Raw genomic sequence first — 53,258 nt, 5'->3', positions numbered from 1 at the left:
TTCTTTTCGGTCACTTGATTGACCGCTTGGATTTTGAATTCTTCGGGGTAACGCGGGTTGCTCATGGCACCTCCTAATTGGCCTCAGTTTAAGGCAAAGAGATGTCTACGAAACCCGGGGCGATTCATTTGCGTACGGGCTTAGAGCGCGGCTAGTAAACGTTCGAGCTGCTCACGTTCCCAAGCACCCAGTAGGTCGACAGGATCAGCTCCTTCCCGCTGCCAGAGCTCAAGTGTCCCGACTCTGCCATCAGGCGATCTGCAGTACTCGCAGTAGTCCAGGGTGTCACAGTCGTTGAAGAGTGTGAGCTGCCAGCCATCAATCTCCACGGGCATGAGGCCGTGATAGATCTCATTCCATGACTGGATAGAGCTTCTCATCATGATGCGTTTGCCGAGCGCTACGTCTGTCAGCACCTGGGAGACCTCGTTGGCGGGGAGAGGAGAGGTTGTGTTCAAATCATTCTGTGTGCGAGTCATAGCATGCCTAGAGCTAAGCTGAGGGGTGACCTAAATGGGAAGTCGCTCCTTCGACCCAATGGGCCCGGCTGAGCGACCGCTTGACGACAGTTCCGCCAAGGAACATACCGTATAAAGGTTTTCTGATCGTACCCGCAGCGCCTTGTAATCGCGTTGTCGTAGGTACACATACATACACCCAGTCATAGGGAGGTGTTGATGTATCAAGTCTTTGGTTTACAGAAAATGTTGTATGGATTTGCGATTTTTTGCTTTGGCATATTTTTGGTCAGAGTCATTTTTTTCAATACGGGTTGGGCTGATAGCGTTGGTGACGCTTGGAGGGTGGTGTCGTCATCCATCGCCATAGGCATCGGTGTTGTCGTTATTGCTGGGCAGACCCCGCTTTTCCCTAAGCTTTGTCGATGGCCTCTGATCCGCAGTTACTTCCCCCCGATTGATGGATGGTGGGAGGCGCAGTTGGATTCGAATTGGGGAAAAATTCAGCAACTGAAGGGGCGAGTTGATGAAGCTCCCAGTCAGCCGGTGAAGGCTAAGATCCAGATCATTTCCCGTCTTTTCTTCGTTCGCATGAACTTGGCAAGCGGCAGCCGTTACTCCACCTCCAAAACGGTGTTCGTCAGCGTATCGCGGGACGATCAGGACTCCAGCGTTCAGCTGAATTACATCTATGAAAATAAAACTCCTGTCCCCGAGTCCACGGACAGTGCCACTCATAATGGTGCTGCGCGCGTTCAGATCATCACGGACGGTACGGATGGAAAAGAGGTATGGATGGAAGGCACCTACTGGACGGATAGGAAATGGGTCGAGGGCATGAATACCGCAGGTACAATTAATTTTCGAAAAACCCCAGATTCTCCTGTTGTTTAGCTCCGTGATTTAGGTGGAGAGGAGAGCTTGTGGTGTCGTGGCCAAGGGGTTGAGCAACTCGCGAGCACAATATCTGAGGGACTGGATTATAGCAGAGCAATAGAAAAGCGTTAGGCGAAAGCTCGACAAATCACTACATGTAGTGGCTAGCTAGTTGATCTTGATCTACATGTTGTGATGTGGGATCATCAGGCCATCGCCAGGTTGTGGCTTGTGCCTTCGCTTTACCTGTTCACATCAGATCTCCTCTGCCAACTTTAGGAGATATAACAATGTGAGCGTTCAGCGCCAGTTGAGCTGTTACGACTCTTGCGTGTGACTGCATTGTTTCATATTACGCAATTGTCTCCCTGGGGGGAGCGGCAGGAGGCTACATGCTGGATTTGAGCGCGCTTTTCTATACCACTAAAGATCAAACCTGTTTCCTGAATGAGTTGGATCTCACGCGAGGAGAAAAGGACGGTATTTCCAAAGCCAAAAACGACGTTCGCGAGGCGCTGCGCACGGGTATTCCACGCGTAATGCGCGAGAATGGCTATGAAGGGAAGACGGTTATACCTAGGTTCTTTATTCAGGGATCCTGGGCGTACAAGACCCTCAATCGCCCTTGCCATACTCCGCCACAACAGTCCGACGTGGATGATGGGGTTTACCTTCCTATGAGTCTTGTACAGGAGGAAGAGCGTCCCAGCATTGCTAGCTCATTCTTTTTTGAGGCGGCTGAGGGCGCTTTGAAGTCTTTAGTCGAGGAAAACGGTTGGACGCTGGTAACCACCAAGCCCACCTGCATTCGTATCGAAATTTCAGAATTAGCGCACATCGATATCCCTTTGTATGCCATCCCCGATAAGCAGTTTTTACTGATCACTGAGAAGTTTGAGGCCAGGCGCCTTCTTGGTAATGTGGCCGTAATGGATTCAGCACCAGATCACTGGGACTCGCTCCCGTCCGACAAGGTTTTGCTGGCTCATCGAGAGGAAAACTGGATGAAGTCTGATCCACGGGCCATGAAAGATTGGTTTGTGGGGCAGGTCGAGAAAATGGGCGAACAGTTACGTCGAATCGTTCGCTACCTTAAGGCATTTCGGGACAGTCAATGGCCAAAAGGAGGGCCAAGTTCAATTCTGTTAATGGCGGCAGCGGTACCTCTTTTCGAGGCGAATCTTCGCCGGGATGACCTCGCGCTTTTACAGGTACTAAAGGGGTTGCCTGCTGCGTTGCGTTCAGGCGTGGTGAATCCTACGGATTCGAACAGCTACCTGACAGATGCGTTAACTCCTGAAGCCCTTGAAGACGCAGCCCAGAAATTTGAAAAGTTTGATGCTTACCTTGATGGTGCAATTCACGCTAACGATGCTACCCAGGCATGCACGTGGCTTGGTCAGATGCTGGGGCATCGCTTCCCTAACCGGCCTGACTTAGTCGGCACGATATCAATTGCAGCGGCAGTGGCTTCAGTGCCAGCTGAGGCTGGCCCAGTAGAACCCGTGAAGCGCACGAAGGCCGGTTAATGTCTGAGATGGACTCCGTTCCCCAGATTATTCGGTCATTGCTTCCGCTGGGGTTCAGCTATGTTGAGCCCCAAGATGAGCCTGGTTGGGTGAAGATGACAGGGTCACTTCAGACGTCTTTAGGGCGATTTGAGTGCGAGCTTTTGGTCGACAGGCTGTCTTTTCACTTCCCCCATGTGAAGCTTCTGGATATACCGCCAAGCTTGAGACCTGTTGCCCCTCACATCAGCGCAAACGGCAGTCTTTGCTATTACGCTGCAGGCACCTTGGTATTCGACATCTTTGACCCTGTTGGACAAACCATCATGGCTGTCCACCGTGCCGAGCACGTCCTCGACTGCATTCTGCGTGGTGAGATGCCCGAAGACCTGGAGGAGGAGTTTCACGCCTATTGGGGGGTTAAGCACTGCTACATTGATGTGGAAAGTAAACAATCTCAACAGCTGACCGCGCTGACTTTCAACGCTCGGGAGATGTTCGTCGTGACGGATGACGAGCAACGCACCTCAAGAAAAGCAGCTGCTTTAGGTATGTCTTCCTCCAATAGCAAATTCCTTATATACAAGATCACCACTAAGGCTAAGCCGCGACCTCGGCAGGGTGTATGGCCGCCAGCAACTGTTGGCGACGTGTTGGCGTGGCAATCGTTGCTCGACACGGCATGCCGCCGGAAAATCGAAAAGCGGATAGCGCTCGCTTTTCGATCTGGCGCTCGGGAAACGCTCATCATTGTCGAATCTCCATTGATGCCCTATGGGATTGTCGTGGACATCCCCCCTGAGTCCCGCGAATGGAAACTTAAGATGGGACGGCATGGGAAGGAGCATCTTTATCGGCTGCGAGTTACTCCTGTTTTTGTCACCAGGCTGGACGACAGATTCATCGCTCAGCGCAATATCCCAAACCATCCGACACTGGCTGGACTGAAAATTGGGCAAGTAGGGTGCGGAACAATCGGTGGGTATCTCGCTGAGATGCTAATGAAAGCTGGTGCCGGCACCGGCGGTGGGCACCTTTCGATTGTAGACCTAGAGGCCTTGCAACCTGAGAACTTGGGGCGACACCGACTTGGGTTCAATCAGCTATTTGTAAACAAAGCCGCAGCCCTTTCGTATGAGCTGAAACGCTCGATGCCGACAGCTGATATCAGGCCCCTTCCAGTCGACGTGCGCGAAGCCGATCTCGGAGATCTGGATTTGCTCATCGACGCTACAGGAGAGGAAAGCCTAGGTTACTGGCTCACTCGTCGGTACCACCGTGAGATACCAATCCTGAGCGTTTGGATAGAGGGCGCAGGGGTAGCGGTGCGATCGCTTTTGAAGGCGCGCTCTGAGGACGCCTGCTACCGCTGCTTGTGTGATTACAATAAATCTAAAGCCTACCTCGCAGTGAATGAGGAAGTTGAGCAAGTGTTAGCGGGTCAGGGATGTGAAGCGCTCTATGTCCCGTTCCCCGCGACAGTATCGATCCAGGCTGCAAGCTTGGGAGCTGAAGCAGTGCTTGATTGGGTGGCGAAAAGTGAAGCGCCAAGTTTGTTGACCCGAGTATTGAGGCGTGACTTCACTGCGGCGACTGCTGATTGTGTCGTTCCAGCTCGTATTGGATGCCCAGCATGCGCTTCGTAGGTAGCTGGGTCACTCAGGGTTCTCTGAGCTTTGTACATCTTGAGCCGGAGGTTTTGGAGACCTTCAATGAATACGTTCAAGGTGTTCGTGATCTTGAAGCCGGTGGGATTTTGCTGGGATGTGTCAGGGGCCCCCATCTTCAGATCATTGACGCTACAACGCCATCGCCTAGAGATCGCCGTTCTCGATTTTCTTTTGAGCGGGATGATTTTCATCATCACGCAATAGCTATGAGACGTTGGCAAGAAAGCGACGGAATCATTCGCTACGTAGGCGAATGGCACACGCATCCCGAAGATTATCCTTCACCGTCATCAATCGATCTCAGAGAGTGGCGAGGCTTGGCAGCGTCGCGGATCGATGGTCGTCCCCTGTTGGCTTTGATTGTTGGCCGTAAGGGATTGCACCTGGAGTTTATGAGCGGAAACGGAACACGAGTGCATTTGTGTGAAGGCTCAACATCCCTTGAATAGAAGCTTGGCTAGCTACAGTGAGCGACTGGCTATTACTGCGCGTTGTAAGGCTGGGCTAATCGACCCCAATGATCAATGCCAGGCGTTAGTTTGGCACCTGCTTCGCGTAGCTGTAGCTACCGGTGACACATTCTGCTGCTCCACAGGTAAAGGAGTGGTCATGGCAGGTATCTATCAGCGTTTCATACCGCGATTTTTGCAGAAGGGATTCAGAATCCCAAGCAACGGCAAGGAGGTTCTGTAGTGGTCTAATGAAACCGGACACCCATTTAGGCGAGAATGCTCGCCATATCGAGGTGTCAGATGACCAAACAACGCCGTGTCTTTACCTCTGAGTTCAAGCGAGTGGCCGCATGCCTAGTGCTAAGGCTACAGCCATAGTGAAGCAGCCTGTTCGCTTGGGCTGGTTGAGTCGGCCTTGCGTCCTTGTGAGCCATCGGGCTTTTCCTGCAAGCAAGTCTGAGGATTCAGGTGCTTCAGGATAATTAAATTGTAAGAATCTACTAAGGGTGAAATGAAATGGCTGGCAGCAGTTTTTTTGCGTTGTTGGATGATATTGCGGCCTTGTTAGATGACATCTCTTTAATGAGTAAGGTCGCTGCAAAAAAATCGGCCAGCGTCCTGAGTGACGATTTGGCTGTAAATGCTGAGCAAGTAACCGGCATGAAAGCAGATCGTGAACTCCCTGTGGTCTGGGCAGTGTTCAAAGGATCACTCGTTAATAAAGCGATTTTAGTGCCATGTGCGCTGTTACTTAGTGCTTTTTTGCCTTGGTCAGTAAAGTGGCTGCTAATGGCAGGAGGTATCTACCTGTGCTACGAGGGATTCGAAGCCATCAAGGAGAAGCTGTTTCGAGGCAGTCATGAGCTCGATACTAGCGACACCAAGTCCGCTCCTAAAACTAAGGAAGAATTGGCTGCTTACGAAAGGCGTAAAATTAAGGGGGCAATCCGGACGGATTTTATATTGAGCGCGGAAATTACGATTATAACTTTGAATGTTGTATCGTCTGCCCCTTTGCTTCAGCAGATAGTCACGCTAATTATTATTTCAGTGGCTATGACTGTTGGTGTTTATGGTCTGGTTGCAGGAATTGTCAGGCTGGATGATGCTGGTCTCGCTTTACTCAAGTCTAAGTCTAAAGGCAGCATCGGGGCGGTTTTGAGAAAAATTGGTAGCATGTTGGTAGCGTCAGCCCCAATTCTCATGAAGACACTGTCGTGGATTGGAACTATCGCGATGTTCCTAGTTGGCGGCACTTTTGTGGCAGAGGGTATTCATCCAGTCGAGCAGTTTATTGAAACTATCGTGAGCGCGCTTGGAGGATGGGGGGCTGTCGCTAAGATGGGAGCATATGGTGTGGTTGGGGCTCTATCTGGAATGATCGCCGCAGTTGCGATGGGCGCGATTTCGCGAGTTGCGGAAGCAGCCAAGAAAGATTAATGCCTCAGGCCGTTTTATAGCATGTCCGCCAATTTATTGAAAATCCACTGGAGCGCTGACGCTGGAGGGGGATCTCCTCCTGCTCGGCTCTTGGTTCGTTCAGGATGGAATGAGCCCGTGTTGTGCAGAACCCGGCGATGCACAAGCCTAATTAGTGCGGTTACCGAACAGCTCGTTGATCGAATGACCGAGCCAAGATCGTATGTCCTTCGCAATGCCGCCTCGTCGCCAGATGACACCCTCGCATGGGTGAAGATCGTCGACAAAAACCGCCTCCGCTCGCCATTGCCGAGTTCAGACCAAATTCTTGACTGCCCTTGTGCATAAGGAGCCGCCAGCCGGTCGAGGAGATACTCCTCCAGGCTATGCACGGATTGGATAATTGGATCACCAACTGTAGGCCCTAAGCAGGGAGCGATCTAACCGATGCCGTGAATAGAAAAATGGCCACTATGTACGTGGAGAAAATAGTGATCGCAAGGTACTGAACTCTGTCAGAACCGCATCTTTCCGGTCTGTTAGAGAAGGGCGCTGACGGGGCTAATCTTGATGCATGCACCCACCGCAATTTCTCTCTGTCCTGCCAAGCATTCTTGAAAATCTTCAACTAGCCTAGACTGAATGTGTAGTGGTCAACTAATCCCGGACACGACGTTAAGTTTTTTCTCGGCCTGAGCTGGCGCCAACCCACCGTTGAATTGGTGCGGCCGAATCCAGTTGTACCGATGCATCAAAAAATGACTGATGTCGCGCTGGGCCTCTTGGGTCGTTCGGTAGCCCGTGGTCGGTATCCATTCGGTTTTCAAACTCCGGAACACCCGCTCCATCGGCGCATTGTCCCAGCAATTTCCCCGACGACTCATACTTTGCCGCATGCGATAACGCCAAAGCCGCTGGCGGAATAAGCGGCTCGCATACTGGGCGACTCTTGATCCGAGTGAAACAGCAGCCCCTGAGGTCTTCCACGTTGCTCATAGGCTATGTCCAGTGCCTTGATAACCAGCTCGGCGTCCGGCTTTTTCGACAATTCCCAACCCACTATCCGGCGCGCGCAAAGATCCAGCACAACAGCCAGGTAATGCGATTTGCCCTGAGCCCAGATGTAAGTGATGTCGCCGCACCAGACCTGATGGGGCGCTGGGGCATCGAACTCCCGATTCAACGTATTCGGAATATCCAGCCGTTCGACCGTTGCTCGTTTATAGGCATGAGAAGCTGGCTGTTTGCTCATCAGTTCAAGCTCGCGCATTAAGCTACGTACCTTGAACCGGCCCAGTTGCTCACCGTCTTCACGCATCATCGACAAGATGCTGCGGCTGCCCGCAGCACTGCGACTTTGCGTGAACAGTTCATTGACCCGACTGCGCAGCCGAAGCCGCTCAACATCAGGAGTCCGGGGTCTGAGACGCTGGGCGTAGTAACACGAGCGGATGACTTCAAACACCTTGTACAGCCAATCAACCGGCTCATGGACGCTCAGTAGGTCAATCAGCGCGAACGCTCGTGATCTTCCGACATCAAGAGCGCAGTAGCCTTTTTTAAGATGGATTTCTCTCGCTCAAGTCGAGCGATACGAGCTTCCAGCTCCTGGATTTTCTGTTGTTCCGGGGGCAGCGCTTTGCTCTGCGGAGTAACGCCTTGGCGCTCTTGCTGAACCTGGTCGACCCAGCGGCGTAGTGCCGACTCACCGACGCCGAGTGAACGACTGGCTTCGATGAAACTGTAGTTTTGCTTGAGTACGAGGTCGGCAGCCTCGCGTTTGAATTCAGCGGAAAAGACACTGCGTTGTTTGGTCATCTGACACCGCGATCTGGCAAGCATTCTCGCCTAAATGGGTGTCCGGTTTCATTAGACCACTACATTCCGACCGCAACAGGAAAGTGTTGGCCTTCCTGGCATAACCAATGCACGTTCATGCGTTGAGACATGTTGATGCTGCTTAACGTTCTGCAAGCAGAGATGACCAGATGCAGCGGGTCAAGCTGATCTTCGCGCTGAGGGATAGCTCCATTCCCACCAAGGCATTGGCTGATGAGATCCTTATGTACGTCACTGATCGCAAAAGGATCATTCCATATCTCTGCCATCGCATTGGTGAGGGAAAAATGTTTAGGGTCAAGCGCCATCCCTAGCCCATTTCCAAATATAAGCGTCTTCCTTGGCATCCCTCAGCTCCTCAATATTTTGAGTATCCAGCTTAGCTCAGAGCGGCAATCTTTCGATTTCATTTGAGTCGTATGCACTCGAAGTTGTTTCGACAGCGAATAAAAAATATGGTCATTGGGCATGGTGATCTGTTGAGTTCACAAGGAGAAATCGTAGCTCGAGTTCTGAAAACGTCCATTTTTCCGATGTCCATATGGACAAAGTAAGTGATATACAACCATTTGAATTTAATGGGTTTTTCTATGTCCATTTTTGTACGAATTTGGATTGTGATGGCGGCGGCATCCTGACCCATGGCGTACCGGCGCTGCATCACTGGGTTGAAGGCGTGGCCCAAGGCAGCGCGCAATGGCTGGGCGTGGTCTCGGCAATCGTGCCGACCTTGCTCAACGCCGTGGCCGGCATTATTGCTGGCGCAGTGGTGCTGGCGGTGGTGTCTGGTGTGAGCAAGGTCTGGCGCGCGGTCAAAGGCTAGGCCGCTATGGCGCGGGGTACGGTGCTGTCCTGCAGCAGGCGGTAGCCGAGCACGGCGAACAGCACCATCACGCCACCGGCAGCCAGGGACACGGTAAAGCCCGCCTGGGCGCCGTAAGCGTCCACCACCCAGCCACCCAGGACGGCGCCAAGGGCAACCCCCATGCCCAGGCCGGTAATCATCCAGGTCAGGCCCTCGGTCAGTTTGGCCGGCGGTACGATGTTTTCCACCAGGCCCATGGCGGTGATCAGGGTTGGCGCAAAAAACAGCCCGGCGACCAGCATTCCTACGGCCAGCGTGGCGACGCTGTCGACCCACATCAGTGGCACCATCGTGACCGAAGTGGCCAGTGCCCCCAGCACAAACAATTTGGGCAGCGGCATGTTCAGTTTGAGCGTGCCGAAGATCAGCCCGGCGACACAGGAACCGAAGGCGTACATCGACAGTACGATGCTGGCAGCCGCAGGCTGGCCCTGATGCTGGGCAAAGGCCACGCTGACCACGTCCACCGTGCCCACAATCGTCCCCAGCCCAAGCAAGGCCAGCAGCAGGATCACCACGGCGCCCTGGCGCAGTACGCTGCCACCGTGCTCGTTGCTGCGCGGATGTACCGGCGGTTCGGTTTTGCGTTGCAGCACAAACACGCTGACGCCAATGGCCAGCAGGATGGCTGCCGCCAGTGGCCCGGCCTGGGGGAACAGGGCGACGCTCAGGCCCACGGAAATCGGCGGGCCGATAATGAAGCTGACCTCATCGAGTACCGACTCGAATGAAAACGCGGTGTGCAATTTGGGCGAGCCGCGGTACAGCTCGGTCCAGCGTGCCCGCACCATCGCCGACATGCTGGGCATGCAGCCCGACAGTGCGGCGAACACAAACAGCGTCCAGTCCGGCGCGCCAAAATGGCTGCACAGCAGCAGGGCCAGCAGGCCGCTGACGCCAATGGCGGTGACGCCCGGCAGGATGCGGCTCTGGCCGTAGCGGTCGACCCAGCGTGAAATCTGAGGTGCCAGCAGGGCAGTGGCCAGGGCAAAGGTGGCGGCCACGCCACCGGCCAGCCAATAGGAGCCCTGCAACTGTGCAAGCATGGTGATGATGCCGATGCCGACCATGGATATCGGCATCCGTGCGATCAGGCCCGCGCCGCTGAAAGCCTTGGTGCCGGGGGCGCTGAAAATCTCGCGATAAGGGTTAGCCATACAAGCTCCGGAACATTGGGTGGACACACTTTGATTCTGTAGTCGCTGCCGCAGGCTGCGAAGGGAGCCGCGGAGCATTTTGGAAAACGGGTTGCAGAGCAACCCTTCGCAGCCTGCGGCAGCGACTACATATTTTCGTGAATGCTACATACGCGGCGTATGTAGAAATATACGCATACATGACGTATGTCAATTAACATACGTCGTGTATCCCAAATTAAAGGTGGCAGGCATGGCGCCCAAAGCGCGGTCGCAAATGATCGAAGAAACCCGTGGCAAGCTGCTTGAAGCTGCACGGCTGGCCTTTGGTTCGGTGGGCTACGCCCAGACCTCGATGGATGAGTTGACGGCTTCGGTGGGCTTGACGCGCGGGGCGCTGTATCACCATTTCGGTGACAAGAAGGGTTTGTTTCAGGCGGTGGCCCAGCAAATCGATGCCGAGCTGGATGCGCAACTGGCCCAGGTGCTTGAGCAAGCCGACAGCCAGTGGCAAGGGTTTCAGGATCAGTGCCGGCTGTATCTGGAGATGGCCCTGCAAATCGAAGTGCAGCGCATTTTGTTGCGGGATGCGCCTTCGGTGCTGGGCTCGCAATACGTGCAGAACACTCAGTCAGTGTGCTGTCTGTCGATGGCGGCGATGCTGCAAGGCTTGATGGATACACACGTGATTCAACGCACCGACCCCGAGGCGTTGGCGCGCCTGATTCAGGGCGGCTTGATGGATGCGTCGTTCTGGATTGCCGAGGCCGACAACCCGCCGCAGCGTCTGGCGGCTGCGCTGGACAGCCTGGACCTGATGCTGCGGGGTTTGTTGCAGGTGCCCCAGGCGCGATAAGGCGCCCGGGGCTCGCGCATCAGAAGTGGTACTTGACCAGCAGGCTCGCAGTGTCCTGGTTGGTTTTGAATGAACCGCTGTCTTCGATGCCGTACTTGTTTTTCCAGTAGTCGTATTCAACGCCGACGTACAACTGCTTGGCGCCCCAGCTCAATGCCTTGCCCAGGTCATATTTGATCTGCGGGTTGAAGTGCAGGTTGGCGTGGTAGGTGCCGCGTGAGTTCTGGTCGTTGTCCACCACCCAGTCCATGTAGCCGTCGATCAGCACATCGGAATTGCCCAGGGGCAGGGTGTAGGACCACACCGGGGTGATCTGCCAGACGCCTTTGCCAGCACGGTTGCCTTCAGGGAAGCGCTGGTAGAAGTTCAACTGGAAGTAGTCAAAGCCCGGCACGTTCAGGTCGAAACCCGGGCCGATCAGGTAGGCCTCGGTGTCGCCTTCGCCAAACTCGTAAGTCATGGCCAGCAGCACGTCTTTGATCGGGCCAAATTCAAACTTCTGGTCGAAGATTTTGCCGAACGACAAACGAGGCGTGAACTCGCCGTAATAGGTGTTCGGGCCAACGTTACCGTCTTCTTTACCGTTGTAGAAAATGCGGTCGAGGAAGAAGAAGTTATCGCCGTACTTCCAGCTGTCAGCATGCTCGAAAGTGAGGGTTTGCTGAATCTTTGGATTGACCTGGAAGTCCTTGCCATACAAGTAAGTCAGGCTGTTGGTTTGCCATTGCAGCAGGTCGCCGGCGACTGCCGGAGCCCCGCCCAACATGCTCCCCGCAAGCATCAGGCTGGTAAGAGTGCGCTTCATTCGGTTAGCTCCAAAAAAGTAAAAAGTCGTGCAGTAGTGAGAACGTGGCGCTCTGTATTGGCGCCTTGGTCCGTGCTTTAAAACAGTCAGTAAGCCTTTGATTTAAAGGTTTAAAGTTGCCTCTTGAGTCAACTTTAAATGTTACTGGCGTTCGAGCGGGCGCGGAGAATACTGGCTCAGGCGTTTGCACTCAAGCGCTCTGTTATCACCCTGGGTGAGGGACAACAGAGCGTGCACTGTCTTTAACTTAAAAGTGGACTTTGATCAGGGCGCTGGCGGTGTTCTGGTTGGTGTCCAGGCGGCTGCTGCTTTCGATGCCGTACTTGTCCTTCCAGTAGCTGTATTCAATACCGACATACAGCTGTTTTTCACCCAGGTTCAGGGCCTTGCCCAGGTCATATTTGATCTGGGGGTTGAAGTGCAGGTTGGCGTGATAGGTGCCGCGTGAGTTCTGGTCGTTGTCCACCACCCAGTCCATGTAACCGTCGATCAGCAGGTTGGAACGGCCCATGGGGATGGTGTAGGAAAACGACGGGGTGATCTGCCAAACCCCGGTACCAGGGCGCGGCCCTTCGGTATGACGACGATAGAAATTAAGGGTGAAGTAGTTAAAGCCCGGCACCGCCAGATCAAAGCCGGGGCCGATCAGATATGCCTCGCTGTCGCCTTCGCCGTACTCATAGGTCATGGCCAGCAGCACGTCCTTGATCGGGCCGTACTCAAGCGTGCGGTCGAAGATCTTGCCGAACGACAGGCGTGGGCTGAACTCGCCGTAGTAGGTGTGCGGGCCTTTGTTGGGGTCATCCTTGCCGTTGTAGAAAATGCGGTCGACAAACAGGAAGTTGTCGCCGTATTTCCATTTGTCGGCATGTTCGAAAGTGACGGTTTGCTGGATCGAAGGGTTGATCGCGAAATTCTTGCCGTACAGGTAAGTCAGGCTGTTGGTTTGCCACAGAAACAGATCACCCGCCATTGCCTGGCTGGCAGCCAGAAACCCACCCGCGAGCGTGACGCCCCAGTGTTTGCAGTTCATGGATAACTCCCTTTTATTATTGTTTTGTGTCAGATGCTGGCAAAGCTGTGGGAGCGGGGTTGCTCGCGATTCAGGCACTGCGGTTGTTCAGGTAAACCGCGGTGATCCGATCGCGAGCAAGCCCGCTCCCACAGGTCAGTGCTGATGCACGTGCCCGCTCATGGCTGCGCGCTCGGCGCCGCCCAGTACGTTGAACATCAGGTTCAGGCATACCGCGCTGACGGCGGCCATGGCGATGCCGCTGTGGGTGATGGGGTCCATCCACAGTGGCAGGTGGGCGAAGAACTCGGGGCGTACCACCGGGATCAGGCCCATGCCGATGCTGACGGCCACCAGCAATTGATTGCGGCGGTCGGCAATGTCGGCTTCCTGGAGGATCTTGATGCCTGTGGCCGCGACCATGCCGAACATGGCGATGGCTGCGCCACCCAGAACCGCAGGCGGAATCGAGGCCACCAGATACGCCGCCTTGGGCAGCAGGCTCAGGGTGATCAGAAAGACACCGGCCATGATCGTCACCGAGCGGCAACGCACGCCGGTCATCTGCACCAGACCAATGTTCTGGGCGAATGAGGAGTGGGTAAAGGTGTTGAAGAAACCTGCAATGAACGACGCCCCGGCATCACACAGCAAGCCGCGACGCAGCATGCGTGGAGTGACTTCCTGGTCGGTGATTTTGCCCAGTGCCAGGAACATCCCGGTGGACTCGACAAAAATGATCACCACCACCAGGCACATCGAAAGGATCGGGGCCAGATGAAATTCCGGCATGCCGAAGTGCAGCGGCGTGACGACCTGAAGCCAGGGGGTGTTGTCCAGGCCGGAGAGGTCGACCATGCCAATGGCGCCTGACAGGACATAGCCCAGGGCCATGCCGATCAATACCGAAATGTTCACCCAGAAGCCACGCATGAAGCGGTTGATCAGCAGGATGGTTCCCAGCACCAGTGCCGCAATGGCCAGGTACGTCGGGGAACCGAACTGCGCAGCAGCACTGCCGCCACCGGCCCAGTTGACCGCAACGGGGAACAGGGACAGGCCGATCGATGTAATCACGGTGCCGGTGACCAGAGGTGGAAAGAAGCGAACCACCTTGGACATGAACGGCGCAATGATCATCCCGAAAAAGCCTGCGGCGATGGTCGCGCCGAAGATCCCGGTCAGGCCGATGCCCGGCATCCCGGCCATTGCCACCATGCTGCCGACGGCCGCAAAGCTGGCCCCCATCATGACGGGCATGCGAATACCCATGGGGCCGATCCCCATCGATTGCACGATGGTGGCGACACCCGCCACCAGCAGGTCGGCGTTGATCAAAAAGGCGATTTCTTCCCGACTCAGGCCTGCGGCCTGTCCGATGATCAGCGGCACGGCCACGGCGCCGCCATACATCAGCAGCACATGCTGCAAACCGACCAGGATCAGTTGCAGCATGGGTAGCCGCGCCAGCGGGGGCGGCGCGGTTATGGCGGGTATGCGCGGTTCGGTTAAATCGGACATGCAACACCTCGGTCATTTTTTATTGTTGTGAGCTAGTGGTGTGTACTTGCGGGCGCAGCCAGGCTGCGCCCGCAAAGTATGTGCATCAGTTGGTCTGGGCTCCCGCACTGATCCAGGCGCCAATCAGGTCACGTTCCTGCTGGGTCATCTGGGTGATGTTGCCCAGCGGCATGATCGGGGTGGCGACGGCCTGGGCCTGAATACGTGGGGCCATGAGCTTGATCTGCTGCGCGGTGTCGAACATCACGCCTGCCGGGGCTGCACTGAACAGCGGGCTGGTAGGGGTGGCGGAATGACAGACCGTGCAGCGTTCCTGGATCACCGAGTGGACCTTCTCGAAATCGACGGTGGCCACCGGTGCTGCCGGGGCAGCGGGCGCGGTGACCGGGGCCGGAGCATCCGCGGCTTTGACACCGCCCAGCGCGGTTTCTGGAAGCGGCTGGTACTTGATGACTTTGGCCGTTTCGGGCGCGGTCGACACCGGTTTTGGACCGGTGACGTAAGCCAGGCAGATCATGCCCAGCGCTGCCACAGGCAAGGTCCAGGCATATTTGTGGCTGTCATGACGGGTGTTGAAGTAATGACGCACCAACACCGCCAGCACCGCAATCCCGGCCAGGATCAGCCAGTTGTACTGGCTGCCATAGGTGCTCGGGAAGTGGTTGCTGATCATGATGAACAGCACCGGCAAGGTGAAGTAGTTGTTGTGTCGCGAACGCAGCAGGCCTTTGGCCGGAAGGGCTGGATCGGGGCTGCGGCCTTCCTTGATCGCGGCTACCAGAGCGCGTTGTGCGGGCATGATGGTGCGGAACACGTTACCGACCATGATGGTGCCGATAATGGCGCCCACATGCAGGTAAGCACCGCGCCCGCTGAACACCTTGCTCAGGCCGAACGCTGCCGCAACCAGCAACACAAACAGGACGAAACCGAGCAACGCCGGGCGCTTGCCTAGGGCGGAGTCGCAGAGAAAGTCGTAAACGAACCAGCCGGCGATCAGCGAACCGATGCCGATGGCCACTGCTTCGGGACCGCTCAGGCTGCTGCCGGGAGCAATCAGGTACAGCGCGGGGTTGAAGTAGAAGACCAGGCAGAGCAGGGCGATGCCTGACATCCAGGTGAAATAGGCTTCCCATTTAAACCAGTGCAGGTTTTCCGGCATGGTGGGTGGGGCCAGCTTGTATTTTTCGAGGTGGTAAATGCCGCCGCCGTGAATCGCCCATAGATCGCCTGCCAGGCCATCCTTGGGGTTGGCACGGTTGAGATTGTTCTCCAGCCAGACGAAATAAAACGATGCGCCGATCCAGGCCACACCAGTGATCATATGAATCCAGCGCACGCTCAGATTCAGCCATTCCATTAGATGTGCTTCCACAGTCTTTACCTCTTGCCCGTCACTCTTTTATGAGTGTTGGACCTTCTCTTATTGGTGGGGGGCGAGGAACAGCAACTGATCCTCTTTAAAGAAATGCTCATCGCAGTTATTGCCTGTGCCACTGCGATCAACCACCAGGAAGTCATCCCGCTTTTCGATCGTCAGCACCGGATGGTGCCAAACGCCGCGATGGTAATTAATGCCCTGCCTGCCATTACTGACAAAGGCGCGGACCAAGCCTGATACAGGTTCATCGCCAAGTGGCGCGACCACGATCAGAAAGGGGTTGCCGAGCAGCGGTATAAACGCCTGACTGCCCAGCGGATGGCGCTCCAGCATGCGAACGGTAAATGGCATGTCCTGCGCCTCGGCGCGGAAAATGCTGATGATCGCCTTGTCTTCTGGCGTAGCCGTTTCGACTTCTGCCAGACGGTGAAAGCGCATGGTCGAACCGTTATTGATCATGAAGTGGTCGCTGCCATCGGTTTCAATCACATCGCCGAAAGGGGCGAAGGCTTCTTTGGTCAGCGGTTCAATCATCAATGTGCGCATGGTGGTCTTCTTATTCGGGTTTCTGTCAGGTCATCGTGTTGCTTTTGTAGTCGCTGCCGCCGGCTGCGAGCCCTGGGATGAAGCGCAGGGCCTTGAGATAACGGGTTGCTCCGCAACCCTTCGCAGCCTGCGGCAGCGACTACAGGCTCAGCATTACTTCGCTACTTTACCCAGTACGCGAATGCGGCTTACACCACCGTCCGGGAACAGGTTCAGGCGAATATGGGTAATCGGGCCGAGGTTTTTGAGTTGCTCGCTGTAGGTGTGCTCAGCGTGCATTTCCATTTTTTGACTCGGCAGCAGCTCACGCCAGAACAGCGACTGGGTTTCGATCTGGCTGTCGGTACCGCCCTTGACGAACGCGCCCTGGATCGAGCAGCTGTCGGGGTAGTTGCCTTTGAAGTGCAGGGTGTCGACGATGATTTTTTCAATCTCGCCTGCATGGCCCAGCGCCACGATGACCCAGTCATTGCCCGGAGTACGGCGGCGTGCGGTTTCCCAACCGTCGCCCATGTTGATGCCGCGGCCCGGGTTGAGGATGTTGCTCATGCGGCCGAAGTGCTCGTCGGAGCAGGCGAGGGCGCGGCCACCGTTGAGGGCGGCTGCCAGGTCGATCTGCTCGTTGTCACCCACTGCCGACCAGTCACGGAACGGCACGCCATACACGCGCAGACGCGCTACGCCGCCATCCGGGTAGATGTTGAAGCGAAGGTGGCTGAAAGCCTGGTCATTGCTGATTTCGTGGTAGTGATGGCTGTTGCCTTGCAGCTCGACAGCCGACAGCACTTCAACCCACTGGGTGTTTTCGTTGGGTTCGCCCGAGGCCAGGAAACAGGCTTCCAGCGAGGCAGACGGCGGAAAGTTGCCGGTGAAGAATGAAGTGTCGATGTCCACACCCTTGATCGAGCCCGGAACGCCCAGGCGGATCACTGCGCTGTCATAGCCTTCGAAGCGCTTGCGGCGGGACTCCCAGCCGTCCATCCACTTGCCGTTGTCATCGAAAACGCCCTCCTTCCATACGGCCGGGGTCGGCTGGAACAGGCGGTTGGCGTCGGCGAACCAGTCATCGGTGACCGAAACGATTTTGGTGCCCAGGCGGGCATCGGCCAGGTTGACGAACTTCTCGAAAGGTACGGCGTAAGCTTTCATTCTTCTTGTCTGCCTTTAATTAAGTGGCTGGAGATGCGTCACCGGCACGTGCCGGTTCGGCTTAGAGCTGGAGTAATCGGAACAGGGCAATTTTGTTGATTTCTGCCAACGCGCATTTGAACTCGACGTCTGCCGGGTTATGGATGCGGGTCTCGAACGCGGCGAGGATCTGGTGCCGGTCGCTGCCTTTTACCGCCATGATGAAGGGAAACTTGAACTTGGCTTTGTAGGCCTCGTTCAGCTCGGTGAAGCGTTGAAACTCTTCGGCCGTGCATTGGTGAATACCGGCGCCAGCTTGTTCATGGGTGCTGGCTTCGGTGAGTTGGCCCTGGACGGCTGCTTTGCCGGCCAGGTCCGGGTGAGCATTGATCAGTGCCAGCTGGCTGGCGTGATCGGCGCTCAACAAAATGTCACTCATGCGCTGGTGCAGGGTTTCGATGGTGTCGACGCTGCTGTCCAGGCCCAGGTCGTAGGCTTTTTCGGCTACCCAGGGCGAGTGTTCGTAGATATCGGCAAAGGCTGCCACGAACGCTTCACGGCTCAGTTGTGAAGGCTTGAGGGTCTTGAAGGCGCTCATTTGGCGGTCTCTGCAACAAAAGGGTGGGTGGCGTGCCAGTGGCGTGCGATGTCCACGCGGCGGGTGAACCAGACCTGTTCATGACCTTTGGCGTATTCAATGAAACGCTTGAGGGCGGCGAGACGCGCAGGGCGGCCAATGAGGCGGCAATGCAGGCCGATGGATAGCATTTTCGGCGACTCTGCGCCTTCGGCGTACAGCACATCGAAAGCATCCTTGAGGTACTGGAAAAATTGCTCGCCGGTGTTGAAACCCTGCACTTGGGTGAAGCGCATGTCATTGGTGTCCAGGGTGTAAGGGATCACCAGATGCGGCTTGCCGGTAGGGTTGTTGGGCTCCCAGTAGGGCAGGTCGTCGTCATAGGTGTCGCAGTCGTACAGGAAACCGCCTTCTTCCATCACCAGGCGCCGGGTATTGGGGCCGGTGCGGCCGGTGTACCAGCCCAGGGGGCGTTCACCGCTGATTTCGGTGAGGATGCGGATGGCTTCGAGCATGTGTTCACGCTCAAGGGCTTCATCCATGTACTGGTAGTCGATCCAGCGATACCCGTGGCTGCAAATCTCATGCCCGGCAGCAACCATGGCGCGGATCACGTCCGGGTGGCGCTGGGCGGCCATCGCCACGGCAAATATGGTCAGCGGGATGTCGAATTCGCGAAACAGTTTGAGTACACGCCACACGCCTGCGCGGCTGCCGTACTCGTACAAGGACTCCATGCTCATGTTGCGCTCGCCTTGCAACGGCTGCGCCGAGACCATTTCGGACAGGAACGCTTCAGATTCCTTGTCGCCGTGCAGGATGTTGCGCTCGCCGCCTTCTTCGTAGTTGAGTACGAAAGACAGGGCGATACGGGCGTTGTCCGGCCAATGCGGGTGCGGAGGGTTTGGACCGTAACCAATCAGGTCGCGTGGGTAGTCAGCGCTCACTACAGTCTTCCTTATTGTTTGTGTTAACAGTCGATTGGCCAGACCTGGCGTCACTGCGATGGCTTGATTGTATACAACTTTATAATCTATTTGTAACCCTGATTTTTTCTATTTCTACCATGCTTCGCGCCTTAAAGGTACTTGCAAGAAACCTGCCTGATTGGTCAGCTTATGGATAAGAAGTCTGCTAACCCTGCGGCTTTGACAGGAAATACCGTGCAGGCGGTGCGGCTCAAGGGCTGGCTGAAATTGTGCTTTTTAATTGTGTACAATTTTTTTGATAAATGTCTTAATCGTGTTCTCGCTGATGCTTTTGGTGCGCCAAAGGGGTGCAGTGGCCATTTTTTTCACCGACTCGGGAGGTCGCACAATCTATGGGACGTTTGACTACGCACGTTTTGGATGCCGCACATGGCTGTCCGGGCAGCTCGATCAAGGTCGAGTTGTATCGGGTTGAAGGTTCGGGGCTGGAGTTGGTCGCTACAGCGCTGACCAATAGCGATGGCCGCTGCGACGCGCCGTTGCTGGAAGGGGATACGTACCGTTCGGGGGTTTACCAGGTGCAGTTCAGTGCCGGTGATTACTACCGCGCGCGGGGTGTGAAATTGCCGGAGCCGGCGTTTCTGGACGTGGTGGTACTGCGTTTCGGGATCAGTTCCGAGCAGGATCACTACCATGTACCGCTACTGATTTCGCCGTACAGCTACTCGACCTATCGCGGTAGCTAGAAGATATCGATCTGCGCATGTGGTTATTTGCCCGCTCACACTGCGGGCTTTTTTTTGCCTGTCTACACATGACTTGTGGGGGCGGGCTTGCTCGCGATGGCATCTTGTATCGCGAGCAAGCCCCCTCCCACACAGGCGGTGCTGTATCAGCGGCTTAGCAGTGACGCCGTTCCCGCTACACCAAACAACCCGGCGCTGATGCGGTTAAACCAGCTCTGGCCCTTGCCGCTGCGCAGATAACCCGCCGCACCATGGGCGCCAAGGCCGTAGGCCAGCTTGCACAGCAGGTCGAGTACGGTCCAGGTGGCGATCATCACCAGCAACTGGTTAAGGAAGGGCAGGTCAGGGTTGAGGAACTGCGGAAGGAAGGCAGCAAAGAACAAAATGTCTTTCGGATTGCTGGCGCCCAGTACAAACGCGCGCCCGAACAGGGCGCTGAAGCGCGGTTTTGGTGCGGCTTCAGGCACGTTGGTGACTGTGGCCGGCTGGCGCGATTGTTTCCAGCTTTGCCAGGCCAGATAAAACAGATACAGCGCGCCGACGATTTTCAGGGCGCTGAAGAGTTTTTCCGAGGCCAGCAACAAAGCCCCCAAACCCAGTGCCGAAGCACTGAGCAGGCAAATCGAGGCAAATACACCCCCCAGAAATGCCGGGTAAGAACGGCGCAGGCCGTAGTTCAAACTGTTGCTGATCATCAATAACGACAAAGGCCCCGGAATCAGGATTACCACCAATGCCGCGCTGCTGAACAGCAGCCAGGTTTCCAGACTCATCACTTCCTCCCATAGCACAAAGGCCCCGCGTCATTGGCGGGGCCGGTTGATATCGCCCGGTTTACAGGTAAATAAACTTGGCGATGAAAATAGCGCAGAGCACCCACAGGCTGACAGAAATTTCGCGGTATTTACCGGTGCCTGCCTTGAGTGCGACATAGCTGATAAAGCCCAGGGCAATCCCGTCGGCGACCGAGAAGGTCATTGGCATCATGATCATGGTCACAATGGCCGGGATGCAGTCGGTGGGTTCGTCCCAGTTGATGTGCTGCATGCCGCCCATCATCAGCATCGCGACGTAAATCAGGGCGCCTGCTGTGGCATAAGCGGGGATCATGCCAGCCAGGGGGGCGAAGAACATCGCGGCAACAAACAGCACGCCCACGGTGACGGCGGTGAGCCCGGTCCGACCGCCTGCCGCGACCCCTGCGGCGCTTTCGACATAGCTGGTCACGGGTGGCACGCCAACCACGGCGCCGAACACGCTTGAGGCGCTGTCAGCCTTGAGTGCCCTGGACAGGTTTTCGATTTTGCCGTCAGCCTTGACCAGGCCGGCACGCTGGGCCACGCCCATCAAGGTGCCGGCAGTGTCGAACATGTGTACAAACAGGAAGGCCAGCACCACGCTGATCATGCTGATATTGAACACACCCTTGAGGTCCATCGCCATCCAGGTCGGAGCCAGGCTTGGCGGCGCAGACATGATGCCGTTGTAGTGCACCAGATCCAGGCCCCAGCCAGCGAGAGTGACGGCGATAATGCTGATCAGGATCGCGCCGAACACGCGGTGGTAGCTAAGAATCGCAATCATTAAAAAGCACACGGCGGCCAGCAGCGGCGCCGGGTCGCGCAGGGAGCCGAGTTTGATCAGGGTGGCCGGGCTATCGACGATGATGCCCGAGGTTTTCAGGCCGATAATCCCCAGAAACAAACCGACCCCCGCACCCATTGCATAACGCAGGCTGGCAGGAATGCTGTTGAGCAGCCATTCGCGCACCCGTGACAGGGTCAGAATCAGAAACAGTACGCCAGAGACAAAGACCGCGCCCAGGGCGGTCTCCCAGCTGTAGCCCATCGTCCCGACCACCGTGTAGGTGAAGAACGCATTCAGGCCCATGCCTGGCGCCAGGCCTACTGGCCAGTTGGCGTAGAGCCCCATTAACAGGCTGCCCAGGGCAGCGGCGATGCAGGTCGCCACAAAGGCTGCGCCGTGATCAATGCCCGCGTCGGCCATGATGTTGGGGTTGACGAAGATGATGTAGGCCATCGTGATAAAGGTGGTCAGCCCGGCAATCAGTTCGGTCCTGACCGTGGTGCCATGCAGCGACAATTTGAACAGGCGCTCCAGCCAGCCGCGGGAGGAGGGGGGAGAAAGTTCAACGGCGGGTACTTCTGACTTTTGGCTGTCCACGGTTTTTCCTCAGGCTTTTATTGTTTTTAAGGGCACTGGTGAGGCGTGCAGCATTTTTCTGACCTTTGGGTCAAGAATGCAGGCGAGATGAATTATGCTTTTGTATACAAAAAAAGCAAATAATGTTTTCTGGATTGTGGCCGAAAGTGATGGGTGGAAGTGGGCTTGTTGTGGGAACCCTGCTTCAGTATCCAGGCTAGGGCTGGCGGCTTTGGCCCAGCGCATGATTGATCGCCAGCCAGCCATTGACGGCGTCGTCACCGGCCTGGGCGAACACCCGTTGCAGCAGTTTGACCTGCTCGCGGCGCAGGTTTTTCTCGAAGGTGACGCCGTCAGCGGTCAGCTCCAGCAGGCGTTTGCGCTTGTCGGTCTCGGGCGCGACGCTGCGCACCAGATCCATTTCGATCAGCTGGCGTAATGGCGTATTGAGGGCTTGTTTGCTTACGCCCAGCAGCGTCAGCAGTTCCTTGACGCTTACACCGGGATGGTGGGCGATAAAAAAAACGATGCGCTGATGCACCCGGCTCAGCCCACGGCGCGCCAGCATTTCGTCTGCCTTGGCAGTAAACGCTTGATAGCCAAAGAAGAAGGCTTCCATGGCGGCACGCTGAGTGGTCGGATTTTTAAGGTCAAGCATATTGACGTATCTAGGCTTCGCGGCGTAGTTTCGGTCAACCAGTTTGACTTATTTCCAATTACTTCCGCTACCGGTGATCTGTATGGCCTTCTCCGAACGTGTTTCCCGCCTGAAAAGCTCTTTGATTCGTGAAATTCTGGCTGCGGCCCAACGTCCGGAAGTCATGTCTTTCGCTGGCGGGCTACCGGCTGAAGCCATGTTGCCCAAGGTCGACTGGACCGACATGCCGGCCTCGATGGGTCAATACGGCATGAGTGAAGGCGAGCCGGCACTGCGTGAAGTACTGGCCGCAGAGGCCCGCGCATTGGGCGTTGATTGCGATGCGAGCCAGGTCATGGTGCTGAGCGGTTCGCAGCAGGCGCTGGACCTGGCAGCCAAGCTGTACATCGACAAAGGCACTGAAATCATGCTCGAAGCGCCGACCTATCTGGCGGCGCTGCAAATCTTCCAGCTGTTCGGTGCCGAGTGCCTGACGTTCCCGCTGCAAGCCGACGGCCCGGACCTGGCTGCCTTGCGTGTGCAGCTGGAAAAACACAGCCCGGCCTTCATCTACCTGATCCCGACGTTCCAGAACCCGTCTGCCGTGCGTTACAGCGAAACCAAGCGCGACGCCGTAGCGGCCTTGCTCGACGAGTTCGGCGTCACCCTGATTGAAGATGAGCCGTACCGCGAACTGAACTTTGACGGCGGCAGTGCCACGCCGATTGTCAGCCGCCTGAAAAAAGCCAGCTGGATCTACACCGGCACCGTGTCCAAGACCCTGTTGCCGGGCTTGCGCGTTGGCTTCCTGATTGCCAGCCCTGATCTGTTCCCCCATTTGCTGCGCCTCAAGCAATCGGCTGACCTGCACACCAACCGTGTTGGCCAATGGCAGGCATTGCAGTGGATCGGCACCGAGAAAATGACCAACCACCTGGCCGAGCTGCGTGACTTCTACCGCGTGCGCCGTGACGGTTTTCAGCTGGCGCTGGAAGAGCACTTCTCGGACCTGGCGGACTGGCACGTGCCACAGGGCGGCCTGTTCTTCTGGTTGACCCTCAAGCAGCCGTTCGACACCCGTACGTTGCTCAAGCCTGCGTTGGAGCAGAACGTGGCATTCATGCCGGGTGAACCGTTCTTCGCCAACCCGGACCAGAACGTAGGCAGCCTGCGCCTGAACTTCAGCCACATCGACCCGGCGCGTCTGCACGAAGGCCTCAAGCGCCTGGCTAACGTTATTCGTCAGGCTCAGGCCGCTCAAGCGGCCTAAAGGAGGCACGATGCTCAAGGTTTATGGCGATTACAATTCGGGCAACTGCTACAAGATCAAGCTGATGCTGCATTTGCTGGGCCTTGAGTATCAGTGGTTCGCGGTGGATATCCTCAAGGGCGAAACACAAACCCCGGATTTCCTGGCGAAAAACCCGAACGGCAAAGTGCCAGTGCTGGAGCTGGAAGACGGCACGTGCCTGTGGGAGTCCAACGCGATTCTCAACTACCTGGCCGACGGCAGCGAGTTTTTGCCGGCTGAGCCGCGTTTGCGCACCCAGGTGCTGCAATGGCAGTTTTTCGAACAGTACAGCCATGAGCCTTACATTGCGGTGGCAAGGTTTATCCAGTTTTACCTGGGGTTGCCGCAAGAGCGTCTGGAGGAGTACCGCGCACTGCAAAAGCGCGGCTACAAGGCGCTGGATGTGATGGAGCAACAGCTTAATCGCACCCCGTACCTGGTGGGTGAGCAGTACTCGATTGCTGACGTGACGTTGTACGCCTACACCCATGTGGCCGATCAGGGCGGCTTTGATCTCAGCGGCTATCCTGGCATCCAGGCCTGGTTGCAAAGGGTGGCCAGCCACCCGCGGCATGTGGGGATGCTCGATTGAGCTGATCGCCCATAAAAAAACCGGCCTTGAGCCGGTTTTTTTATGGGCGGGGTGTGATCTTTAAACGTTGGCAAAGCGCTGGTTCAGGTACTCAATGATCGCCTTGGAGTCGTACATCCAGGTGGTCTTGCCGTCTTCTTCAATGCGCAGGCAAGGCACTTTGATCTTGCCGCCTTGCTCCAGCAGGGTTTGACGGTCCTGCTCGTTGTTTTTCGCATCCCGCAGGGCGACCGGCACATTCAGGCGGCGCAACGTGCGGCGGGTTTTCACGCAGAACGGGCACGCGTGGAACTGGTACAGGGTCAGGCTTTTTGCAGCTTGATCGACCAGCACCTGAGCGGCTGCCGGGCGCTGCTTTTTGCTGGGCCGGGTAACAAAATCGCCAGCGATGATGAGCTGACCCAGGCCTACGCGAAGCGCTTTGATAAACACAGTAAAAGCCTCATGGGCAAGTAAGAAGGGGCGCAGCTTACCTGAAAACAGGCAGACGAAAAAAAACCGGCGATAAACGCCGGTCTTTTTCGGGTCGCCAATTACTTGATCAAGCTGAGAAACTCGCTACGGGTGGCGGCGTTTTCGCGGAACTCACCCAGCATCACCGATGTAATCATCGACGAATTTTGCTTCTCGACACCGCGCATCATCATGCACATGTGCTTGGCTTCAATCACCACGGCAACGCCCAGGGCGCCGGTGACTTGCATCACTGCGTCGGCGATCTGGCGGCTCAGGTTTTCCTGGATCTGCAAGCGGCGGGCGTACATGTCGACAATGCGCGCCACTTTAGACAGGCCCAGCACTTTGCCGCTCGGAATGTAAGCCACGTGGGCTTTGCCGATAAACGGCAGCAGGTGGTGTTCGCACAGCGAGTACAACTCGATGTCTTTTACCAGCACCATTTCGCTGTTGTCAGAGCTGAACAAGGCACCGTTGGTGACTTCTTCCAGGGTTTGTTCATAGCCACGGCAAAGGTACTGCATGGCTTTGGCTGCACGCTTTGGCGTATCCAGAAGGCCTTCACGGGAAACGTCTTCGCCGAGTTGACCGAGGATCGCGGTGTAGTTTTGTTCCAATGTCACAGGGCTATATTCCATGCGGGTTTCATAGTGGCACCTCGTCGGGTCGTGCCAATTTTGTACCAATCATGCTGTTTTCGAGTTTCCCGAGCTCGCTCCAGTCTGTGCTGGAATTGAGCCATCTAGCGTAAGTCGAGAGCAACATCTGCACGCCGTGGCCAAGCTGATTGGCGATAAACGCAGGGTTCATGCCTGCCATGAGGCACATGGTAGCGTAGGTATGGCGACAGTTGTATTGTCGGCGCACTTTGAGGGCCAGATTTGATGGCGCTTCTTGAAAATAAGCCCGACTCGACCAGGCGCACGCTCAACCAATCATCGTGACCACCGCCAGCCTGGCCCGTGAGTTTTTGGCGCATGGCCCGGTTACAGTGTCAGCGCCTGGGTTCTGGCTTGAACCACGGCGTGTATAACCTGGGAGACGCTGGCCATATCTTCACTGGTTAATACATCGAGGGTCTTGAGTGCTTCACTAAAGCCTTCTGCGCGCTCACTGGCCAGGCGTACCTGCAGGCTGTTCCTGGCGCTCTTTATTGCATTCAGTTGACGGTGTAAACCGACCCTCACCGCGTCCGGCATACAAATAGTGATAAAGGAGCCAACCCCTTTGCTGTAGCGTATGTTCATCGCTTTATAGACTCAATCCATGTGATTTTAAAGCGAGCGCTAACTGTGTTCTATTGGAGGCGCCCGTCAAGTTCAGTATTTGTGAAATATAGAGTTTTACTGTATTTGGCGTAATGCCCATGTCGCTGGCGATTTCGTAGTTTGTTTTACCTTCGCTGACAAGTTGTGCCGCTTGCAGTTGGCGAGGTGATAACTTGCTGAATAAAAATTCCTTATAGTCCGTTTGTTCGGTGTCCGATGGGCTACTGGTATTTCTTGCACGGGGCGGATGGGCCTTTTTAATATCTGAATGTATGTCGATTATTGAATTTATCAGGCCTTGCAAACGCCTGCCCAAGGCCTCGGTGCTCTGATTGTGTGCTGCGCTGTCTGTTTGCTTTTCTTCGAGTTTCTTCAGCGTCTGAAGCAGCGAGTCGGGGTTGACAGGCTTTTGGTGGTAGTCGGAGAAACCTTCGCGCAGAGCACGGACCAGATCCTTTTTTTCGCCCTGGGCGCTTAGCAGGACGGCATCGAAGACGCGATGCTTCTTGGAGTATTGCTTGAGCCTCTGGATGAGTTCTATGCCGTCGAAACCGGGCATCAGCAAGTCGCACACCACCAGGGCGATCGACGGGTCTTCGTTGAACAGGTCAATGGCCTGGCGGCTACTGTAACTGGGGATGCAGGTGAACCCGTTACTCTCAAGAAATTCACACATCTCTTCAACGATAAGCGGTTGGTCGTCGACAACTAATATGCGTGTTTTGGGAGGGTGTGGGGTCACAAAAAGGTTATCCATTTGTGGAGGGCTAAATAAGCGCCGATTACCCCGTATTATCCAGCAGGTTAATAGGCGAGGGTAGCCATACTTTTTGCATAGTTAGATAGTTTAATGGGGGGCGAAGTTTAGCGAGTCGTCAGGATTGGAGAGGGCGGATAAAGTACGTATTTATTGAGCAGTTAGTGGATAACTGCTCGACTTGACCGCTTTGCCTGAGGCGAAGCGGGTTTAAATCCTTGCAGAGCGTGTTATTCGTCTCGACCTTCCATCATGGTGCGTTTGAGCATCACATACACCGCGCCGGCACCGCCATGTTTGGCCTGGCAAGAACAGAAGCCCAGTACCTGTGAGTGCTGGCGCAGCCAGGTATTGACGTGACTCTTGATCATTGGACGCTTGCCGTCCAGGCGTACGGCCTTGCCGTGGGTGACGCGCACGCAGCGCACTTCAAGCCGGGTGGCTTCGCTGAGGAATTCCCAAAGGGTTTCGCGGGCTTTTTCGACGGTCATGCCATGCAGGTCAAGGCTGCCTTCGAAACTGATCTGGCCCAGCTTGAGCTTGCGCATCTGGCTTTCTTGCACGCCATCACGGGCCCAGCTCAGTTGATCTTCGGGGCCAACATCGATCACGAATTGGTCTGACAGGCCGTCGATGATGGTCGCATTGATGCGCACAGTGGCTGACTGACGCAGTTTTGCCAGCTGTGCACGGTCAGCTTTGGGTTTGCCGGTGTCCGCCCGATCATGCTTGATCGGTTTAACGCCGCGAATCTCGTTTTTGAACAGGGAAAAATCGTCGTCTTGCATGTCAGCCTCCGTGAAGGGCGGCTAGTTTACCCAAGTCGACGACAATCGGGCGGCGGATGTGCGTCAGTCTTGTTTTTTCATCAGGTGCGGGGCCATGTTCAAGCCCAGTGGCTGGCGCATCAGGCGACGGCGACGACGCCACATCCAGACGCCCAGCCAGCAGACCAGTATGCCAAGCACCAGTACCAGTGTTGCACCCGCCGGGCTGGCATTGAGCTCACCCAGGGCGCCGGGGCGACCAATCAGGCTGGCGGCACCTGCCACCAGCAACAGCGCGCCCACTAGCGCAATCAGCGCGGCAAACACCAGTACCAGGCGTGAGCGCCAGTCACGGTGTGCCTTGGGGCGTAAGCGTCGAGCATCAAAACCATCGGAGATCTTCATTCCGATCTTTCCTTAAAGGGTATCGGCCCTTCGACAGGGAATTGGGCAGGTTGTTCCTGGGAGGGGGGAAACAGGAAGCTGCGTGCAGGTGGACGGTCTTTATTGATGGGCGGTTGCGCAGGCCGCCCGTCAGAATCCGATTCAGATCAAATCAGGTTTTTAGTCAGGGTCAGGGTGGCGAAGTTGTCGTTCATGATCGCCATCTCGGCTTTCTGGACCTGCTCTGCGCTGATAATGCCGTCCGGGGTAGGCAAGTCTCGGGTGGCGCAGGCATCTTCGACCAGGGTGCAGCGCAGGCCATAGTCCTTGGCTGCGCGTACGGTGGTGCTGACGCTGGAGTGGCTCATGAAGCCGCAGACGATCACATCCAGGGAACCCAGGTTCTCCAGTGCTTTTTGCAAGCCTGTGTCATTGAAGGCGTTAGGCATGCGTTTTTCGATAATCAGCTCATCGCCCTGGGGTTCAAGGCCTTTGATGAACGCGCCTCGTTCGCCCTGCGGGTCGAACATGCCGCCAACGGTGCCCAGGTGACGGATATGGATCACCGGGCGCTTGGCCTTGCGGGCAGCCTCCAGCAAAAGGGCGATGTTGGCAGTGGCAGCGTCCATGCCGGACAAGGCCAGGGGCCCGTTCAGATATTCGTTTTGCGCATCGATGATCAGCAGGCTGGCATTGCTCAGATTGGCCGCGGCATAACCACGTCCAGTGAGTTGAAACATCGTCTTTAAAGCGGGCATTCGGGGGCTCCTTTGAATGGGGCTTTTGAGACATTCTCCACTGGCGGAGCGTTTATGTGAATGGCCTGTCGTGCAAGCGGTGTGGTTGCTGGCCTGTAGCGATGTCAAGGAGTAACGCAGAAAGGTAAAAATGTACAAATTGGAGCGATTTCAGGTTTTTCATGGACGTGTTCTGACGTTTTAAAACAGCGGGGTGTGTAGACGGGTGGCCTGCCTTTGGCGCGTCGAGGTTTGGCTGTTAGAATCGCCAATCGATTTTGAGGAGTAAGACCATTGATCACTTCCCGCCTGCGCACTTTGCGCGACCATATTCGCTGGGCCGTCAGCCACTTTCATGGGGAAGAGCTGTTCTTTGGTCATGGCACCGACAACGCTTGGGACGAAGCCCGTCAACTGGTGTTGGGTGCACTGAACCTGCCGTGGGAAATCGCGGACAGTTATCTCGATTGCCGCCTTGAAGACGATGAACTGGTCAACTTGCAGCATTTGCTCAAGCGCCGCATCGAAGAGCGGGTACCAACAGCCTATCTGCTGGGCGAAGCGTGGTTCTGCGGGATGTCGTTTATCGTTGATGAGCGCGTACTGATTCCGCGCTCACCCATTGGTGAGCTGATCGAAAAACGTTTTGAGCCGTGGCTGGGGACTGAGCCGGCGCGCATTCTTGATCTGTGCACCGGTTCGGGCTGCATCGGTATTGCCTGTGCCTATGAGTTCCAGAACGCCGAAGTGGTGCTGGCCGACCTGTCGTTTGAAGCCCTTGAAGTGGCTAACCAGAATATTGAGCGTCACGGCGTTGACGAGCGCGTATACACCGTTCAGGGCGATGGCTTTGATGGTTTGCCGGGGCAGCGCTTCGACTTGATCGTGTCCAACCCGCCGTATGTCGATGCTGAAGATTTCGCCGACATGCCTGCCGAGTACCAGCATGAACCGGAGTTGGGCCTGGCTTGCGGCGATGATGGTCTGAACCTGGTACGCCGGATGCTGGCCGAGGCGGCTGACCATCTGACCGAAAAAGGCCTGCTGATTGTTGAAGTGGGCAACAGCCAGGTTCACGTCGAGTCGCTGTACCCGGAAGTCGACTTTGCCTGGCTTGATTTCGAGCGTGGTGGTCACGGGGTGTTCATGCTGACCGCCGAGCAGTGCCGAGAGCATCAGGCGCTGTTCGCTTCGCGGGTTTGATGGCAGGTGAGTAGCAGCTGCCGAGGAACGAAGGCTGCTACGGATTGCGACCTGCTTCAGCGGTGTGTCGCAATCCAGATCAACAAGCCTGCCTGGAACACTGAAAAGGCCACCAGGCAGGTGATGGTAAAACGCAAGCCGGTCTCTTCGCGCCGGTGCCTGCTGAGTTTTTCTTCCTTGTCCCGCAGCTTCACATCTTGCTCCTGCAGGTTCTGCTCAGCCTGCTGGAGCATTTGCGCTGCATCAAGAATCTCCAGGATCTGAAGTTTCTCGACGTTCCAGCTGTCCAGTAATTCGCCTGCCTGTACATCTTCCAGCCGTGCTTTCAGAAACTGGGCATCGGCATACACCACATCAAACCCGTGCACGCGCAAAAAATGGTCGCGGCGCAGGCGGCTGTCTTCGTTCAGGGCGTCCCTGCTGGGCAGGTCGATCCCGTCAATGCGGTACTGGGCCCACCTTTTTTGCACCCATTTTGCAGCTTGAGCCAGTAAGAAGCGGCCTATTCCGCGGTTCAGGGGTTCAATTTGCAGGCCGCGTTCAGGGCTCAAGCGCACGCGGTGAGTCAGGTGGTCGACCCACACATCGAGATGATTTTGCTCCTCGCGTACCCGCTGGCCAGGCAAGGAGACAGCCAGGCGCAGCAGGCTGAGTTCCTTGCTGTTGCGCTCGGCATACCCGAACTGCACAAAGCGCAGGGGGCGTGCCCCGGTGCTGCGGTCTGTCTGCAGAGGGGCGAGGCGCAGCATTCTGAAATGCTCGGGCTGCACGTCAGCCCAAGGCAGGGGCGGCGCCTCGGGCGCTGCCGGTGCCTCAGTCCCGGCGGGTTGTGATGGGGTGTCGCTCATAGCGGCTCAATCCTGTGCTAGCCCGAAATGTCAGCAAAGCAAAGGCGGCCGACACCGGTTTATCGGCCGTTATGCGCAGGACTGTAGGGCTGGCCGGCGTTCACTTTCGTGATAAAGCGCACAGTTCGATCGCCCAGCTCTCCTGCCAGGCGCTGATTGGGGTCGTTGTAGGACTGTACCTGGCGCTTCATGTCCATTGGCACGATCCGCATCACGTGGTTCATGCCATTGATCAGCGTCAGAACGGCATCGGGCTTGGCCGCCTTGAGCAGGCGTGCATCCTTGACCTCAACCTGGATGTCATGAGTGCCCTGAATGATCAGCGCCGGCATTTTCAGTGCGGCAAAGGCGGTAGCAGGGTTGTAGCGCAGAAGGCTGATCATGTACGGCTGCACGCTGGGACGGAACACCAGTTGCAGGTCGTCAGGCACGTTATCGTCGGTGCGACCGGCCTCTAGGGTGCTGATCAGCTCGAAGCTGCGTTTGAGCAGTGCCGGTGGCAGATGATTGCGTTGCAATTGTTCGCGCAACAAGACGCCCACCGGACGTCCCGTCCCCGCAATGGAAATCACCCCGGCGGCGCCAATCCTGGGCGCTGCGAGGCTTGCGATCAATGCGCCTTCACTGTGTCCGAGCACAAACACCTTGCCAAAGCGCGGGTCGCTTTTGAGCTTCTCGCCCCAGGCCACCGCGTCGGTGACATATTGATCCAGGTTCAATTGTCGCTCATCAGGCCCGGCAGGCCGGCTTTGGGCAATGCCGCGCTTGTCGAAGCGCACGCTGGCGATATTGCTCTGGGCCAGACGCCATGCCAGTTTTTTCAGGGCATCATTGCGCCCTCCCATGGGGTTGTTGCCGTCGCGGTCGGTCGGGCCGGAACCCGCAATGATCAGCACCACAGGTACGGGCTTGTCGCTCTTGGGCAACACCAGCGAGCCATACAGCGTGCCGGAGCCGGTATCCAGCTCAATGGGCCGCAGCAAGACATTGGAAGGGGGGGCTGCCAGGGCCTGGGAGCCAAAGCCAAGCAAGGTCAGTGCAAAGAAGAGTATTCGCAGCATCATAGCGCCATCATTGTCTAGTGTGCCGGTTGGACAAACCCGGATGAGTAAGGTTCGAGGATGAACTACGGAGGTAGCCTGCGTATACTGGCGCATTTGGTTATCTGGGATCTGTTCAACTTCTGTTGTGGCTGCAACACAACTTGAACCGATTTCGGGCTGAATTTTATCGGCTGATTTTCGCGGAGCGCCCTGCATGTCCGGCAATACTTACGGCAAGCTGTTCACTGTCACCACCGCTGGCGAAAGCCATGGTCCGGCGTTGGTCGCCATTGTTGATGGCTGCCCGCCAGGGCTGGAGCTGTCCCTTGAAGACCTGCAGCGTGATCTGGATCGACGCAAGCCCGGCACCAGCCGTCATACCACCCAGCGCCAGGAAGCCGACGAAGTCGAAATCCTTTCCGGGGTGTTTGAAGGTCGCACCACCGGTTGCGCCATCGGCCTGTTGATCCGCAACACCGACCAGAAGTCCAAGGACTACTCGGCGATCAAGGATCTGTTTCGTCCGGCCCACGCCGATTACACCTACCACCACAAATACGGCGAGCGGGATTACCGCGGTGGCGGTCGCAGCTCGGCCCGTGAAACGGCGATGCGTGTGGCCGCAGGTGCCATTGCCAAAAAGTACCTGGCAACCCAGGGCATCGTGATTCGCGGCTACATGAGCCAGCTGGGTCCGATCGAAATCCCGTTCAAGACCTGGGACTCGGTTGAAGAAAACGCCTTTTTCAGCCCTGATCCAGACAAAGTGCCGGAGCTTGAGGCCTACATGGATCAACTGCGTCGTGATCAGGACTCGGTCGGTGCCAAAATCACCGTGGTCGCCGAAGGTGTGATTCCGGGTCTGGGCGAGCCGATTTTCGACCGCCTGGACGCTGAACTGGCCCATGCGCTGATGAGCATCAACGCGGTCAAGGGCATCGAGATTGGCGCCGGCTTTGCCAGCGTTGCCCAGCGTGGCACCGAGCACCGCGACGAGATGACTCCCGAAGGCTTCCTCAGCAACAACGCGGGCGGCATTCTGGGCGGGATTTCGTCCGGCCAGCCGATCGTTGCGCACTTGGCCCTCAAGCCAACATCGAGCATCACCACCCCGGGCCGCTCGATCGACGTGCATGGCAATCCGGTGGACGTGATCACCAAGGGCCGTCATGACCCGTGTGTAGGCATTCGTGCCACACCGATTGCCGAAGCCATGATGGCCATCGTGCTGATGGACCACCTGCTGCGTCATCGTGGGCAAAATGCCGACGTGCGTGTAAGCACGCCTGTGCTGGGCCAGCTGTAATGCAAGGGTTGCTGGGCGCCACGGTCTGACGGCCGTGGCGACACTTCCTTACTGGCGCCTGTCCGGGTTCTATCTCTTCTATTTCGCCTTGCTCGGCGCGACAGCGCCGTTTCTGGCGCTGTACTTTCATCACCTCGGCTTCTCCAGTGCGCGCATAGGCGAACTGGTGGCCATCCCGATGCTGATGCGCTGCGTGGCCCCCAATCTGTGGGGCTGGCTTGGCGACTACACCGGCCAGCGGCTGTTGATTGTGCGGCTGGGCGCGCTCTGCACCTTGCTCAGCTTTGCCCTGATTTTCGTCAGCCAGAGTTATGCCTGGCTGGCACTGGTGATGGCGCTGCACGCGTTCTTCTGGCACGCCGTATTGCCGCAATTCGAAGTCATCACCTTTGCCCACTTGCGCGAGCAGCCTGAGCGTTACAGCCAGATTCGCCTGTGGGGCTCGATCGGTTTTATCCTCACGGTGGTGATTCTGGGGCGCCTGTTTGAGTGGCTGAGCCTGGACATCTACCCCGTAGCGCTGATCGTGATCATGGGCGGCATTGTGCTGTGCAGCCTGTGGGTGCCGAACGCGCAACCTTCCAGTCAGGGGCGTGCAGCCGTCGTGGGCGGCTTTTTAAAGCAATTGTGCAGCCCCGGTGTACTGGCGTTTTATGCCTGTGTCGCGTTGATGCAAATGAGCCACGGGCCGTATTACACCTTCCTCACCCTGCACCTCGAGGACCTGGGTTACAGCCGGGGCGTGATCGGTCTGCTCTGGGCCCTGGGGGTGGTCGCCGAAGTGCTGATGTTTTTGGCCATGCGCCGCATCCTGCTCAAGTTCTCAGTGCGCCGGGTGTTGATGTTCAGTTTCATGCTGGCCGCCGTGCGCTGGCTATTGTTGGGTTCTTTTGCCGAGCACCTGTGGGTATTGCTGCTGGCGCAGCTGCTGCATGCCGCCACTTTCGGCAGTTTTCACGCATCGGCCATGGCCTTTGTGCAGCGCAGTTTTGGCCCGGGCCAGCAAGGGCAGGGCCAGGCCTTGTACGCCACCCTGGCCGGGATTGGCGGTGCAGTGGGGGCGCTGTATTCCGGTTATAGCTGGAACACCCTGGGTCCCACCTTCACCTTTAGTATGGCAAGCGTCGCAGCCCTGACCGCAGCCGTTATCATTGCCACTCGATTGAAAGAGGACAGGCACTGAGCCTTGCCCGCAACAGTCGAATGCACGCCCAAGCCAAGGAACCCCGTCCCATGAGCAGCCTGTCCGTTTACCACGTATCGAGCCCTGAATTACCCAACAAGGTGCTGACCCACTTTGAAGACATCGTTTCTACACTGGCCGAACAGGGCGTGGTTTTTGATCGCCTGCCAACCACAACACCGATCCGGCCGGGCGCCAGCCAGGACGAAGTGGTCCAGACCTGCCGTGAGCCGATTGATCGGCTGATGAGCGAACACGGCTGCACCAGCCTTGACGTTGTCAGTGTCAGCAGCGAACACCCGCAAAAAGCCGAGTTGCGCGCCAGGTTTCTGGACGAGCATCGTCACAGTGCTGATGAAGTGCGATTGTTTGTCGCCGGGCGTGGGCTGGTTTCGCTGCACATCGGTGATTATCTCTATGCAGTGCTGTGCGAACGCAGCGATCTGCTCTCGGTGCCTGCCGGCATGGCGCAATGGTTTGATATGGGTGAGCACCCGCACCTTGTAGCCATCAGAATGTTCGGCAATGCCCAGGGCATGGTTGCTCATCCGACGGGAGCAGACATCGCCAGCCATTTCCCGGGCCTTGATGATTAAGGCGACCGAATCGAGCACAGCAAAAAGCCAGCGATCGCTGGCTTTTTTGCATCAGGCATTCGGTATCAGCGGGTGTGGTAGGTCGGCAGGGCGAAGCGGTGCTGGCTTTGCAGCAGAGAAATCGTTGGCAGTTCGCTGGCAGTGCCGGCGAGGTCACGGCGAATGGCGCTGATGGCCCACGTCAATTGTTCTGCGGTATGCAACTGCGCGTAGGAGATTGTGCGCTGGGTCTGTTTTCCATCGCTGTCACACAGGGTCAATAGCACGCCGCCATCCGGACGGGGTTTGACGGTCACTGTGTAGTTGGAGAACAACGATGCGAATTTTTCCTGGATCAGGCTCATGTGTTTGGCTCCATAGCTCTTGAAGGGCTTCTATGGAGGAGAGGTTGCAGCGATTGTGCCACTATTCTTTTTTTAAAAAACCCTTATAAATCAATAGTTTATATTTTATGAAAAATATACTTGTCGTGCATTTTGCATGAAGGGCCATCGTGCATCCTGCATTTTGCCCAGTTGATATGAGCGTCTGAGCGTCGATTGATTGTTTCTATGGCCATGTTGCGAAGAAAAGGGATGACACCTTTGCTCCGTCTCAGGAAACTAGGTTTTTTTGTAGCGAAGGTGGAGCTTTACATGTCAGACAACAAGCCAGCAGATCAAGCCCGGCAGATGAGCCCTGAAGAGGCCGCCGACTTTGCCGAGCAGGTGTTCAACAAGGCGCGCGACGGCGATGCTGCGATGCTGGCCGCTCTGTTGAGCAAGGGATTGCCGGCCAACTTGCGCAATCACAAGGGCGATACCTTGCTGATGCTGGCCAGCTATCACGGGCACGTAGAGGCAGTTAAGGTGCTGCTCGAGCACAATGCCGATCCCGAAATCCGCAATGAAAACGGCCAGAGCCCGATTGCCGGTGCAGCGTTCAAGGGTGATCTGCACATGGTCAAAACCCTGGTTGAGGGCGGCGCACAAGTCGAAGGCGCTTCGTTTGATGGCCGGACCGCGTTGATGATGGCCGCCATGTTCAATCGCACCGAGATCATTGATTACCTGATCAGCAAGGGTGCAGATCCCAAGGCCAAGGATGCCAATGGCATCACGGCACTGGATGCGGCCAAGACCATGGGCGCAACCGACGCTGTGGCCAAACTCGAGAAGCTGTCGGGCTGATTGCCCTTGAAGGGCGCAATTGTTATATCCTGCGCGCCCTTAAATTTTCTTGTGACAGGCCTCGCCCATGAAAACCACTCTCGTTGAACTCATCAGCAAAATCAGCTCTGGGTGCATGGGCGACGACGAAATCGCCACAATCGCTGATGAGGCGGCTCAAGCTTACGCTGATCAGGCAGGCTTTCTGGCCGCCAATCCGGACATCAACTACGACGACAGCTTCCCTATCCCGCTGGGCGAGTGGGTGATTGTGGGTAGCTTGCCGGACACGGTGTTGTTCCAGGCAGATACGTACATGGATCTGTTTGCCCAGATCGTAGCCTCGTTTGGCCCGGACGTAGCGTTCAATATCAAGCCCAAGCAGTTGGCCAAGACCGAGCCGCTGACAGCGCTTAACCGGATCCAGATCCAGATGGGCAGCATGAGCGCCGAGAAGGGGGGTTATGTGCTGTTGAACCTGAGCCAGCCACTGGATGACGAGATTCAAGTGGTACTGGTGTATGGCAACGACGTGCCTCGCGTGCTGGAGTTGTGTGCCCAGGCGGGTATCGCGGCAGCGCCTTCGCTCGAAGCCTTGAAGGTTGCCGTGCACGTCTGAAGCCATGCCTGTGCAATAAAAAGCGGAACCCTGGCTGCGGGTGACTATCCTATGTGCACACGTACTCACTCAGGAGCGTCATCATGGGTTCAACGTTTAATGGTCTGATCGGTTTGATCATTCTGGCTCTCGATATCTGGGCCATCATCAACGTGCTTAAAAGTGGTGCGGGTACCGGGGCAAAAATCCTCTGGATCTTGCTGATTCTGTTCCTGCCGGTGTTGGGGCTGGTCATTTGGGCCATCGCCGGGCCGCGGGGTAATGTGCGGATTTAAGCTGCTGCGCGATCAATCGGCGGTGCTGATACTCAACGGCGACGCAATGACTGGAAAGGGCCTGATGGCCCTTTCTTGTGTATCAAGATGTGCTTTGAACGAAATTTTCACGGAAACTTTAAGACAATTCGCACGCAAATTTTCGGCTTCACTACGTGTAAACGCCTCTAGTCCGGTGTTTAGCGGTTAGTGTCGGGCCAAATCCTGCGTAAAGAAGAGCGATGTTCCAGTGGAAATCCACGGGTGATCATGCAACATTTGCCCCCCCTATGAGTGACCTCTCTGCCTGTGCCAAAGCGCATGGGTGCCAAGGGCAGGGCAATGCTCAATAAAGCCACTTCAACTTGAACCAATGGGTCCTAAAACGACATGGCAAACCCGGACGCCCCAAGCCAACAACATGCTGCCACGCGTGTGTTGCAACCGACCGTCAAATCGCATCTGGCGTTTACGCTGCTCAGTGCCTTGATCATGATGGTGATGTTCACCCTGCTACGGGTGGCATTGCTGGTTTACAACCGGGAAATGATCCTCGATACCCCGGCCTCGACTTTCCTCGAAGCGTTCGCCAACGGCCTGCGTTTCGACTTGCGCATTGTCGTTTACTTCAGCATTCCACTGTTGTTGGCGCTGCTCAGTGTCAAGGCAATGGCCATGCGCGGGGTGCTGCGCTTCTGGCTGCTCGCGGCCTCTAGCCTGGCACTGTTTTTGGGCCTGATGGAGATGGACTTCTACCGTGAATTCCATCAACGCCTGAACGGCCTGGTCTTCCAGTACGTCAAGGAAGACCCAAAAACCGTCATGAGCATGTTGTGGTACGGCTTCCCGGTAGTGCGTTACCTGTTGGCCTGGGCCGTAGGCACCGTGATCCTGTACTTCGCATTCCGTGGTGCAGACCGGGTAACCCGTCCAAGTGCTGGCGCAGTTGCCTCGGGCACTTCGCGCACTGTAGCGCCGTGGTATGGCCGTGTTGCCGTGTTCATGGTGCTGCTGCTGGTGTGTGTGGTTGCGGCTCGCGGCACCCTGCGTCAAGGGCCTCCGCTGCGCTGGGGTGATGCCTACACAACGGATTCCAACTTCGCTAACCAGTTGGGTCTCAACGGCTCCCTGTCCCTGATTGCTGCTGCCAAAAGCCGCTTCGGTGACGACCGCACCAATATCTGGAAGGCCACGCTGGAAGAGCCTGTGGCTCAGCAGACCGTGCGCGACATGCTGCTGACCGAACACGACAAGCTGGTCGATCCGGATACGGCCCCTGTGCGCCGTGACACCACGCCGCCTGCGGAAAAAACCCTGCCGATCAAGAACGTTGTTGTGATCCTGATGGAAAGCTTCGCCGGTCACTCGGTGGGCGCGTTGGGTCGCCCGGGCAATATCACGCCTTACTTCGACAACCTGTCCAAGGAAGGCTTGCTGTTTGAGCGCTTCTTCTCCAACGGCACCCATACCCATCAGGGCATGTTCGCCACTATGGCCTGCTTCCCGAACCTGCCGGGTTTTGAATACCTGATGCAAACCCCGGAAGGCAGCCACAAGTTGTCCGGCCTGCCGGAATTGCTGAGTGCCCGCAAGTTCGATGATGTGTATGTCTACAACGGTGATTTTGCCTGGGACAACCAGTCGGGCTTCTTCAGCAACCAGGGCATGACTACTTTTGTGGGTCGTAACGATTTCGTTAACCCTGTGTTCTCGGACCCTACCTGGGGCGTATCTGACCAGGACATGTTCAACCGTGGCCTCGAGGAGCTGAAAAAGCGTGAAGGTAAAGAGCCTTTCTATGCGCTGCTGCAAACCCTGTCCAACCACACGCCGTATGCCTTGCCTACGCCGTTGCCGGTTGAGCCGGTGACGGATCGTGGTTCGCTCAACGAGCATTTGACGGCGATGCGTTACTCCGACTGGGCGTTGGGGCAGTTCTTCGAAAAAGCGCGTAAAGAGCCGTACTTCAAGGAAACCCTGTTTGTCGTGGTCGGCGACCACGGGTTCGGCAACGAACAGCAAATTTCCGAGATGGACCTTGGGCGTTTTAACGTGCCATTGCTGCTGATCGGGCCTGGTATTCAGGAGAAGTTCGGTGCCCGAAATGACACCGTGGGGACTCAGGTCGATATCGTGCCGACTATCATGGGTCGTCTGGGTGGCGAGTTCCGTCAGCAATGCTGGGGCCGTGACCTGCTGACCCTGCCAGAAGGCGACAAGGGCAGCGGTGTGATCAAGCCGTCCGGCAGTGACCAGACCGTGGCGATCATCAGTGACGACTACTTGCTGGTTCAACCCAAGGATATGCCGGCCAAGGTTTGGCAGTACAAATTGGGCGCCAATGCTGACGCAAAAGTGGTAACCGATTCGCCTGAAGCGACCGAGCTCAAGACAAAGCTCGAATCCTTCCTGCAAACCGCTACCAAAAGCCTGCTGGATAACACCGCAGGCGTGGCTGATCCCAAGTAATCAGCCCGATAAATAAAAAAGAGGCCTCAGGGCCTCTTTTTTATTGCGTTGCAGACGTCAGATCTTGCCGAGCAAGAGCAATATCAACAGCACTACCAGCACGGTCCCGATAATGCCCGAGGGGCCGTATCCCCAGCTTTTTGAGTGCGGGAACACCGGCAGTCCGCCGACTAACAGCAAAATAAGAACGATCAGAAGAATTGTGGTCATGAATATTTCCTTCTTTTTTGTGTTGCGCCGATAGGCAGTTTTTTGGGGCGCCGCTTGAGGAACAGGGGTGGGCAGTGCTTATAAAATCCGACTCGAGCGCAAGGTAAATAATTCAATTTTTATTCAGGGCGCTCTGAAAAGACTTCGACCTTGATCACCACCAGACCCGCAGGTAGGGTGGCGCGCTGCATATCTGGAGACACGCGCATGCTCAACTACGTATGGTTTTTTTTGGCAGCCCTGTTTGAAATTGCAGGTTGCTATGGATTTTGGATGTGGTTGCGCCAGGGCAAAAGCCCATGGTGGGCGTTGCCGGCGATCGTGAGTCTGGTGTTGTTTGCCTTGCTGCTGACCAAGGTCGAAGCGGCGTATGCCGGGCGTGCCTATGCTGCTTATGGCGGGATTTACATTGTGACGTCCATTGCCTGGCTGGCGGTCGTTGAGCGCATTCGACCATTGGGTTCAGACTGGATTGGGGTAGGGTTGTGTGTGATTGGCGCCACCATCATCTTGCTGGGGCCGCGCTTTTCAAGCCCGTAAAAGCCTTGTTCGCCCGTTAGTCTGTAGGAGGTATCCGAGGAAGTAGTAGGTGTGAGCTGAATTCATTTGTAGGGATTGATGGGTAGTTTTACGCAGTGCAGTCTTTATGCCTACTCAGATCCTAGGATGACAGCCATGCAGATACTTAGTCGTGCCGCAAGCGAGCGTATTTCAATCGGATCAGAAATAACGCTGTGCGTTATTGCCGTAAACGGTACAAGCGTGCGCCTGGGGGTCGAGGCCCCCAGGGACATCAGTGTTCATCGCGATGAAATCTATAGGCGGATACGAGACCGCAATGCTGGGCGCCTTGCCAGCGGCGAACTTGCAAAGGATTAATCAAAGAACTCTTTTGGCACTGCATGCTTGGGCATCAGTTGGCACTGTTGGCTTTCCAGGTCGAAAAAAATAACCGCTTGCCCTTTGCTCAGCGCATGTCGGACACGCAGCACGCGAGTTTCCTGAGGCGTGTCATCGCCGTTGTCAGTGCCATCACGGCTTACGAAATCTTCGATCAGGCGGGTGAGGGTGTCGGGTTCAAGCTGGTCGTAGGGAATGAGCATGGTGTGGTCTCGCAAAAAGGCAGAGTCGGGTGGCCGGCAACAGGTTTAAATCGATGTGTCACGATTGTCCCAATAGCGATGTGCCAGCTCAAAGGCTTGCTCCCGGGGCGTGCCCAGCCCTCGCAATGCAAGGGCCATCGTCGACAACAGGGCCAGTTGGGGGTAGCTGTCTTCGACTTCGCCACGCCAAAGCGCCTTGAGATGTTCCGGCTCCAGCGATGGGGGTTTGACATGGCGTTGTGACGACAAGGCGGGCCACTCTTCATCCCAGCTCACGCCTGCCGTTGTGCCGTAAAGATGGCTTGATGTGTCGGGATTGATTTCGACTTCGCCGCCATCCCCCTTGATCACGATGCTGGTGTCTCCCAGCAAGCCACTGGCTTCTCGGTGCACGCTTTGATAGCCCGGATGGAAGATGCTTTGCAGGCCGCAGCGAGCACTCAGGGGGTTGAGAATGCGTGCCAGGGAATGGATCGGCGAGCGCAAGCCCAGGGTGTTGCGCAGGTCTATCATGCGCTGCAATTGCGGCGCCCAGTCCTGCAGCGGCATAAACGCCGGATTGCCTGTGTCCAGCGCTTCATTGACGCTCTGCCAGTTGCGGCACAGCGGGATGCCAAGCACCTCAAGCAGCTGCTCGCTGTACATTCGGCCCGCCGTATGAGCACCTCCGCCATGCATGAAGATGCGTACGCCGTTCTGGGCCAGGCACTTGGCGGCCAGCAGATACCAAGGCAAGTGGCGCTTTTTGCCTGCATAAGTCGGCCAATCGATGTCGACCTTGATCGCGGGTGCTGCCAGGCGCTCCCTGACGGCCTCGGTGAAACCTGCCATTTCTTCTGAGCTTTCTTCCTTGTGCCGCAATAACATCAGAAAGGCCCCCAGCTGGGTGTCTTCTGCCTTGTCGTCGAGCAGCATGCCCATTGCCTTGCGAGCTTCTTCGCGGGTCAGGTTGCGGGCACCCCGTTTACCTTTGCCCAGGATGCGTACAAATTGAGCAAACGGGTGTTCGGCCGGAGTTTCGAGAGTCAGCGCAGCGGGAGTGTTCATAGGCAATTGGTCGGCTTGGGCAGGCCCGCCAGCTTGGCGGCGAGTTTGGCTGGGGTGCCATTAAACAGTCGGTTGAGGTGCAAGCTGTTGCCTTTGTCGGGCCCCAGTTTCAGAGCGGTGTACTTGATCAGTGGGCGCGTGGCAGGAGACAGCTGGAACTCTTGATAGAAGCTGCGCAACAACTCAAGGATTTCCCAGTGTTCGGGGCTTAGCTCGATGCCCGTTTGTGCGGCCAGTGCCTGGGCGACTTCGGCAGACCAATCGTTGAGGTCCAGCAGGTAGCCGTCTTTGTCCAGTTCAATGCTTTTGCCGCTGAGAGTAAGCACATTCATAGCCAGGTGTTGACCTTGTCATAACGAATCGACAGCTCGACGAAGGCTGGGTAATCAACGCCCGTTGCCCATGTCGGGCATTTGAGGTTGCGCACCTGCAAGTCCTCTTCAAGGATAAAAACGGTTTTTTCTTCCAGGGATGTGAGGGCGCTGCCTTGTAGCTGCAGGGCGTATACCCCGTCGCCGCACAGCAGCACGGCATCTTCACTGCCCAGCAAGCGCAGGCAGCTGCCCAGGCGGGTGTCTGAAAAAGGTGAGTGGCTCACAACGTGTAGGGTCGACATCAGAGGGTGATCACTTGGTCATAACGGTCAATGACTGCACGCATTTCATCTGCTGACAGTGGCTGTACGTCAGCGACTGCAAGCCCTGCGGGCGAGATTCCACGCTCGTCAAGGCTGTGGCGGCAAGCATACAGATCCTCAACACCAAACATGGCCAGGGCTTGCAGGTTGGCGGTGAGGTTTTTTTGTTGAAGGGCGCCGGAGTTTTGTTCTGGCACCAGCTGGAAAGTACCGTCATCCATAAACAGCAGGCCAATAGGCAAGTCAAATGCACCGCCCGCCAGAACGATATCGAGTGCTTCTTTTGCCCCCGGGCCAGACCACGGTGCCTGGCGGCTGATAATCAACAGTGATTTGGGCATTTCAAGGCCCTCCGAAGCAGATCAGTCGATCGGCAGATTGAATGGCGTCGTGTAGTTGCCCCAGTCCGGACAATTCCCACGGTGCTTTCAGGTTGACCCCCGGACGCTGATAGCGCGTTGCTTCGTCTTCATTCAGCACGCCCCGGCGCAAGGCTGCGGCAATACACACCACGCCATCGAGCTGATGCTGACTGACGAAGGTCGCCCATTGTTGTGCGATGTCCTGTTCGTCCTGGGGCGTCACGATATTGCTCGAAGCACTGTGAACACCGTCTTGATAAAAGAACAGCCGGACAATTTCATGGCCGCCTGCCAGTGCTGCTTGGGCAAAACGCAGGGCGCGACGGGAGGAGGGCGCATGGGCTGCCGAATAAAGGGCTATGGCAAATTTCATGGTGGGCTCTGTCAGCAAATCTGCGGTAATGATAAAGCCAGATGCCCAAAGATGCTTGCAGCAGACAACAAAAAGCCCGCCGAAGCGGGCTTTTGTGTAGCGGTTGTTGATCAGTCGTCGCGGCTCATGATGCCGAAAATTTGCAGCAGGCTGATGAACAGGTTGTAGATCGAAACATACAGGCTGATGGTCGCCATGATGTAGTTGCGCTCGCCGCCATGAATGATGGCGCTGGTCTGGAACAGGATGCAGACCGAAGAGAACAATACAAAACCTGCGCTGATCGCCAGTTGCAGGCCGCTGATCTGGAAGAAGAAGCTGGCCAGCGTCGCGCCCAGCAGAACAAAGAAGCCGGCAGTGATGAAGCCGCCCAGGAAGCTCATGTCCTTGCGGGTGATCAGCACGTAGGCTGACAGGCCACCAAATACCAGAGCAGTCATCGCAAATGCCGAGCTTACTACTTCAGCGCCGCCCTGCATGCCCAGGTAGCGGTTGAGAATCGGGCCCAGCAGGAATCCCATGAAACCGGTCAGGGCAAAGGCGGACACCAGGCCCCATGCCGAATCACGCAGCTTGTTCGTCAAGAAGAACAGGCCGTAGAAACCGATGAGTACAACAAAAATATTTGGGTAGCCGACTCGCATCTGCTGCGAGACGTAAGCCATCACACCGCTGAAAGCCAGGGTAAGAGCCAGCAAACCGTACGTGTTGCGCAGGACGCGGCTAACCTCTAGCTGCTCGGCCTGCACGCTGTTATTAACTGCGTAATCCTGTTCGCGCATGGCGATACTCCTGTGGTTAGAAATGTTAAGTAGCAAAGATCATAGCAGAGGCTCTGAAACAAGGGATCAAGAGAGTTTGACAACGTGTTTCATTCAGGTATTATGGCGCCCGAAACAACGGTAGGGGGTAGGGCTCGTTGCTTTAAAGCAGCGGTCCTGAAAGTCGTAGACTGTAACAGGTCCATGATTTTTTTATCCCGGGTGCTTTCCAATAGCACGCTGGCGGTGATTCATTTGAAGTACGGGAAATTGGCAGAGTGGTTGAATGCACCGGTCTTGAAAACCGGCGAACGTTAATAGCGTTCCCAGGGTTCGAATCCCTGGTTTCCCGCCAAGATTCGATAAAAAAGGGCATACGCTAACGCGGTGCCCTTTTTTTGTGCCTTCGTTTTAGTGAGTCTGATCCATTATCAAGGGGCAGCGACGCCGTTGCCCCTCGATTTGTTCGTACCGACTGACCTGTGCCGCAGGCTTCAGCGGCATTCAGTGCCCGCGGTGGCTACGAATCAACTCATAGGCTCGACGAACCAGGGGGTTCAGGGTGTTGGGCCGAATCCACAGGTAGTAGGTGACGTCCGGCAGGCGGGGCAAACCATCGCTTTCACCCAGCACCCGCATATCCGGGCCCAGCATTTCCATGCTTCTGGCAGTGACGCCAAGGCCTGCCCGTGTTGCCGCCTTGATGCCGATCAGGTTCGATGCCAGGTAAGCCTGGCGCCACGCAATGTTGGCGCTCTCCAGTGCCTCAAGGGCATATCGTCGATAGATGCTGGGCTCATCCACCAGAATCAACGGTATCGGCTCCCCGGGGGTGTGAAGGTACTGCGCGGAGCAAATCCACCATACAGGTGAGGTGCGCAGGGCAAAGCCTTCCAGGTTCGGGTCTTCACGAGTGGAAATCACCATGTCCACCTTGCCCCGATGCAGGTCGTCCATCAGGAAAGGGCTTCTGCCGACGTCGATTTCCAGGCGCAAACGCGGCGCCGAGCGCGCGATGTGGCTCAGGATGGGGGGCAGGATGGTGTCTGCGATGTCATGGGGTGAGCCAATGCGCAGCACGCCGCTCAAGCTGCTTTCGCGCAAGGAGTTAAGCGCATCATTGTTGAGCGAGAGCATCTGGCGGGCATGGCGTAGCAACTGCTGTCCGGCTTCCGTGAGCTGTTTTTGTCGGCCGCGCTTTTCAAACAGGCTAACCCCGACCTGTTGCTCCAGGCGTTGCATGTGCTGAGTGACCGACGATTGTGTGCGGGCCAGCTGCACGCCGGCTTCGGCAAAGCTGTGGTGGTCGACCACGGCAATGAAGGTGCGCAGTAACTCGAGATCCAGGGTCGACATGGAGGGTTTTTTATATCAGGAGTGAGAACCTAAACATTACATATTTTTATGTGTTTGCACGAAGTTATTTCTTTGAATACTCACACTGGCCCGTAAATCAAGGCTTATAAGCATTTGTCTAAAAATTAAAACCGGCTCAGTTATAACGATATTAGATATTTGTATTTCCGTTACCTCCGTGCTGTACGCAGGATGTCCACTTATTGGATCGGGCTTTTCCCGGTCATTCATGAGGGGAAATCCATGTTGCTTAAGCGCGCGCCTGTAAGACGTCTATTGCCTGTACTGTTGGGCGCCCTGGTCTCATTGGCGGCCAGCACCGCTGTCCAGGCTGACGCGACACTGGACAAGATCGAGCAGCGTCATGTGTTGGCCGTTGGCGTGCTGCTGTCAGGCGGCCCCTTTGGCGGGATAGACCCGAGCACTCAGAAGCCGCGCGGCTTGAACGTTGAACTCGCTCAGGAACTGGGTCGGCAGTTGAATGTTGAAGTGCAACTGGTGCCGGTATTACCTGCCAACCGTGTGCAATTTCTACAGCAGGGCAAAGTGGACTTGCTGATCGCCAACATGGAATGGACGCCAGAGCGCGGCGAAATCCTCGGGTTTGTACCGACACCGTTTTACCGGGTTGGCGGTACCGCCGCGGTGCTCAAGGACAGCAAGATCACTCGTTGGGAAGACCTGAAGGGGCAACCCGTCTGCACCTCTCAAGGCAGCAGCTACATCAAGCCGCTGACCGAGTTGGGCGTTGAGTTGAAGGCGTTCAAAAGTTCATCCGAATCCTTGTTGGCACTGCGTGGCAGTAACTGCGTTGCGGCGGTACATGACGCCACACTGATCAACCCGTTAATCGCCGATAACCCCGAATGGCAAGGCTATCGTGCCCTAAGTCCGGAGCTCAACCCGGCACCGTCCGTGATCTGGACGCGTCGTGGTGAAAGCGACACCCAGGCCAGGCTTGACCCGATCGTCAAGGAGCTGCACCGCAGCGGCTGGCTGATCGAAGCCCAGACCCGCAATCACATCACCCCCGCGTCACCTGCACTGGTCGAATTGCAAAAGCAGTTCCAGGGCGACGGCGCCTGATTCCCCCTCATCGTATTTAACAGGTCGCCGCATTGCGGCTGCTCTCCAAGGTAGTTGCCCATGAGTCATTGGCTGGAGCTTTTCGTCCACTGGGCCGCCGGGTTTGGTCTGAACTACAACTTTCTGCTGGATGCCTATCAGCGGGGCACCCTTGTGCAAGGGGCGTTGACCACGGTGTGGTTGTGCCTGTTCACCATCATCGGCAGTTTGCTCGCCGGGGTTGGACTGGCGGCCATGCTGACATCGGGCAACCCGTGGCTGGCAAAACCTGCGCGGGTGTTCGTCGAAGTCACCCGCAACACGCCGACTCTGGTGCAGCTGTATTGCGCCTTCCTCGTGTTGAACATGTTGCTGACCCAGGCGGTTGGTGCGGCGAACCCGCTGACGCCCTTTGCCTGGGTGGTGATCGTGATCTCGCTGCACAAGGGGGCCTTTCATGCAGAGGCCCTGCGTGCGGGCATCGAAGCTGTGCCGGCAGTGACGCTGGAAGCCGCCAGTTCGTTGGCATTCAGCAGCCGCCAGTTGCTATGGCACGTGCAGTTGCCGTTGGCCCTGCGCTTCGCATTGCCGTCGTTGATCAACAACCTGATCGACCTGGTAAAGATGACCGCCGTCGCCTCGGCAATTGCCGTCGGCGACATCACCTACGCGTCGATCATGATCTGGACGCAGAGCGATAACGTATTGGAACTGATGATCCTGATCCTGAGCTTTTTTGGTCTGCTGAGTTTTATCGTCAATGGAGTGGGGCGCTATCTGGAAGCGCGCCTGAGGATGCCCGGCTATGGCCATTGAATCGTCTGTCACTGCATCTGTGGCCTGGTCGCGACGGCATTTGGGCACGCTGCTGCTGTTGCTCGGCGCCGTATTCTGGCTGTTGTGGTTTACCCCGCAAAGCCCGGTGTTGAAAGCGCTTGTGCAATGGTCTCCAGCCTTGGCTGCGGGCTTTGGCCAGAACATTCTGATCAGCCTGGTCGCCATCACGCTGGGTTCAGTGCTGGGGTTGCTGGTGGGGGCGTTGGCCTTGTCGCCATTGTGGGTGCTGCGACAGCCTGCGCGAATCTGGGTGCACGTTTTTCGCAATGCGCCCTGGCTGGTGCTGATCTATTTCACCACTTATGTATTCCCGTTCGAGATCAAGATCGGCAGCGCCTACCTCCCGTTTCCGGACTGGGTCAAGGTAACGATCGGGCTGGCCTTGCCGGCCAGTGCCAACGTCGCTGAAATCTTCCGCGGCGCCATTGCTTCGATCCCGAGCACGCAGTGGGAAGCCGCGCGATCCCTGGCGTTTACACGCGGGCAGATTTTCAGCTCGATCATTCTGCCCCAGTGCTTCAAGCGCATGTTGCCGCCGTGGATGAACCTGTATGCGGTGATCACCATGGGCACGGCGCTGGCCTCGCTTGTGGGCGTGCACGACGTGATCGATACCGCCCAGATTGCCAGTAACACCGTGAACATGACCGGCTTCACCGTGGTGGTTTACCTGAGTCTGCTGGTGATGTTCTTTGCATATTGCTATCCGATTTCCCGTCTCACCCAGCGCCTGGAGCGACGTTATGCCTTCTATTGAAACCGTCGCCGAGCCTCTGGTCAGCCTGCGCGATGTACACCTGTCGTTTGGCGGTAACCCGGTGCTCAAGGGTATTGACCTGGACGTGTACCGAGGCCAGGCGGTGTCGATCATCGGCCCATCGGGGTCTGGCAAATCCACCATCCTGCGCTGCATCACCGGGCTGTTGCAGCCCCAGCGCGGCACCCTGCGCGTCGGTGCCGCCGAGGTACACACGATGGCCCGGGAACCGCAGCGCATCGAGTTGCGCAAGCGCGTGGGGTTTGTCTTTCAACAGTACAACTTGTTCCCGCATCTATCAGTGCTGGAGAACCTGGTGATCGCGCCACGCAAAGTGCTGGGGCGCAGTCGCGCCGATGCCGAAAAAGACGCCCGCGCCTTGCTGGCCAAAGTGCGCATGGAGCACAAGGCCGATGCCTATCCGGGACAACTGTCCGGGGGCCAGCAACAGCGCGTGGCAATTGCCCGGGCCCTGGCGATGCGCCCGGAACTGATCCTGTTTGATGAAGTGACCTCTGCCCTCGATCCTGAAACCGTCGGCGAAGTACTGACGGTAATTCGCGAGTTGACCGAAGAGGGCATGACGTGCGTGCTGGTCACCCACGAGATGCGTTTCGCCGAAGAGATCAGTGACATTGTTTACTTCACCGAAAACGGCGTGATCGTCGAGCACGGCAGCGCCGAACAGATTTTTCAACGCCCAGCCAGCGTGCGCACCCAGGCATTCCTGCGGCATGCCTTGGGCGATCCGGGACGCCGTCCCGTCGTTGCCAACGATCCGTACCTGCTGACCAACCTGGGTCGCTACAGCTTGTCTGTCTAATAACGAGGAGCCTGCCAATGAGTACCGAAAACCGTGCCGCCGTCATCGAGGATTTCCTGAAGAAAATCCGTGTCATTAACCAATCCGGTGTCGACCGTTCTGCACTGGTGCACATCGTTACCCTGCTCGAGGCACTGGCCGAGCGTCGTGATCTGTTCAATTTCGATGAATTTCCGGCACCGGTGCCGGGGCAGGGCACCACCGCGTTTCGCTACCGCCTGAATGACGATGGCGACACCCCAACGCTGTACCTGAACTCGTTGTTGCCAGGCAAAAGCACGATTGCTCACAACCATGAAACCTGGGCAATTATCACCGCTGTTGAAGGCCAGGAGATCAACTACGTGTATGGCCGTAACGACGAAGGTCGCGAGCCAGGGTTCACGACATTGCAGCTGCAGCAGGAAGTGGTCGTGCAACCTGGCACGTCGATTTCGTTTCTGGGCGACGACCTGCACGGCATTCGCGTCGAAGGTGAGCAGGCGACCCTGCATTTCCATCTCTACGGTTTGCCGCTGGAGTCGCTCAATGGTCGCTACGGCGTCGAGGCCGACGGGCGCATTCTCAATTACAACGCCTCGCAAATGGCGCCGTCGATCAAGGCCTATGCATAAGCGCTTTGCGGCGCATCCATCATTTTTTAACGGAATTCCCATGAGCCAGACCGTAACCCCGGGACACTTGCAGCAGTGGCTTTTCGACGGGCAGGAAATCGCCCTGTTTGATGTGCGCGAGCATGGCCAGTATGGAGAGGCCCATCTGTTTTTCGGGGTCAACCTGCCGTACAGCCGATTGGAACTGGAGGTTCGGCGACTGGCGCCCAACCTGCAGGTGCGACTGGTGATCTACGACCAGAACGGCAGCGATGTTGCGGCACGTTCAGCCCGGCGCCTCCAGGCGTTGGGGTATGAACGCGTACACGTGCTTCAGGGCGGTGCCGATGGCTGGCAGGCAGCTGGTTATCAGTTGTTTGCCGGGGTACATGTACCGTCCAAGGCATTTGGCGAATTGGTCGAACAGGTCAGCCATACGCCTCATGTCACCGCACAACAACTGGCCGACTGGCAAAGCCGGGGCGAGCCTTTGGTGCTACTCGACGGTCGTCCGTTCGATGAATACCGCAAAATGACCATTCCGGGTTCTGTGTGCTGCCCGAACGGTGAGTTGGGGTATCGCATCCATGACCTGGTGGCGGACGAAAAAACACCGATCGTGGTCAACTGCGCCGGGCGAACCCGCAGCATCATCGGCGCACAAACCCTCATCAATCTGGGGGTGAAGAATCCGGTCTATGCCTTGGAAAACGGCACTCAGGGTTGGGATCTTGAAGACTTTGAGCTGGAGCACGGCAGCCGCCGTCGCTATGCCGATGGGGTGTCCACGGCGTCATTGCCTGCGCAGCGGCTGGCCGCTTCGCAACTGGCGGAACGGGCGGGGGTGAAAACGGTAGCCGCGGTCCAGGTTGAGCAGTGGGCTGCGGATGCGCGGCGCAGCCTGTTCCTGTGTGATGTGCGCACTGCAGAGGAGTTTGCCGCGGGCAGCCTGACCGGCGCGCAACACACGCCGGGCGGACAGCTGATTCAATCGACCGACCTGTATATCGGTGTGCGCCAGGCGCGGGTGGTGCTGATTGACAGCGATGGCGTACGTGCGCCGATTGTTGCGAGCTGGCTGCGCCAGTTGGGCCATGAGGTGTATCTGCTGGCAGAGGGCGTGAACAGCGGTCTGGCGTTACCCGAAGGCGATGTGGTCGGTCATGAGGCGCTGCCATTGATCTCGGCGCAGGCACTGGCGGATGCACTGAAAGACAAGGCGGTTGCGTTGATCGACCTGCGTGCGAGCAGTGCCTATCGCAAAGGCCATATTGCCGGTTCACGATGGTCGATCCGCTCGTTGCTTGCGCAGCATGTGGCGGGTGAACAGCGACCGGTTGTGCTGTTGGCTGATCAAGCGCAACTCGCTGCGTTTGCCGCCCGTGAATTGCCCGAAGCCCTGCGTGCGCACGTGCAATTGCTGGACGGCGGACTCGAGGCCTGGCGTGCAGCAGGATTCGCCGTGGAGGAAAGCCCGGACAGTCCAACCGATGATCAATGCATCGATTTTCTGTTCTTCACCCATGATCGCCACACGGGCAACAAGGATGCGGCGCGCCAGTACCTTGCCTGGGAAATCGGTCTGCTGGCGCAAATGAGCGCCGACGAAATCGCCAGCCTCAATCCTTTGCGGCCGACAGTACGTCCAGATGAACGGGTGCGCACGCGCTTGGTGCATGCGGCACGGGCCCAGGGTATCGGCGGGCGGGCGGTCAATGTGCCGGTCACTCGTCTGAGCACCGTACTGTTCGATAACCTTGCACAGATGCGTGACGCTCGGGCCCGGCGCGATCATGAACGCGTGCTCAGCTACGGTGCTCGCGGCAACCCGACGGCGTTCGCCCTCGAAGACCTGGTCACTGAGCTGGAGGGGGGGTACCGCACGCGGTTGTTCGGTACCGGCCTGGCGGCTGTGGCGCAGGTGTTTGTGGCGTACCTGCGGCCCGGTGATCATGTGCTGATTACCGATGCGGTGTACGCGCCGGTGCGGCGTCTGGCGCGGGAGTTTCTCCAGCCTTTCGGTATTGAGGTCAGCTATTTCGCTGCGGACGGCCACGACCTTGAGGCTCAACTGCAAGCCAACACCAAAATGATCTACACCGAAGTGCCAGGCTCATTGCTGTATGAACTGTGCGATTTGCCGGCCATTGTGGCGCTGTGCAAAAAGCGCGGCATCCTGGTGGCCGTCGATAACACCTGGGGCTCGGGTTATCTGTACCGACCGCTGGCGCTTGGCGCAGACATCTCGATCATGGCGCTGACCAAGTACCTGAGCGGCCATAGCGACGTACTCATGGGCAGTGTCTGCACCCGTGAAGCGGCTTGGCCGACACTGGCTTCCATGAGCGACAACTTTGGAGCAACGGTCAGCCCCGATGATGCCTACCTGGTCCTGCGCGGCGCTCGAACCCTGGCGCCCCGACTGGAAGTGCATGAGCGCCAGGCCCTGGAAGTCGCCCATTGGTTGCAGGCGCAACCGCAGGTGAAACGTGTGTTCCATCCGGCTTTGCCCGATCATCCTGATCATGTTTGTTGGAAGCGGGATTTCACGGGCAGCAATGGCTTGCTGTCTTTTGAGCTGAACGACACGGACACCGCCTGTGTTGAACGCTTCATTGATGCGCTGCAGGTGTTCGGGTTGGGGGCTTCCTGGGGCGGTTTTGAAAGTCTGATTACCGTAGCCGATACACAAGATCGCAACAGTGCGGCTGATCGCTCACTGAACCCGGTGTTGCGCTTGCATATCGGGCTGGAGGATGTCGCCGCCTTGATCGAGGATCTGCAGCGCGGGTTTGCGGCTTTGGAGAAGGGTAGGGGCAAGCCTTTGGACGAGCTTTCGCGCCGATAAAAACGTTAAGGCAGTGTTTTCGAGGAGCAAAGGCACAACGGTTTGGCCTGATTAGCTATGCTCAATCCCTGGCTTGGGCTACCGAGGCATTTTTAGACCAAAAAGGGGAGCGATATGAAAACTAAAATCCATAAGAAACACATATTTGTCATTGTTCTGGTCGTGTTTGCCGTGTTCAGCTTTTTGATGACTAACTGGGATCAGTCATTGTGAATCGTCTGGAGTCACTAGCCTTTACAGTCACTGAAAGGTGTTTGGTGCCTGACTGACTCTAGCCAAGAAAGACGCCGCTCTCTCATGATGAGGTCAGCGGCGTTTTTCCTTGAGGCTCGTGCCGTAACGGTAAAAGGCGGGGGGACATGCCCAGAACTTGCCGGGTGTAAGTTTTGTTGGCGTCCGGGGTGTCATGGAAGCATCAGGTGCCATTTTCTAGCCCGCAGTTGCATGAAAGTCTCACACGCTGCAGGTATCAGGCTAGACAATCGAATCAATATCAAAATTGAAGGGTGTTCCCGGAATGCGGACTCCGATAATGGCTGCTATCGCTCGCTCATCATCGTCGGCAGATGGCGGAGCCATTGCCAGTTGTTCCTCCTTACGGTTCTCTGCATGAGCTTTCCAGCGAGGCAAATCCTCATCAGTCAGTTCGGGTAGTCCCGCGAACACGCCATACACATCGGCCTCACTGACACGGCTAACCCGTAACTCGCTCAGCCGCGTGCGCGTGATCTCTATGTTGCGGAACTCTTGTTGAAGAGCGGCCATCGCCGCGGCTTGATTACGGACATATCTGTCGGAGCTCGCCGCCAGACGGCTTTCCAGGGTGAGTACTTGCCGCTTGGCATTGGTTAATGCCTCATCCACCTGCTCAAACTCATCAATAGTCACCAATGAGCGATTGGACTCCTGAGCAGCCTGCCAGCGGCGCAGGCTGGCCCAGCAGTTGGGAATGTAGCTGACGACCATTTTGTGGTGGGCATTATCAATCACTTGTCGCAAGAATGAGCCACGGGAGGGCAGGCCGTCCGTTGCCTTTAGCGC

Annotated in this window: 57 protein-coding genes, 1 tRNA gene and 5 pseudogenes; 27 read left to right on the top strand and 36 right to left on the bottom strand. The window is 56.8% G+C overall.

Annotation, left to right across the window (positions count from 1 at the left end; all coding sequences use genetic code 11):
- Window positions 1-140: 140 nt before the first annotated feature.
- Window positions 141-479 carry a DUF7693 family protein gene (locus AACY07_RS24360; protein WP_203304654.1) on the bottom strand — a complete coding sequence of 113 codons (339 nt, stop codon included), beginning with the start codon at window positions 477-479 and terminating at the stop codon, window positions 141-143.
- 198 nt (window positions 480-677) lie between these two features.
- Between AACY07_RS24360 and AACY07_RS24000 the strand changes: the two genes are divergently transcribed.
- The 5 genes from AACY07_RS24000 to AACY07_RS23980 all read left to right on the top strand — a co-directional run bounded on the left by AACY07_RS24000 (window position 678) and on the right by AACY07_RS23980 (window position 6,404).
- Complete coding sequence (locus AACY07_RS24000) at window positions 678-1,352, top strand: Cap15 family cyclic dinucleotide receptor domain-containing protein (protein WP_339478242.1); 675 nt, start codon at window positions 678-680, stop codon at window positions 1,350-1,352.
- Window positions 1,353-1,726: 374 nt separating this feature from the next.
- Entirely contained in the window at window positions 1,727-2,863 is a 1,137-nt protein-coding gene (locus tag AACY07_RS23995) for a CBASS cGAMP synthase (RefSeq protein WP_339478240.1), read from the top strand.
- A complete protein-coding gene (locus tag AACY07_RS23990; RefSeq protein ID WP_339478238.1) occupies window positions 2,863-4,488 on the top strand; it encodes a ThiF family adenylyltransferase in 1,626 nt (541 codons plus the stop codon). The genes AACY07_RS23995 and AACY07_RS23990 overlap by 1 nt, the downstream gene beginning before the upstream one ends.
- Window positions 4,476-4,961, top strand: a complete 486-nt coding sequence (locus AACY07_RS23985) for a Mov34/MPN/PAD-1 family protein (protein ID WP_339478236.1) — start codon at window positions 4,476-4,478, stop codon at window positions 4,959-4,961. Before AACY07_RS23990 ends, AACY07_RS23985 begins: the two co-directional genes overlap by 13 nt.
- Window positions 4,962-5,480: 519 nt before the next feature.
- Window positions 5,481-6,404 (top strand): DUF808 domain-containing protein, encoded by a 924-nt coding sequence (locus tag AACY07_RS23980; protein ID WP_339478233.1) that lies wholly within the window; start codon window positions 5,481-5,483, stop codon window positions 6,402-6,404.
- Between the two features lie 632 nt (window positions 6,405-7,036).
- Here the strand turns inward: AACY07_RS23980 and AACY07_RS23975 are convergent.
- Together AACY07_RS23975 and AACY07_RS23970 are read right to left on the bottom strand one after the other, a co-directional pair.
- Window positions 7,037-8,201, bottom strand: a pseudogene (locus AACY07_RS23975) (IS3 family transposase).
- Between the two features lie 65 nt (window positions 8,202-8,266).
- Window positions 8,267-8,569: pseudogene (locus tag AACY07_RS23970) on the bottom strand (hypothetical protein); the annotation flags it as partial.
- Between the two features lie 275 nt (window positions 8,570-8,844).
- On the opposite strand from AACY07_RS23970, the pseudogene AACY07_RS23965 reads away from it, so the two are divergent.
- Window positions 8,845-9,045: pseudogene (locus tag AACY07_RS23965) on the top strand (DUF808 domain-containing protein); the annotation flags it as partial.
- On the opposite strand, the gene AACY07_RS23960 reads toward AACY07_RS23965, so the two are convergent.
- Window positions 9,042-10,244, bottom strand: coding sequence for an MFS transporter (locus AACY07_RS23960; protein WP_339478231.1), 1,203 nt, complete (start codon window positions 10,242-10,244; stop codon window positions 9,042-9,044). The pseudogene AACY07_RS23965 and the gene AACY07_RS23960 overlap by 4 nt on opposite strands.
- Window positions 10,245-10,476: 232 nt before the next feature.
- Between AACY07_RS23960 and AACY07_RS23955 the strand changes: the two genes are divergently transcribed.
- A complete protein-coding gene (locus AACY07_RS23955) occupies window positions 10,477-11,079 on the top strand; it encodes a TetR/AcrR family transcriptional regulator (RefSeq protein ID WP_133076054.1) in 603 nt (200 codons plus the stop codon).
- A gap of 19 nt (window positions 11,080-11,098) precedes the next feature.
- Here the strand turns inward: AACY07_RS23955 and AACY07_RS23950 are convergent, their stop codons facing one another.
- The 8 genes from AACY07_RS23950 to puuE form a co-directional block, all read right to left on the bottom strand.
- Window positions 11,099-11,884 carry an outer membrane protein OmpK gene (locus tag AACY07_RS23950; RefSeq protein ID WP_133076055.1) on the bottom strand — a complete coding sequence of 262 codons (786 nt, stop codon included), beginning with the start codon at window positions 11,882-11,884 and terminating at the stop codon, window positions 11,099-11,101.
- A gap of 247 nt (window positions 11,885-12,131) precedes the next feature.
- Complete coding sequence (locus AACY07_RS23945; protein WP_133076056.1) at window positions 12,132-12,917, bottom strand: outer membrane protein OmpK; 786 nt, start codon at window positions 12,915-12,917, stop codon at window positions 12,132-12,134.
- Between the two features lie 135 nt (window positions 12,918-13,052).
- Window positions 13,053-14,417: a nucleobase:cation symporter-2 family protein gene (locus AACY07_RS23940; protein WP_339478227.1), complete on the bottom strand. Its 1,365-nt coding sequence runs from the start codon at window positions 14,415-14,417 to the stop codon at window positions 13,053-13,055.
- An 85-nt stretch (window positions 14,418-14,502) separates the two neighbouring features.
- Entirely contained in the window at window positions 14,503-15,792 is a 1,290-nt protein-coding gene (locus tag AACY07_RS23935; RefSeq protein ID WP_133076058.1) for a urate hydroxylase PuuD, read from the bottom strand.
- Between the two features lie 48 nt (window positions 15,793-15,840).
- Window positions 15,841-16,344 carry an ureidoglycolate lyase gene (locus tag AACY07_RS23930; RefSeq protein ID WP_133076059.1) on the bottom strand — a complete coding sequence of 168 codons (504 nt, stop codon included), beginning with the start codon at window positions 16,342-16,344 and terminating at the stop codon, window positions 15,841-15,843.
- A 153-nt stretch (window positions 16,345-16,497) separates the two neighbouring features.
- On the bottom strand, window positions 16,498-17,493 hold the full coding sequence (gene alc / locus AACY07_RS23925; RefSeq protein WP_019826615.1) for an allantoicase: 996 nt from the start codon (window positions 17,491-17,493) through the stop codon (window positions 16,498-16,500).
- Window positions 17,494-17,554: 61 nt separating this feature from the next.
- Window positions 17,555-18,070 (bottom strand): 2-oxo-4-hydroxy-4-carboxy-5-ureidoimidazoline decarboxylase, encoded by a 516-nt coding sequence (gene uraD / locus AACY07_RS23920; RefSeq protein ID WP_339478222.1) that lies wholly within the window; start codon window positions 18,068-18,070, stop codon window positions 17,555-17,557.
- Window positions 18,067-18,996: an allantoinase PuuE gene (gene puuE / locus AACY07_RS23915; RefSeq protein ID WP_133076061.1), complete on the bottom strand. Its 930-nt coding sequence runs from the start codon at window positions 18,994-18,996 to the stop codon at window positions 18,067-18,069. The genes uraD and puuE overlap by 4 nt, the downstream gene beginning before the upstream one ends.
- 374 nt (window positions 18,997-19,370) lie before the next feature.
- Between puuE and uraH the strand changes: the two genes are divergently transcribed.
- A complete protein-coding gene (uraH, locus tag AACY07_RS23910; RefSeq protein WP_133076062.1) occupies window positions 19,371-19,724 on the top strand; it encodes a hydroxyisourate hydrolase in 354 nt (117 codons plus the stop codon).
- Window positions 19,725-19,870: 146 nt separating this feature from the next.
- Here the strand turns inward: uraH and AACY07_RS23905 are convergent, their stop codons facing one another.
- The 3 genes from AACY07_RS23905 to AACY07_RS23895 all read right to left on the bottom strand — a co-directional run bounded on the left by AACY07_RS23905 (window position 19,871) and on the right by AACY07_RS23895 (window position 22,545).
- On the bottom strand, window positions 19,871-20,497 hold the full coding sequence (locus AACY07_RS23905; protein WP_019826607.1) for a LysE family translocator: 627 nt from the start codon (window positions 20,495-20,497) through the stop codon (window positions 19,871-19,873).
- A gap of 61 nt (window positions 20,498-20,558) precedes the next feature.
- Window positions 20,559-21,908, bottom strand: a complete 1,350-nt coding sequence (locus tag AACY07_RS23900; RefSeq protein ID WP_219261035.1) for an NCS2 family permease — start codon at window positions 21,906-21,908, stop codon at window positions 20,559-20,561.
- Between the two features lie 196 nt (window positions 21,909-22,104).
- Window positions 22,105-22,545, bottom strand: coding sequence for a MarR family winged helix-turn-helix transcriptional regulator (locus AACY07_RS23895; protein WP_019826601.1), 441 nt, complete (start codon window positions 22,543-22,545; stop codon window positions 22,105-22,107).
- An 82-nt stretch (window positions 22,546-22,627) separates the two neighbouring features.
- On the opposite strand from AACY07_RS23895, the gene AACY07_RS23890 reads away from it, so the two are divergent.
- Complete coding sequence (locus AACY07_RS23890; protein ID WP_133076065.1) at window positions 22,628-23,794, top strand: aminotransferase-like domain-containing protein; 1,167 nt, start codon at window positions 22,628-22,630, stop codon at window positions 23,792-23,794.
- Between the two features lie 10 nt (window positions 23,795-23,804).
- Window positions 23,805-24,407 carry a glutathione S-transferase family protein gene (locus AACY07_RS23885; protein ID WP_339478218.1) on the top strand — a complete coding sequence of 201 codons (603 nt, stop codon included), beginning with the start codon at window positions 23,805-23,807 and terminating at the stop codon, window positions 24,405-24,407.
- Window positions 24,408-24,467: 60 nt separating this feature from the next.
- On the opposite strand, the gene AACY07_RS23880 is transcribed toward AACY07_RS23885, so the two are convergent.
- The 8 genes and pseudogenes from AACY07_RS23880 to AACY07_RS23845 all read right to left on the bottom strand — a co-directional run bounded on the left by AACY07_RS23880 (window position 24,468) and on the right by AACY07_RS23845 (window position 28,797).
- Window positions 24,468-24,839: a glutathione S-transferase N-terminal domain-containing protein gene (locus AACY07_RS23880; RefSeq protein WP_339478215.1), complete on the bottom strand. Its 372-nt coding sequence runs from the start codon at window positions 24,837-24,839 to the stop codon at window positions 24,468-24,470.
- A 101-nt stretch (window positions 24,840-24,940) separates the two neighbouring features.
- Complete coding sequence (gene folE / locus AACY07_RS23875) at window positions 24,941-25,486, bottom strand: GTP cyclohydrolase I FolE (RefSeq protein ID WP_019826593.1); 546 nt, start codon at window positions 25,484-25,486, stop codon at window positions 24,941-24,943.
- A 22-nt stretch (window positions 25,487-25,508) separates the two neighbouring features.
- Window positions 25,509-25,727 (bottom strand): annotated as a pseudogene (locus tag AACY07_RS23870) (site-specific integrase); the annotation flags it as partial.
- Between the two features lie 122 nt (window positions 25,728-25,849).
- Window positions 25,850-26,110 carry a hypothetical protein gene (locus AACY07_RS23865; protein WP_339478212.1) on the bottom strand — a complete coding sequence of 87 codons (261 nt, stop codon included), beginning with the start codon at window positions 26,108-26,110 and terminating at the stop codon, window positions 25,850-25,852.
- Window positions 26,111-26,114: 4 nt separating this feature from the next.
- Window positions 26,115-26,873, bottom strand: a complete 759-nt coding sequence (locus AACY07_RS23860) for a response regulator transcription factor (RefSeq protein ID WP_339478209.1) — start codon at window positions 26,871-26,873, stop codon at window positions 26,115-26,117.
- Window positions 26,874-27,118: 245 nt separating this feature from the next.
- Window positions 27,119-27,676 carry a Smr/MutS family protein gene (locus tag AACY07_RS23855; protein WP_339478207.1) on the bottom strand — a complete coding sequence of 186 codons (558 nt, stop codon included), beginning with the start codon at window positions 27,674-27,676 and terminating at the stop codon, window positions 27,119-27,121.
- A gap of 63 nt (window positions 27,677-27,739) precedes the next feature.
- Entirely contained in the window at window positions 27,740-28,060 is a 321-nt protein-coding gene (locus tag AACY07_RS23850; RefSeq protein WP_219261037.1) for a hypothetical protein, read from the bottom strand.
- A 146-nt stretch (window positions 28,061-28,206) separates the two neighbouring features.
- Window positions 28,207-28,797 (bottom strand): cysteine hydrolase family protein, encoded by a 591-nt coding sequence (locus tag AACY07_RS23845; RefSeq protein ID WP_133076072.1) that lies wholly within the window; start codon window positions 28,795-28,797, stop codon window positions 28,207-28,209.
- A gap of 273 nt (window positions 28,798-29,070) precedes the next feature.
- Here AACY07_RS23845 and prmB point away from each other — a divergent pair, with 273 nt between their 5' ends.
- Complete coding sequence (prmB, locus tag AACY07_RS23840) at window positions 29,071-29,979, top strand: 50S ribosomal protein L3 N(5)-glutamine methyltransferase (protein WP_326427168.1); 909 nt, start codon at window positions 29,071-29,073, stop codon at window positions 29,977-29,979.
- A gap of 56 nt (window positions 29,980-30,035) precedes the next feature.
- Here prmB and AACY07_RS23835 read toward each other — a convergent pair whose 3' ends face one another.
- The gene (locus AACY07_RS23835; RefSeq protein ID WP_133076074.1) at window positions 30,036-30,827 is read right to left on the bottom strand and encodes a hypothetical protein; all 792 of its coding nucleotides are present in this window, start codon (window positions 30,825-30,827) and stop codon (window positions 30,036-30,038) included.
- Between the two features lie 59 nt (window positions 30,828-30,886).
- Window positions 30,887-31,891, bottom strand: coding sequence for an alpha/beta hydrolase (locus AACY07_RS23830; RefSeq protein WP_339478204.1), 1,005 nt, complete (start codon window positions 31,889-31,891; stop codon window positions 30,887-30,889).
- Window positions 31,892-32,084: 193 nt separating this feature from the next.
- Here AACY07_RS23830 and aroC point away from each other — a divergent pair, with 193 nt between their 5' ends.
- Genes aroC through AACY07_RS23815 form a run of 3 tightly spaced genes read left to right on the top strand, consistent with a single transcriptional unit; the run spans window position 32,085 to window position 34,955 of the window.
- Complete coding sequence (gene aroC / locus AACY07_RS23825; protein WP_019826578.1) at window positions 32,085-33,176, top strand: chorismate synthase; 1,092 nt, start codon at window positions 32,085-32,087, stop codon at window positions 33,174-33,176.
- Window positions 33,177-33,210: 34 nt separating this feature from the next.
- Window positions 33,211-34,359: an MFS transporter gene (locus tag AACY07_RS23820; RefSeq protein ID WP_339478200.1), complete on the top strand. Its 1,149-nt coding sequence runs from the start codon at window positions 33,211-33,213 to the stop codon at window positions 34,357-34,359.
- Window positions 34,360-34,409: 50 nt separating this feature from the next.
- A complete protein-coding gene (locus AACY07_RS23815; protein ID WP_339478198.1) occupies window positions 34,410-34,955 on the top strand; it encodes a 1,2-dihydroxy-3-keto-5-methylthiopentene dioxygenase in 546 nt (181 codons plus the stop codon).
- Window positions 34,956-35,020: 65 nt separating this feature from the next.
- On the opposite strand, the gene AACY07_RS23810 is transcribed toward AACY07_RS23815, so the two are convergent.
- Window positions 35,021-35,299 (bottom strand): DUF3509 domain-containing protein, encoded by a 279-nt coding sequence (locus AACY07_RS23810; protein ID WP_019826575.1) that lies wholly within the window; start codon window positions 35,297-35,299, stop codon window positions 35,021-35,023.
- Window positions 35,300-35,590: 291 nt separating this feature from the next.
- Between AACY07_RS23810 and AACY07_RS23805 the strand changes: the two genes are divergently transcribed.
- From AACY07_RS23805 to AACY07_RS23790, 4 genes are all read left to right on the top strand, one after another.
- The gene (locus AACY07_RS23805; RefSeq protein ID WP_133076079.1) at window positions 35,591-36,124 is read left to right on the top strand and encodes an ankyrin repeat domain-containing protein; all 534 of its coding nucleotides are present in this window, start codon (window positions 35,591-35,593) and stop codon (window positions 36,122-36,124) included.
- A gap of 67 nt (window positions 36,125-36,191) precedes the next feature.
- Window positions 36,192-36,722, top strand: a complete 531-nt coding sequence (locus AACY07_RS23800; RefSeq protein WP_339478195.1) for a hypothetical protein — start codon at window positions 36,192-36,194, stop codon at window positions 36,720-36,722.
- Between the two features lie 83 nt (window positions 36,723-36,805).
- Entirely contained in the window at window positions 36,806-36,997 is a 192-nt protein-coding gene (locus AACY07_RS23795; protein WP_133076081.1) for a PLDc N-terminal domain-containing protein, read from the top strand.
- A 369-nt stretch (window positions 36,998-37,366) separates the two neighbouring features.
- The gene (locus AACY07_RS23790; RefSeq protein WP_339478192.1) at window positions 37,367-39,445 is read left to right on the top strand and encodes an LTA synthase family protein; all 2,079 of its coding nucleotides are present in this window, start codon (window positions 37,367-37,369) and stop codon (window positions 39,443-39,445) included.
- Window positions 39,446-39,502: 57 nt separating this feature from the next.
- Here the strand turns inward: AACY07_RS23790 and AACY07_RS23785 are convergent, their stop codons facing one another.
- Entirely contained in the window at window positions 39,503-39,661 is a 159-nt protein-coding gene (locus tag AACY07_RS23785) for a DUF3309 family protein (protein WP_133076084.1), read from the bottom strand.
- Window positions 39,662-39,862: 201 nt separating this feature from the next.
- On the opposite strand from AACY07_RS23785, the gene AACY07_RS23780 reads away from it, so the two are divergent.
- Window positions 39,863-40,195 (top strand): YnfA family protein, encoded by a 333-nt coding sequence (locus AACY07_RS23780; protein ID WP_133076085.1) that lies wholly within the window; start codon window positions 39,863-39,865, stop codon window positions 40,193-40,195.
- A 78-nt stretch (window positions 40,196-40,273) separates the two neighbouring features.
- Window positions 40,274-40,534, top strand: coding sequence for a carbon storage regulator CsrA (gene csrA, locus AACY07_RS23775; protein ID WP_445261402.1), 261 nt, complete (start codon window positions 40,274-40,276; stop codon window positions 40,532-40,534).
- Here the strand turns inward: csrA and AACY07_RS23770 are convergent.
- The 7 genes from AACY07_RS23770 to AACY07_RS23740 form a co-directional block, all read right to left on the bottom strand.
- Window positions 40,531-40,758, bottom strand: coding sequence for a YheU family protein (locus AACY07_RS23770; protein WP_016781468.1), 228 nt, complete (start codon window positions 40,756-40,758; stop codon window positions 40,531-40,533). The genes csrA and AACY07_RS23770 overlap by 4 nt on opposite strands.
- A gap of 45 nt (window positions 40,759-40,803) precedes the next feature.
- Window positions 40,804-41,805: a glycosyl transferase family protein gene (locus tag AACY07_RS23765; protein ID WP_339478187.1), complete on the bottom strand. Its 1,002-nt coding sequence runs from the start codon at window positions 41,803-41,805 to the stop codon at window positions 40,804-40,806.
- Entirely contained in the window at window positions 41,802-42,137 is a 336-nt protein-coding gene (locus tag AACY07_RS23760; RefSeq protein ID WP_133076088.1) for a TusE/DsrC/DsvC family sulfur relay protein, read from the bottom strand. The genes AACY07_RS23765 and AACY07_RS23760 overlap by 4 nt, the downstream gene beginning before the upstream one ends.
- Window positions 42,134-42,421 carry a sulfurtransferase complex subunit TusB gene (tusB, locus tag AACY07_RS23755; protein WP_133076089.1) on the bottom strand — a complete coding sequence of 96 codons (288 nt, stop codon included), beginning with the start codon at window positions 42,419-42,421 and terminating at the stop codon, window positions 42,134-42,136. Before tusB ends, AACY07_RS23760 begins: the two co-directional genes overlap by 4 nt.
- Window positions 42,421-42,783 (bottom strand): sulfurtransferase complex subunit TusC, encoded by a 363-nt coding sequence (tusC, locus tag AACY07_RS23750; RefSeq protein WP_339478186.1) that lies wholly within the window; start codon window positions 42,781-42,783, stop codon window positions 42,421-42,423. Before tusC ends, tusB begins: the two co-directional genes overlap by 1 nt.
- 1 nt (window position 42,784) lies before the next feature.
- Window positions 42,785-43,177, bottom strand: a complete 393-nt coding sequence (gene tusD / locus AACY07_RS23745; protein ID WP_133076091.1) for a sulfurtransferase complex subunit TusD — start codon at window positions 43,175-43,177, stop codon at window positions 42,785-42,787.
- A gap of 110 nt (window positions 43,178-43,287) precedes the next feature.
- Window positions 43,288-43,959, bottom strand: coding sequence for a Bax inhibitor-1/YccA family protein (locus tag AACY07_RS23740; RefSeq protein ID WP_338579340.1), 672 nt, complete (start codon window positions 43,957-43,959; stop codon window positions 43,288-43,290).
- A gap of 243 nt (window positions 43,960-44,202) precedes the next feature.
- Here AACY07_RS23740 and AACY07_RS23735 point away from each other — a divergent pair.
- Window positions 44,203-44,293: transfer RNA gene (locus AACY07_RS23735), tRNA-Ser, on the top strand.
- A gap of 149 nt (window positions 44,294-44,442) precedes the next feature.
- Here AACY07_RS23735 and AACY07_RS23730 read toward each other — a convergent pair.
- On the bottom strand, window positions 44,443-45,294 hold the full coding sequence (locus AACY07_RS23730) for a LysR substrate-binding domain-containing protein (RefSeq protein ID WP_219261046.1): 852 nt from the start codon (window positions 45,292-45,294) through the stop codon (window positions 44,443-44,445).
- A 243-nt stretch (window positions 45,295-45,537) separates the two neighbouring features.
- On the opposite strand from AACY07_RS23730, the gene AACY07_RS23725 reads away from it, so the two are divergent.
- From AACY07_RS23725 to metC, 6 genes are read left to right on the top strand one after another with little or no spacing between them, the layout of a single operon-like run.
- Window positions 45,538-46,380, top strand: a complete 843-nt coding sequence (locus AACY07_RS23725; protein ID WP_339478183.1) for a transporter substrate-binding domain-containing protein — start codon at window positions 45,538-45,540, stop codon at window positions 46,378-46,380.
- Window positions 46,381-46,440: 60 nt separating this feature from the next.
- Window positions 46,441-47,175: an amino acid ABC transporter permease gene (locus AACY07_RS23720; RefSeq protein WP_339478181.1), complete on the top strand. Its 735-nt coding sequence runs from the start codon at window positions 46,441-46,443 to the stop codon at window positions 47,173-47,175.
- Complete coding sequence (locus AACY07_RS23715; protein ID WP_339478178.1) at window positions 47,165-47,953, top strand: amino acid ABC transporter permease; 789 nt, start codon at window positions 47,165-47,167, stop codon at window positions 47,951-47,953. Before AACY07_RS23720 ends, AACY07_RS23715 begins: the two co-directional genes overlap by 11 nt.
- Window positions 47,940-48,776 (top strand): amino acid ABC transporter ATP-binding protein, encoded by an 837-nt coding sequence (locus AACY07_RS23710; RefSeq protein WP_339478175.1) that lies wholly within the window; start codon window positions 47,940-47,942, stop codon window positions 48,774-48,776. Before AACY07_RS23715 ends, AACY07_RS23710 begins: the two co-directional genes overlap by 14 nt.
- A gap of 17 nt (window positions 48,777-48,793) precedes the next feature.
- The gene (locus AACY07_RS23705) at window positions 48,794-49,390 is read left to right on the top strand and encodes a cysteine dioxygenase family protein (RefSeq protein ID WP_339478173.1); all 597 of its coding nucleotides are present in this window, start codon (window positions 48,794-48,796) and stop codon (window positions 49,388-49,390) included.
- 40 nt (window positions 49,391-49,430) lie between these two features.
- Window positions 49,431-52,217 carry a cystathionine beta-lyase gene (metC, locus tag AACY07_RS23700; RefSeq protein ID WP_339478170.1) on the top strand — a complete coding sequence of 929 codons (2,787 nt, stop codon included), beginning with the start codon at window positions 49,431-49,433 and terminating at the stop codon, window positions 52,215-52,217.
- A gap of 474 nt (window positions 52,218-52,691) precedes the next feature.
- On the opposite strand, the pseudogene AACY07_RS23695 reads toward metC, so the two are convergent.
- A pseudogene (locus AACY07_RS23695) lies at window positions 52,692-53,258 on the bottom strand (lipase family protein); the annotation flags it as partial.

Origin of the sequence: Pseudomonas sp. RL_5y_Pfl2_69 (assembly GCF_963970465.1) — a bacterium.
Lineage (GTDB): Bacteria > Pseudomonadota > Gammaproteobacteria > Pseudomonadales > Pseudomonadaceae > Aquipseudomonas.
The sequence above is the reverse complement of the archived record's forward strand: the minus strand, read 5'-3'. Positions and strand labels throughout refer to the sequence as shown.

Coding starts and splice junctions, on each gene's coding strand:
- AACY07_RS24360 (WP_203304654.1), bottom strand. CDS start 479: ATGACTCGCACACAGAATGATTTGAACACAACCTCTCCTCTCCCCGCC.
- AACY07_RS24000 (WP_339478242.1), top strand. CDS start 678: ATGTATCAAGTCTTTGGTTTACAGAAAATGTTGTATGGATTTGCGATT.
- AACY07_RS23995 (WP_339478240.1), top strand. CDS start 1,727: ATGCTGGATTTGAGCGCGCTTTTCTATACCACTAAAGATCAAACCTGT.
- AACY07_RS23990 (WP_339478238.1), top strand. CDS start 2,863: ATGTCTGAGATGGACTCCGTTCCCCAGATTATTCGGTCATTGCTTCCG.
- AACY07_RS23985 (WP_339478236.1), top strand. CDS start 4,476: ATGCGCTTCGTAGGTAGCTGGGTCACTCAGGGTTCTCTGAGCTTTGTA.
- AACY07_RS23980 (WP_339478233.1), top strand. CDS start 5,481: ATGGCTGGCAGCAGTTTTTTTGCGTTGTTGGATGATATTGCGGCCTTG.
- AACY07_RS23960 (WP_339478231.1), bottom strand. CDS start 10,244: ATGGCTAACCCTTATCGCGAGATTTTCAGCGCCCCCGGCACCAAGGCT.
- AACY07_RS23955 (WP_133076054.1), top strand. CDS start 10,477: ATGGCGCCCAAAGCGCGGTCGCAAATGATCGAAGAAACCCGTGGCAAG.
- AACY07_RS23950 (WP_133076055.1), bottom strand. CDS start 11,884: ATGAAGCGCACTCTTACCAGCCTGATGCTTGCGGGGAGCATGTTGGGC.
- AACY07_RS23945 (WP_133076056.1), bottom strand. CDS start 12,917: ATGAACTGCAAACACTGGGGCGTCACGCTCGCGGGTGGGTTTCTGGCT.
- AACY07_RS23940 (WP_339478227.1), bottom strand. CDS start 14,417: ATGTCCGATTTAACCGAACCGCGCATACCCGCCATAACCGCGCCGCCC.
- AACY07_RS23930 (WP_133076059.1), bottom strand. CDS start 16,344: ATGCGCACATTGATGATTGAACCGCTGACCAAAGAAGCCTTCGCCCCT.
- alc (WP_019826615.1), bottom strand. CDS start 17,493: ATGAAAGCTTACGCCGTACCTTTCGAGAAGTTCGTCAACCTGGCCGAT.
- uraD (WP_339478222.1), bottom strand. CDS start 18,070: ATGAGCGCCTTCAAGACCCTCAAGCCTTCACAACTGAGCCGTGAAGCG.
- uraH (WP_133076062.1), top strand. CDS start 19,371: ATGGGACGTTTGACTACGCACGTTTTGGATGCCGCACATGGCTGTCCG.
- AACY07_RS23905 (WP_019826607.1), bottom strand. CDS start 20,497: ATGAGTCTGGAAACCTGGCTGCTGTTCAGCAGCGCGGCATTGGTGGTA.
- AACY07_RS23895 (WP_019826601.1), bottom strand. CDS start 22,545: ATGCTTGACCTTAAAAATCCGACCACTCAGCGTGCCGCCATGGAAGCC.
- AACY07_RS23890 (WP_133076065.1), top strand. CDS start 22,628: ATGGCCTTCTCCGAACGTGTTTCCCGCCTGAAAAGCTCTTTGATTCGT.
- AACY07_RS23885 (WP_339478218.1), top strand. CDS start 23,805: ATGCTCAAGGTTTATGGCGATTACAATTCGGGCAACTGCTACAAGATC.
- AACY07_RS23865 (WP_339478212.1), bottom strand. CDS start 26,110: ATGAACATACGCTACAGCAAAGGGGTTGGCTCCTTTATCACTATTTGT.
- AACY07_RS23855 (WP_339478207.1), bottom strand. CDS start 27,676: ATGCAAGACGACGATTTTTCCCTGTTCAAAAACGAGATTCGCGGCGTT.
- AACY07_RS23850 (WP_219261037.1), bottom strand. CDS start 28,060: ATGAAGATCTCCGATGGTTTTGATGCTCGACGCTTACGCCCCAAGGCA.
- AACY07_RS23845 (WP_133076072.1), bottom strand. CDS start 28,797: ATGCCCGCTTTAAAGACGATGTTTCAACTCACTGGACGTGGTTATGCC.
- AACY07_RS23835 (WP_133076074.1), bottom strand. CDS start 30,827: ATGAGCGACACCCCATCACAACCCGCCGGGACTGAGGCACCGGCAGCG.
- AACY07_RS23830 (WP_339478204.1), bottom strand. CDS start 31,891: ATGATGCTGCGAATACTCTTCTTTGCACTGACCTTGCTTGGCTTTGGC.
- aroC (WP_019826578.1), top strand. CDS start 32,085: ATGTCCGGCAATACTTACGGCAAGCTGTTCACTGTCACCACCGCTGGC.
- AACY07_RS23815 (WP_339478198.1), top strand. CDS start 34,410: ATGAGCAGCCTGTCCGTTTACCACGTATCGAGCCCTGAATTACCCAAC.
- AACY07_RS23810 (WP_019826575.1), bottom strand. CDS start 35,299: ATGAGCCTGATCCAGGAAAAATTCGCATCGTTGTTCTCCAACTACACA.
- AACY07_RS23805 (WP_133076079.1), top strand. CDS start 35,591: ATGTCAGACAACAAGCCAGCAGATCAAGCCCGGCAGATGAGCCCTGAA.
- AACY07_RS23800 (WP_339478195.1), top strand. CDS start 36,192: ATGAAAACCACTCTCGTTGAACTCATCAGCAAAATCAGCTCTGGGTGC.
- AACY07_RS23795 (WP_133076081.1), top strand. CDS start 36,806: ATGGGTTCAACGTTTAATGGTCTGATCGGTTTGATCATTCTGGCTCTC.
- AACY07_RS23790 (WP_339478192.1), top strand. CDS start 37,367: ATGGCAAACCCGGACGCCCCAAGCCAACAACATGCTGCCACGCGTGTG.
- AACY07_RS23780 (WP_133076085.1), top strand. CDS start 39,863: ATGCTCAACTACGTATGGTTTTTTTTGGCAGCCCTGTTTGAAATTGCA.
- csrA (WP_445261402.1), top strand. CDS start 40,274: ATGGGTAGTTTTACGCAGTGCAGTCTTTATGCCTACTCAGATCCTAGG.
- AACY07_RS23770 (WP_016781468.1), bottom strand. CDS start 40,758: ATGCTCATTCCCTACGACCAGCTTGAACCCGACACCCTCACCCGCCTG.
- AACY07_RS23765 (WP_339478187.1), bottom strand. CDS start 41,805: ATGAACACTCCCGCTGCGCTGACTCTCGAAACTCCGGCCGAACACCCG.
- AACY07_RS23760 (WP_133076088.1), bottom strand. CDS start 42,137: ATGAATGTGCTTACTCTCAGCGGCAAAAGCATTGAACTGGACAAAGAC.
- tusB (WP_133076089.1), bottom strand. CDS start 42,421: ATGTCGACCCTACACGTTGTGAGCCACTCACCTTTTTCAGACACCCGC.
- tusC (WP_339478186.1), bottom strand. CDS start 42,783: ATGCCCAAATCACTGTTGATTATCAGCCGCCAGGCACCGTGGTCTGGC.
- tusD (WP_133076091.1), bottom strand. CDS start 43,177: ATGAAATTTGCCATAGCCCTTTATTCGGCAGCCCATGCGCCCTCCTCC.
- AACY07_RS23740 (WP_338579340.1), bottom strand. CDS start 43,959: ATGCGCGAACAGGATTACGCAGTTAATAACAGCGTGCAGGCCGAGCAG.
- AACY07_RS23730 (WP_219261046.1), bottom strand. CDS start 45,294: ATGTCGACCCTGGATCTCGAGTTACTGCGCACCTTCATTGCCGTGGTC.
- AACY07_RS23725 (WP_339478183.1), top strand. CDS start 45,538: ATGTTGCTTAAGCGCGCGCCTGTAAGACGTCTATTGCCTGTACTGTTG.
- AACY07_RS23720 (WP_339478181.1), top strand. CDS start 46,441: ATGAGTCATTGGCTGGAGCTTTTCGTCCACTGGGCCGCCGGGTTTGGT.
- AACY07_RS23715 (WP_339478178.1), top strand. CDS start 47,165: ATGGCCATTGAATCGTCTGTCACTGCATCTGTGGCCTGGTCGCGACGG.
- AACY07_RS23710 (WP_339478175.1), top strand. CDS start 47,940: ATGCCTTCTATTGAAACCGTCGCCGAGCCTCTGGTCAGCCTGCGCGAT.
- AACY07_RS23705 (WP_339478173.1), top strand. CDS start 48,794: ATGAGTACCGAAAACCGTGCCGCCGTCATCGAGGATTTCCTGAAGAAA.
- metC (WP_339478170.1), top strand. CDS start 49,431: ATGAGCCAGACCGTAACCCCGGGACACTTGCAGCAGTGGCTTTTCGAC.